The organism is Terrabacter terrae, assembly GCF_039529575.1.
GTDB classification, from domain to species: Bacteria; Actinomycetota; Actinomycetes; order Actinomycetales; family Dermatophilaceae; genus Terrabacter; species Terrabacter terrae.
The window spans coordinates 184700-229267 of record NZ_BAAANB010000002.1 but is presented as its reverse complement, the minus strand read 5'-3'; the positions used below and the strand labels follow the sequence as shown (position 1 = coordinate 229267).

Sequence of the window (44568 nt, the reverse complement as noted above, 5' to 3'; positions counted from 1 at the left end):
CGATCGAAGTCGCCGGCGGCATCGAATGTGCCTCCGGAAGGGTCGGCGACGTCCCGCACAGGCGACGAGTCGCGGCGTCGCAGTTCCACCCAGATCGTCATGCAAGAAGAGTGCCAGTGACAGGAGCCCAGCGACGCACGCACATGCCGCCGACCGGTCGCGCCGATCAGCGTGTATCGCGTCAGAGGGATGGGCCCGGCCAATCGCCGGGCACCGCCGTCATGCCAACGTAGAGTCAGCCCATGGTGGCGCAAATGGCGTACCGGCTCCTGTCGGCCGCAGACCCGCGAAGGGCCGCGGTTCCCTACCTGCCTGCCGATGACCCGTCACAACCCCGCAGAACCCGCGACGTGCTTGACCAGTACCCGTACCTTCGGGCACGTGTGCAGGTCTGGGTGGACCGTTACGACGAGTCTGCCCTGGAGGACGCTGACGCTTTCGTGACCGCCCATCTGGATGACCTCGATGCCGAGAAGGCGGGTCACGACCTCGCGGTCTGGCTGTGCGATTGGGGCGTCATGAACGACGCCGGGACGCGATGGTTCCTCGACCCGCGCGCCGGCATCTGCTTCGTCGAACTGGACAACAACAGCGAGGCTCGGCTCGACCCGTACCGCCACGTCGTCGAGTGCTTGACCCAGGGACAACCTGTCGCGCGCCGGTTCGTCGAGAAGGCGCGCGAGCTCAACGCCGTCTAGTGCAGGCAGACCATGCGCAGTACCCGCCCCGACCCGCGCGACAACGCAAAGGACCGTCCCACCCTGCGCCTGGAACCTGCCGCCGCGACCGCGCTCGCCGCGCAGCTCGCTCGGGAGTACTCGTCCCCGCAGGAGCGAGACCTCAACGCCGACGCAACGCACGCCCTGAGCGCTCGTCTCGGCTGGGATCCCGCGACGCACACCATCGGCGAGCGGGGCACCCGTACGGTGCGCGCGACGCTCGCCCACCTGCAGCACCTGCTGTGGCGGATGACGGCTCTGCGCCAACAGCAAGCTCGCCAGGCCAGGCAAGACCCGCAGACGGCGCACCTCACCGAGACCGATCTCACGCAGATCCTCGCGCTCCTGCTCACGGCCCCCGACGACGACCCGCTGTTGCAGGCCCTTCAGGAAGAGGCGGACGCGACCTCGCCTGCACACGTTGGCGGCGGCGGTCGGGTCACCCGTGCACGGTGGGCCGCGGCCATCCAGGCTGCCGGGGCCGATCCGCACACCCGCGCTGCCGGCGCGCGAGTGCGTGACCTGCTGCTGCGCGACCCACGCCTGCGCGCACACTGAACGACAGATCGGGCTACAGGGACGCGCGCTCATGCCGCTGATCGGCGTGCCGATGAGCGCGCTTTGTCACGATGCGGTGTCAGCGGCTGCCAAGGGTGACCATTCGCCGCTTGTCCGCCCTACCTTGCGCACATGTCAAAGTCGCGCGGGTTCGCCATCGCAGGGATGCTTGCGGCGGTCGGTTCGCTGGCCGCCTGCGGACCGGCTGGCACCGGCACGATCGGCGTCGGGGTTGATGCCAAAGGCCACCCAGTCGGCTACCTGCAGGTCTGTCCGGGAGCGCACATGGACGGGGCCTTTGTGATTGCCGAGCCCCATGACGACAGCACCAGGGCAGTCGCGTCTTGGGACGCGAAGCCGGCAGCGACTGGCTCCACGTTCTGGTCGTTTGACCGGCCCACTAGCGGTTGGGTGGTGACACGGCGCCCGGCGGAACTGAAACCAGGGGTCGTCTACCACCTCGAAGCCGGTGCCAACGATGGTTCGGGCTTCAGCGGATACGTGCTATTCACCGCCGAAGATCTCAAGAAGATGAAGCCCGGACAGGTGCGAATCTACGACTCCACCCGGCCCCAGCCAGCGGGCGAGGCGACGGGCAGCCTTGAGCAGCAAGCTCGGGACGAGAACGAGAGGTTCATGAAGGTGGTATCGCGTCAGGAGTTCGACCAATCCCCCTGCTTCTAGTTGTAGGGACGCGTAGACGTCCTCATTGTTACCCTCGGGCGACGTCCGGACATGCCGCTGATGTGCAGGCCAGGTGTCGACTACCGGACTCCCGATCGTCGAGTGCCCGTGCGGCCCTTCCGGCTACCGCCCTTGACTAGCATCGGACGCAAACCGCTCACGCCGCTGGTGGCCGCGGGTCCAGGTGCTGACGGCAGTATGGGCTTGTGAGCGAACTTGCCAGCCGGGCTGAGGCTATCGGCGCCCACCTCGTCGCGCATGCTCTTGGTGCCACGGCGAGCAAATTCGATGCCGAGGGCCGCCAGTCGGCCGTGGACTTCTTGATGGAGTGGCCCAACGGTCGTCATGGCGCGCTCGAGGTGACCCTTGTTACTCAACCGGAGTCAGCGGCATGGCAAGGGATGGCTGCCAGAGAGGGCTGGCAATGGCCGGCGCTCTCCGGGTGGGAGTTTCGTCTTGCGGGGCCAGACATGCCCTACCGACGAGCCCGCAACGCGGTGCTACGAGCAGTTGCGCTGTGTGACCAGTGGGGCGTCGATGAACCACATGGGCTCCCCGCAGACGTGCTCGATCGCGAGCCCGAGGTCGGCTGGGTAAACGAGGTGGGCGAGCTTCGCCGATCGTCTCTGAAGCCCGGCGTAAGTTTGTTCTCGGAGGTTCGCGCGGAGTTCGTTGAGGCATCGACATGCGACTTCGCGACCGTGGTCGAGGGGTGGCTCAAGTTGCCGCACATGCCCCGTCACGTCGAGAAGGTGCTCTCCGCTGCCGGTGTCGCCGAGCGGCACCTGTTCCTGGTCCCGGTCGATGAGGTGTTGCCCGCACGGTTTCTCACCAACGACTTCGCGGCCCCCACTCGAAGTCCTGAGGGCTTCAGCGGGCTGGATGGGATTTGGATCTGGTCCAACTACTGGCACCAGTTCCTGGTCTGCCGCGGTGGGTCCTGGCAGTGGCTCGACTTCCCGCCCAAGGGCGACAGGCGGGGCTGAACGTCGCGCTCAGCGACTGATACCAGGCACGGGCCGGGACGCCGCACGGCTAGGTGAATCATCGTTACGCCACCCGGCGAGGGACACTGAGGCCAGACTGTCCGTCCGCCCAGTGGCTTCTGAGGAGCGCACCCCTGTAGCCAGGGCAGGCGAGTGGCGGGCTGCTCACGCGAGCCGCGGGCCGACCAGTGCTTGCGCTTCGCCTACCTGATACCAGCGGTGATACTGCCGGGGAGGTAGTTGGGAGTTCCTGCATGACGGTGAACTGCCCCACGCAGTCCCGTTACACGGCTAACTGAGCATGCGAACGTCCCTACATGTACCTGAGTGTCCGAGGGGCGATGAGAGTTCAAGTCCCCCCCTCGACACCATGAGAGATGGGCGAAGGCCCCCGGAGACCGGGGACCTTCGCCCTTCTCGTTGTCCGCACCGACAGCTCAGAACCTTCTGTGGAGGTAGCGCCGCAGCCCGGAGACGGACGGCGGGCGGCCCGACTCCTGGTCGGGCGACGCCACCGAGGATTCACATCGCCTGAATTGCACCGATCCTCGCCCTTCGACGAGGCCGCTGTCGACCTCCACGTCTGACCCTGCCCTGGACACGGCTCTGGTGGCCGCCGCGCTGCAGCCGTACCCTTCCACCGTGAGTGACGACGCGGTGGCCGGGCTGGTGGACGACCTCTATGACGCTGTCGGCCTCCTGAGACGGCGCTCCCGCCGGCTCGTGGGCGCTCCGCTGCCCGAGCTGGCCCTCTCCGGCGCACAGCTGGAGCTGATGCGGGTCGTGCGGCGCAGTCCGGGCGTCACCGTGGCCGAGGCGGCCCGGGTACTGGGCCTGGCGCCGAACACGGTCTCGACCCTCGTGGGACAGCTCGTGGCGATGGAGGTGCTCGTGCGCAGCCGGGATCTCGCCGACCGGCGGCTGGCGCGACTCGAGCTGACTCCCCGCGCCCGCGAGGGTCTCGAGCAGTGGCGCGACCGCCGCTCGCAGGCCACGGCTGCGGTCCTCGCGCAGTTGCCCGAGGACGAGCGCGCGAGGCTTGCAGCGGCCCTGCCCACCATCGCCCGAATCGCCGTGGGCTTGCCGGACACCCAGGAGCAGGCTCCCGTCGTGGAACCGACCGGCGCCGACTCGTCCGCCGCGCCCATCCCCGACACCCGCATCTCCGCCTCCCTGGTCGCCGACTCCCCCAGGCAGCCGGCTCTGGAAGGGCACGCCTGACGCCTGTCCTCCCCGACGCAGCTGAGCGCTTCCTGCGCCGCGGGCGGGGCCTGACCGTACGCTGTGCCGCGTGACCTTCCTGCGGGCCCTGTTCACCCTGCTCCGGGGTCGAGGGTTCCGCCGGCTCTTCGTCAGCCGGGTGACGTCGTCCTTCAGCGACGGAGTGTTCCAGGTGGCGCTCGCCAGCCACGTCCTCTTCAACCCGGAGGAGGCCGCCGACGCGCGGGGCATCGCCATGGCCTTCGCCGTGGTCCTGCTCCCCTACAGCGTTCTCGGCCCCTTCGCCGGGGTGCTGCTCGACCGGTGGCCGCGGCGGCGCGTCCTCGTCGTCAGCCAGCTGGTGCGGGTCGCTGCCATGCTCGCGGTCGCCGGGCTCGTGACCAGCGTGGGCACCAGCCCGGCGTTCTTCGGCCTCGTGCTGCTCGTCTTCTCCGTCAACCGGTTCATCCTCGCGGGGCTCTCCTCAGCCATGCCGCACGTCGTCTCGCGCGAGCTCCTGGTCAGCGCGAACTCCGTTGCGCCCACGTGCGGCTCGATCGCCTACCTGCTCGGGGGCGCCGTCGGCACCGGCGTGCGGGCGCTCTCCGGCAGCGACGTGACCGACGTGCTGCTCGCGGCCCTGGGCGTCGCCGTGGCTTCCTGGGCGGCAGCACGCCTGCCGTTCATCGGCCCCGACGACACCAGCCGGGCGCCGTCCATGGGCCAGATCGCCCGCTCCGTGGTCAGCGGGCTCCTCGAGGCGGCGCGGACGCTGCCCCGGCGCGCCCGGCTGCTGCTGGCACTCGTCTTCCTCACCCGCATCCCGTTCGGTTTCCTGCTGCTCCAGACGCTTCTGCTCTTCCGCGGGCCGTTCGAGAACGGCCACGGCCCCCTGGGCTTCGGGGTCGCCGCCGCCGCCTCCGCCCTGGGCTTCACCGCCGCGGCCTTCGTGACGCCCTGGCTCGCCCCGCGCCTGACGGCCGTGCCGTATGCCGCGAGGATGCTCGCGCTCGGCGCCCTGGTCTGCGCGGCGCTCGGTCCGTTCCTCCTGCCGTGGACGGTCGTCGTCGTGGGGCTGGCCGTCTCCTTCACCTCCCAGTGCGTGAAGATCACGGTCGACTCCCTCATGCAGGCTCACGTCGACGACCAGCTCCTCGGCCGCGCCTTCTCGGCGTACGACGTCGTCTACAACGCCGGGATGGTCGCGGCCGCCGCGCTCGGAGCGCTCGTCCTGCCCCCCAGCGGGCTCGCCTGGTGGCCGATCGTGTCCTTCGCCTGCCTCTACGGCATCCTCGCCATGACGGTCGGCACGCTCTGGGAGCGCGCGACGACGGCCGACCGTGAGCGACCACTAGGCTGACGCGGTGCTTCCCGAGCTGACCGCCACCCGTTACGTGACGCCGCTCAAGGAGGGCGGCTCGCTGCCCGGCATCGTGGAGGCCGACGACGACGGCACCTACGTCCTGAAGTTCCGCGGGGCCGGCCAGGGGCTCAAGGTCCTCGTCGCCGAGGTGATCGTGGCAGGCCTCGCTCGGCTCCTCGAGGTCCCGGTGCCCGATCTGGCCGTGGTCCACCTCGACCCCCGGATCGCCAAGTACGAGGCGGACGAGGAGGTCCAGGACCTGCTCACCGCCTCCGTGGGCACCAACCTCGGCGTCGACTTCCTGCCCGGCTCGCTCGGCTACGACGGCTCCTGCCCGCCCGACGCCGATCTCGCCGAGCGGATCGTCTGGCTCGACGCGCTGACCGCCAACATCGACCGGACCTGGTCGAACCCCAACCTGCTCGTCTGGCACGGCCGCACCTGGGCCATCGACCACGGCGCAGCCCTCTACTTCCACCACTCGTGGCCCAGCCGCCCGCCGGCTCCCGAGCGGTTCGCCGCGCAGCCGTTCGACGCCAGCCGACACGTCCTGCGTGACGTCGCCGGCGACGTCGCGCGCCGCCACGACGAGCTCGCCGCCCGGCTCACCCCGCAGGCCGTCGAAGGCGTCGTCGCGGACGTGCCCGAGGAGTGGCTCGAGCCCACCGCGGAGCTCGCCGACGCACCCTCGGTGCGGGCGGCATACGCCCTCATGCTCCGGGCCCGGCTGGACGGGCCGCTCACCTGGCTGCCGGCGGGAGTGGCGGCGTGAACGCGTACCAGTACGTCGTGCTGCGGCTGGTCCCCCGCGTGGACCGGGAGGAGTTCATCAACGTCGGCGTCGTGCTCTACTCCCAGGACGCCGGCTTCCTCGACGCTGCTTGGCACCTCGACGAGCGCCGCGCGGGCGCACTGGCGCCCACCTGCGACTTGGCGGGGGTCCGCTCGATGCTCGAGCGGGTGCGTGCCGTGTGCCGGGGCGAGACGGGCCGCGGGCTGCCGACCCTGGACAAGCCCGGCCAGCGCTTCGGCTGGATCATCGCCCCGCGCTCGACGGTCGTCCAGCCCGGGCCGGTCCACGGCGGGCTGTGCGAGGACCCGGCGGTGGAGCTGCGTCGCCTGCTCGAGCGGCTCGTGCGCGCCTGACCCGTCGCAGGTCCGGCCACGGGGCCGTGGACGGGCGGTGCTTCGCCGTCCGGCATCCGCGGCCACGGCGCATTCGACGCAGCTCGGACGGCAATCCGCGCGTATGGGCCGCGTTCCCGAGTTCGTGCACGAGGCGCGCTGCGGCAGGGCTACGTTCGAAAGCATTGGCACGGAAGGACCTCCGTCCGACGTGCCGGCGGACCGGACGAAGGAGGCAGGTATGTACGAGCGCGTGGTCGTCTACACCTACAGCGAGGACAAGGACGAGCTCGAGGCGAAGGCACGCGAGGGAGCCCTTCCCATCGTGACCGGCACGCCGGGGTACATCTCGTACGCCGTCATGTTCAACGACGACAAGGTCGTGTCCGTGAGCCAGTGGGCGTCCGAGGCCCACGCCAAGGAGGCAGACAGCGCGTTGATCGACTGGGTCAAGGCCAACACGACGATGGAGGTCGAGCAGCGCTTCATGGGGGACCTCGCCTGGCTCGAGCGCGCCTCGCGATAACCGACGCTCAGAGGACGCACTTCAGGACAGGCCTGCATCGGGGAGCAACACCCCGCCGGGCCGGGGTGAACGCGGCAGCCCCGTGGGTTCAAGATGACCGGTGAAGCGCGTCCACGCCCGGGCTCTTCGGCCAGAACCGGTGACCCTCGGTGCGCTCGTCGTGCCTCGCGACCGGCACCCAGGCCATCGCTCAGTCGGTCGGGCGGGGGCGCAAGGCCCACATCGCGACGGCGCTCGCCGCGGCGACGTTCAGGGAGTCGACGCCACCGGCCATGGGAATGCGCAGGGTGAGGTCTGCGTCCGCGACGGTGCGGTGCGACAGCCCGTCGCCCTCCGTGCCGACGACGAGGGCGAGGCGCTCGGGCGGAGCAGCCTCGAGGTCGTCCAACGACACCGAGTCGTCGGACAGTGCCATGGCCGCCACCGTGAGCCCCGCGTCGTGCAGCAGCTCGATCCCCTGCGGCCACGGGTCGATTCGGGTCCACGGCACCTGGAAGACGGTGCCCATCGAGACCCGGATCGAGCGGCGGTAGAGCGGGTCGGCGCAGCGGGGAGTGACGAGGACGGCCTCGACGCCGAGGGCGGCGGCGCTGCGGAAGATCGCTCCCACGTTGGTGTGGTCGACGACGTCCTCCAGCACGATGACGCGCCGGGCGTCGCGCACCAGGGATGCCGCCGAGGGCAGGACGGGCCGTTGCATCGCGGCGAGCGCCCCCCGGTGCAGGTGGAAGCCGGTCAGCTGCTCGATGACGGGGTGCTCGCCGAAGTAGACGGGGATGCCGTCGGTCTCGGCTTCGGCGACGAGGTCCGCGAGGTCGTCGAGCCAGCGGCGTGCCATCAGGTAGGAGCGGGGACGGTGCCCGGCGCGCAGTGCCCGCCGGATCACCTTCTGGCTCTCGGCGATGTAGAGACCGCGCTCGGGCTCCGTGCGCCGCCGCAGCACGACGTCGGTGAGGGCGACGTAGTCGGCGAGGCGCGGGTCGGCGGGGTCGGTGATCTCGATCGGCACGCCCGTCAGGCTAGTGCGGCACCCTCGCCGCCCCCGCATCGCGTCGCCCCCGGGAGCGGACGACGCGGACCGACGCTCAAGGGAACCAGACCAGCTTGACGATGGCGACGACGCCGATCAGCAGGATCAGGGCGCGGAGCACGTTCGGCGGGATCCGGCGGCCCACGTGGGCGCCGATGATGCCGCCCACGAACGCACCGGCGGCGATGAGCACGACGACCAGCCAGTCGATGTGGTCGCGCGCGAAGAGCACGAAGACGGTCGCCGCCACGAAGTTCACGATGAGCGAGAGGACGTTCTTGTAGCCGTTGAGGCGCTGGAGCGGCTCGAGGCTGAGCGCACTGAGCAGGCCCATGATGAGCACGCCCTGCGCGGCGCCGAAGTAGCCGCCGTAGACGCCCGCCACGAAGACGCCGGCAGACATGGCGGGCGCGTGCCAGGCCGGCACCGGGCCGTCGTGGCCGGCGGGGTGGATGCGGGCCTGGATCGAGGGCCCGGCGACGACGAGCACGAGGGCGATGAGGATCAGCACCGGCACGATCGCCCGGAAGGCCGAGGCCGGCAGGACCAGGAGCAGGCTCGCCCCGACGATGGAGCCGAGGAACGACATCGGCATGAGACGGCGCAGCGTCTGCGCCTGCCCGGTCAGCTCGTGCCGGTAGCCCCAGGCACCCGTCACACCCCCGGCGACGAGCCCGATGTTGTTGGAGACGTTGGCGACCAGCGGGTTGACGCCGAAGAACAGCAGCGTCGGGAAGGTGATCAGCGTTCCCGAGCCCACGATGGTGTTGATGATGCCGGCACCCGTGCCGGCCAGCGCGACAGCGACCCCCGACCAGAAAGACACCCGGTCACCCTACAGAGGGTGACCGGGTGTCACTCTCGGTGGTTCGGTCCCGCTTGCGTATGCCGTGCGCGACCTCGCGTGAGAAGCCGGCTCAGCGCGTGGCGGGCGGCTCCGGGTCGGCTCCCGGCAGGTCCGCCGGCGCGGCCGGCACCGGGGCGTCGGCGGGCGGCGCGTCGGGGGCCACCGACGGTGCGGCGGTGGGCAGCGGCGGCACGTCGGCGGCCGGGCGCACGGAGGCGTGCGGACGCGTCAGGGGCTCGGTCGACTCCGCGCTGGCGGCCGCGGCCTGGTCACGCGCCTCGGCGAGCGCCTTCGCGGAGTCCTCCAGGATCGTCTCGGCGAAGGCGTCCTCCTGTGCGTCGGTCGTCTGCACCCACGACTCGTCATCGTCCTCGTTGATGCGGGTCTCGGATCCGCCCAACGCGTTCCCGATGCCCTTGAGAGCATCAGTCAGCTCGGAGGGGACGATCCACATCTTGTTGGAGTCGCCGCGGGCGATCTGCGGCAGCACCTGGAGGTACTGGTAGGCGAGCAGCTTCTGCGTCGGCTTGCCGCGGTGGATGGCCGAGAACACCTGCTGGATCGCGCGCGCCTGGCCCTGGGCCTCGAGGATGCGGGCCTGGGCCGAGCCCTCGGCGCGCAGGATCTGGCTCTGCTTCTCACCCTCGGCGGTGAGGATCGCGGACTGCTTGACACCCTCGGCCGTGAGGATGGCGGCGCGGCGGTCACGCTCGGCGCGCATCTGCTTCTCCATCGAGTCCTGCACCGAGTGCGGCGGGTCGATGGCCTTGAGCTCGACGCGGTTGACGCGGATGCCCCACTTGCCGGTGGCTTCGTCGAGCACCCCACGCAGCTGGCCGTTGATCTGGTCGCGGCTCGTCAGCGTCTGCTCGAGGTCGAGCGAGCCGATCACGTTGCGCAGCGTCGTGACCGTCAGCTGCTCGATGCCCTGGATGAAGTTGGCGATCTCGTAGACGGCCGACTTGGCGTCGATCACGGAGTAGTAGATGACCGTGTCGATGCTGACGACGAGGTTGTCGGAGGTGATGACCGGCTGGGGCGGGAAGGAGACGACCTGCTCACGCAGGTCGATGTTGGCGCGGACCTTGTCGACGAACGGCACGAGGAAGTGGATGCCGGCCTCGAGGGTCTTGCTGTAGCTGCCGAGGCGCTCGACGATCTGCGCCGTCTGCTGGGGCACGATGCGCACCGTGCGCACCACGATGATGAGCGCCACGATGACGATGAGGATGGGAATGATGACTACCGGCTCCACGACCTTCTCGACCTTCTCCCTGTGGGGTCCGTGCTCCCCCGAGGAGCCACGGTTGGTGCGGGTGGGTCGGACGACCCGCCCGTTCTCTCGGAACTGCTGGTGGTGACGGCGGCTCGGCGACCGCCCTTGCGGCTCTAGGAGCCGACGACGTGCGCACGCCGCACGATGGCGGTGGCTCCCTCGATGGAGTCGACGACGACCTCCTCGCCGGGTTCGATGTCGTCGCCCCGGGTCCGGGCGGACCAGGTCTCACCGGCGAGCTTGACCTGACCGCCCGCGGGGTTGACGCGGTCGATGGCGATCGCGGAGCGACCGACGTTGGCTGCGGCGCCCATGATCTGCGGCGGCGTCGTGGCCGTGAAGCGCTTCTTGAGCCAGGGGCGCAGGAGAGCGAGGAGGGCGACGGCCACCAGGCCGCCGACGATGGCCTGGACCACCGGAGGAAGTCCGAACGCCGCTGCGATGGCGCCCCCGGCGGCACCGCCGGCGAGCATCAGGAAGGTGAAGTCGACCGTGACGGTCTCGATGGCGACGAGCACGAGGGCGACCCCCAGCCAGACCATCCACGCCTGCCCCTCGGACACGTGACCACACCCTGCCTTCGTTCGCGTCGGCGATGGACACCGACGTCCCGTGCGTCACTTGTGTGACGTTCTCGATTGTCTCTCGGTTCCCGCCGGAGACCTACGGATCGAGAAGGCGCGCGGGTTGCGATCAGGACTCGGCGCGCGCCGTCCAGCGCTCCCCGCGCTGCTCGAGCACGAGCGGCAGTCCGAAGGTGGCGGTGAGGTTGTCGGCGGTGAGGGTCAGCGGGATGGGGCCGGCGGCCACGACCTTGCCGTCGCGGATCATCAGCACGTCGGTGAACGACGGCGGGATCTCCTCGACGTGGTGGGTGACCAGCACCATGGCCGGCGCCTCGGTGTCGGCCGCCAGCTCTCCCAGCCGGCGCACGAGGTCCTCGCGTCCGCCGAGGTCGAGGCCGGCGGCGGGCTCGTCGAGCAGCATCAGCTCGGGGTCGGTCATCAGGGCCCGGGCGATCTGGACGCGCTTGCGCTCGCCCTCGCTCAGCGTGCCGTAGGTGCGGTCGGCGAGGTGGTCGGCGCCGAGCGCCTTGAGCAGCTCCATGGCTCGGACGTAGTCCACGTGGTCGTAGGTCTCGCGCCAGCGGCCGATGATGCCGTAGGACGCGGTGACGACGACGTTGCCGACGAGCTCGTCACCCGGGATGCGCTCGGCCATCGAGGAGCTCGCCAGGCCGATGCGCGGCCGCAGCTCGAAGACGTCGACGGCGCCGAGGACCTCGCCCAGCACACCCGCGACCCCCGAGGACGGGTGCAGCCGCGCAGCCGCGATCTGCAGCAGCGTGGTCTTGCCGGCACCGTTGGCGCCCAGCACAACCCAGCGCTCGCCCTCCTCCACCTCCCAGGTGATGTCGTCGAGCAGCGTCGTGGTGCCGCGGCGGACGGTGACTCCGGCGAAGGCGAGGACGTCGCTCATGGCTCGACCCTATGGCACGGTCGCCGGGGCCGCCGTCCGGGCTCGCCCTAGGATGGCGTGGTGCCCGAGCTGCCCGCGTCCGTCCGGCTCGCGCTGTGGGTCACGGCCTCCTGGCACGGTGACCTCGGCACGACCGACGCCTTCGCCCGCGCCTTCCCCGACCTCGACCACGCCGCCGGCGACCTCGCCCGGCTCGACGTCTGGCGTGATCTCGGGGAGCAGGCGCTCTTCGTCGCGCTCCCCCGCCCCGGCGACCTCAGCCGTATGCCGCGTGGCTCCGCCCGGGCCACCGCGCACGCTGCCGAGGCGGGCGAGTGCGTCTTCGTCGCCGGTATCGGCGGCGTCCTCGTGCCCACGCTCTCCGAGTTCGGCCCGGAGGGCGACGTGGGCATCCGGGCCGACTGGACGGCCTACGAGGCGGATCCGCTGCCGCGTCACCGGATGGAGATGCTCGACCTGCGTGACATCGAGCGCGAGCTCATGACCGGGCTGCGCGACCACACGGCCCAGTTCGAGCAGGTCGGCGGGCACCCGTGGGGTGACCGGGCCCGGGCCGAGGCCCAGGCCGACCTCGACACGGCGCTGTGGGGCATCCCGGCGGCCACGTCGGGTCGGGCGCTGCGCATCATGTCGCTCGCCGCCAACCTCTCCCGCCTCGCGCACCGCACCGTCAGCCTCACCTCGCTGGGATCGGGCGGCCTGGACGCCGGCACCACGGAAGCACGGTCGCGGCTGCTCCGCGACCTCGCGGCCGACGCCGACACGGCTCTCGCCGACGCCACGAACGTCGCCGTCATGACGATCGCCGGCTGGCGGCCCGCCTGACTACTCCTGCCCGTCGCGTCCCGCCGCTGCCTCCAGGCGCGCGATGAGCGCGCGGGCGTAGGCCCGCTCGGCGTCGATGTCCGCGTGGCGCTCGACGGCGCCGGCGTGCCCGAGGACGGAGACGGCATACCCACCCTCGAGCTGTTCGAGCGCGACGAACGCCTCGCCGAGGAGGTCGCGCAGCTGGTCCTCACGCGGCAGCCAGACGACCTTGTCCCGCTCGACGCTGTCGAGCGCCCACTCGGTCGTGCCGTTGAAGCCGATCACGTCGCCCGTGGAGAAGTGGTGCACGTCGACGGTGATCTCGCTGATGACGAAGACCTCCTCCTCCATGCCCTTGACCGGCACGACGAAGCGGTCGCCGGAGACCGGCTCCCAGGTCAGCCCCGCATCGGTCAGCCGGCGGGCGAGCTCGATGGTCAGCATGCCCCCATCGTCACATCCGCCCGGGTCCTCGCCAAGAGACCCTAGATTCGGTCCATGACGCCGCCGAAGCTGGAGCCCCTCGACGAGAGCACCTTCGAGACCGTGCTGTGCGTCGCCGCCCATCCCGACGACCTCGAATACGGCCTCGCCGCGGCGGTGGACCGCTGGGTCCGCGCCGGCAAGACCGTCACCTACCTGCTCGTGACCCGGGGCGAGGCCGGCATCGGGACGATGCCTCCGGGACAGGCCGGGCCGCTGCGCGAGCAGGAGGAGCGGGACGGCGCGGCCCGGGTCGGGGTCGAGGTCGTGGAGTTCCTCGAGGGGTTCGCCGACGGGGTCGTGGAGCACGGCCTCCCGCTGCGCCGGGCCATCGCCCGCGAGATCCGACGACGCCGGCCGGACCTGCTCGTCACCATCACGTATGCCGACAGCTTCCGCGGCGGCGCCGTCAACCAGGCGGACCATCGCGCCGTCGGGCTGGCCGTGGTCGACGCGAGAGCCGACGCGGGCAACCGGTGGGTCTTCCCCGAGCTCGTCGACGAGGGCCACGAGCCGTGGCGGGTGGCCCGGGTCCTCATCGGCGCGGATCCCGAACCGACGCACTTCGTCGACGTCTCGGACCACTTCGACGCGGCTGTCGCCTCGCTGTCGGCCCACAAGCAGTACCTCTCGGCGCTCGGCCCCGACTACCCCGAGCCGAGCGAGCTGCTCGGCCAGATCCTCGGCGGCGCGGTCGATGACGTCGGCGTGCGCCACTCGGTCGCAGGACGCCTCATCGGCTGACCCGCCCTGCCCTCAGGGCTCGAGCACCGACCGGTAGACCTCGAGCGTGCGGTCGCCGATGGACGCCCACGAGAAGGAGTCGACAGCCCGCTGCCGGCCCGCCCGACCGAAGGCGCGCGCCCGGTCGACGTCCGACACGGCGTCGGTGAGGGCTGCGGCCAGGTCGGCGACGAACCGGTCCGGGTCGACGGGCGTGCCGGTGCCGTCCTGCACCTGCTCGATCGGCACCAGCCATCCGGTCCCGCCGTCGACGACCACCTCAGGGATGCCACCCGTCGCGGTGGCCACGACGGCGAGCTCGCAGGCCATGGCCTCGAGGTTGACGATGCCGAGCGGCTCGTAGACGGACGGGCACGCGAACACGGTGCCGTGGCTGAGCAGTGCCACGACCTCGTTGCGGGGCAGCATGTCGGGGATCCACACGACGCCCTCGCGCTGCGAGCGCAGCTCGTCCATCAGCCCCTCCACCTCCGCGAGGATCTCGGGGGTGTCCGGCGCGCCCGCGCAGAGGACGAGCTGGACATCGGGCGGCAGCTCGGCGCAGGCGCGGAGCAGGTAGGGCAGCCCCTTCTGCCGGGTGATGCGACCGACGAAGACGACCGACCGCTTCTCCGGGTCGACGCCGTGCCGCCGGACGATCTCGGCCGCGTCCGGCGAGCGGTCCGGCGACCACAGCTGCGAGTCGATCCCGTTGTGCACCACGTGAACCCGCGACGGGTCGAGGGAGGGATAGCTGCGGAGGATGTCCTCCCGCATACCCGCGCTCACGGCGACCACGGCGGCGGCCGCTTCGTAGGCGGTGCGCTCCGCCCACGACGACACGCGGTAGCCGCCGCCGAGCTGCTCGGCCTTCCAGGGACGCATGGGCTCGAGGGAGTGCGCGGTGACGACGTGCGGCATACCGCCCAGGAGCGAGGCCAGGTGGCCGGCCATGTTGGCGTACCAGGTGTGCGAGTGCACGAGGTCGGCCCCGACGCAGTCGCCCGCCATGCCGACGTCGACGCCGAGCGTCTGCAGCGCGGCGTTGCCGCGCGCCAGCTCGGGCAGGTCGGGGTATGCCGTCGTGTCGGCCTCCTCGCGCGGCGCGCCGAAACAGCGCACCTGCACCTCGAGGTCGCCTCGGGCGCGAAGGGCCCTGACGAGCTCGGCCACGTGAACACCCGCACCTCCGTAGATGGCCGGCGGGTACTCCTTGCTGAGAATGTCGACGCGCACGATCCGACCCTAGTGCCGGCGGTCGCCCACCACCGGATGAAGACCGGAGGGTGAAGACGTGTCCATCTTGCGTGCCGACCCGCCCCCTGCGTGCACTGCTGCCCTAGGGTGGCGTGCATGGCCCGACGAAGCCCAGCCGCTGGTCCGAAAGTCCTCGCGATCGTGCTCGCCGGCGGCGAGGGCAAGAGGTTGATGCCGCTCACCGCCGACCGCGCCAAACCTGCAGTGCCGTTCGCCGGCATCTACCGGCTCATCGACCTGGCGCTGTCCAACGTCGTGAACTCCGGCTACCTGCAGGTCGTCGTGCTGACGCAGTACAAGTCGCACAGCCTCGACGCGCACGTGACCAAGACGTGGCGCATGTCGACCCTCCTCGGCAACTACGTCACGACCGTGCCCGCGCAGCAGCGCGTCGACAAGAACTGGTACCTCGGCAGCGCCGACGCGATCTACCAGAGCCTCAACCTGATCCACGACGAGCGGCCCGACATCGTCGTCGTCGTCGGGGCCGACCACGTCTACCGCATGGACTTCAGCGCGATGGTCGAGCAGCACATCGAGTCGGGTGCGGCCTGCACCGTCGCCGCGATCCGCCAGCCCATCTCGCTCGCCAACCAGTTCGGCGTCATCGAGGTCGACGACGACGATCCGTCCAAGATCGCCGCGTTCCTCGAGAAGCCCAGTGAACCCAAGGGCCTGCCCGACAACCCCGACGAGGTGCTGGCCTCCATGGGCAACTACGTCTTCACCGCCTCTGCCCTGGAGCAGGCCGTCAGCGCCGACCGCGAGACCGAGTCCAACCACGACATGGGCGGCGACATCGTGCCGTGGTTCGTCGCGCGGGGCGAGGCCGGCGTCTACGACTTCAAGGACAACGAGGTGCCGGGCGCGACCGACCGCGACCGCGGCTACTGGCGCGACGTCGGCACCATCGAGTCGTACTACGACGCGCACATGGACCTCATCTCGATCCACCCGGTGTTCAACCTCTACAACTACGAGTGGCCGATCTACACGAGCCACAGTCCCTACCCGCCGGCGAAGTTCGTGCACGGCAGCGGCGACCGCATCGGCGAGGCCCTGAACTCGGCCGTCTCCCCCGGCGTCGTCGTCTCCGGCGCGCACATCTACGCGTCGGTGCTCTCGCCGCTCGTCAAGGTGCACTCGTACGCCAGCATCCAGGGCTCCGTGCTGCTCGACGGCGTCGAGGTGCACCGGCACGCCCAGATCCGGCGCGCGATCATCGACAAGTTCGTCGTGATCCCGGAGGGCTGCCAGATCGGCATCGACCACGAGCACGACCGCGCGCGAGGCCTGCACGTCACCGAGAGCGGCATCGTGGTGGTCGGCAAGGGCCAGGTCGTCACCCGGTGACCACCCCGGGGCCGACAACCGAGAAGGCGACCGAGCAGGCCGAACCGACCGCCGACGCAGGACCTCTCGCGAGCGCCGACGACCCGCGTCCGGCGCGGGTCGGCATCCAGGTGCCGCCGCAGCACGCCACGTGGGCGCAGATCCGACGTACCGCCGCCACGCTCGAGGAGATGGGCGTCGACCTGCTCCTCAACTGGGACCACTTCTTCCCTCTGAGTGGCGACCGGGCCGGCCTGCACTTCGAGTGCTGGACGATGCTCGGCGCGTGGGCCGAGTCGACCGAGTCCGTCGAGATCGGCGCGCTCGTCACGTGCAACAGCTACCGCAACCCGAGCCTGCTCGCCGACATGGCGCGCACCGTGGACCACATGAGCGGCGGGCGGCTGGTCCTCGGGATCGGCTCCGGCTGGAAGCAGCTCGACTACGACGAGTACGGCTACGAGTTCGGCACCGCGGGTGGGCGCCTGGACGACCTGGCGCGGGACCTGCCCGTCATCCGTGACCGGTGGACGCGTCTCAACCCGCCACCGACCCGGGACATCCCGATCCTCATCGGTGGTGGTGGCGAGAAGAAGACGCTGCGGATCGTCGCCGAGCACGCCGACATCTGGCACGGCTTCGGCGACCCGGAGGAGATCACGCGCAAGCACCGGGTGCTCGACGAGTGGTGTGCCCGCCGCGGTCGCGACCCGCTCGAGATCGAGCGCTCGGCGGGCGTGGCGTTCGTGCCCGGACGCAACCCCGACCAGACGGGCGACTACGCGAACAACGCCGAGCAGCTGCACGCCCTGGGCACGCGGCTCTTCACGGCGAGCGTCGCCGCGGCCGACCCGGACCTGGCGCGCGTGCGCGACCTGCTCCAGTGGCGCGACGAGGTCAACGCCCGTCAGGCACGAGCAGAGGTCGTCCCCGGCTGAGGGGGTGCCAGCCGTCCGGGCGACGGGTCGTGCGCGCCTGAGGAGCGGGACGGCATACGTCCTCGGGTCGCGACGCGTCTCGCCGTATGCCGGAAGGTGGCGCGGGCGCGGGCGTGCCGTCACTACCCTGACGCGGGTGACCGACGCCAGCAGCGACGCAACGGACTTCCAGAACCTCAGTGTCACCGTCACGGGCGACGACCGGCCCGGTGTCACCGGGACCCTCCTCGGGGCCCTGTCCGGCTTCGGCGCGGAGGTGCTGGACATCCAGCAGGTCGTCGTCCAGGGACACCTGACCCTGACGGTGCTGCTGCGGCCCGGCGACCAGGTCGAGCAGCTGCGCGACGCCGCAGCGGTCGCCGCGCACCGGCTGGGTCTGACGCTCACCGTCATCGCCGGCACCGGGGACAACCCCCGTTCCCGGCAGGGTCGCGCGGCCGTCGTGGTCCTCGGGGCCCCGCTGCGTGCCGACGCCGTCTCCCTCGTCACCTCCCGGATCGCCGAGCACGGTGCCAACATCGACCGGATCCGCCGCCTCTCGCGCTACCCGGTCACGACCGTCGAGTTCGACATCTCGGGCGCCGACGTGTCGTCGCTGCGCACCGAGCTCGCCCTCGTCGCCACCTCCAACGGCATCGACGTCGCCGTGGCCCCGGGCGGCCTCGCCCGTCGGGGCCGGCGCCTCGTCGTGCTCGACGTCGACTCCACGCTGATCCAGCAGGAGGTCATCGAGCTGCTGGCCGCGCACTGCGGACGCGAGGCCGAGGTCGCCGAGGTCACCGCGCGGGCGATGGCCGGCGAGCTCGACTTCGAGGAGTCGCTGCGGGCGCGGGTGGCCACCCTGGCCGGGCTCCCTGCCACCGCGCTCGAGGAGGTGCGCCGGGCCGTCCAGCTCACGCCGGGCGCCCGGACGCTCGTGCGCACGCTCAAGCGGCTGGGCTTCACCGTCGGCCTCGTGAGCGGCGGGTTCATCGAGATCGTCGGCAGTCTCGCGGAGGACCTCGACATCGACCACACCCGCGCCAACCGCCTCGAGATCGAGGACGGCCGCCTGACCGGGCGGGTCGTCGGCGAGGTGGTGGACCGCGCCGGCAAGGCCCGCGCCCTGCGCGAGTTCGCCGAGCAGGAGGGGCTGCCGCTCAGCCGCACGGTCGCCATCGGGGACGGCGCGAACGACCTCGACATGCTCGACATCGCCGGCCTGGGCGTCGCCTTCAACGCCAAGCCGATCGTCCAGGAGCAGGCCCAGACCTCCGTCAACGTGCCCTACCTCGACTCGGTCCTCTACCTGCTCGGCATCTCCCGCGACGAGATCGAGCAGGCCGATCTCGACGACGGCACGCCGACCCAGGCTCCGCCGGTGCCGCACGCCCGTCACTAGGCTGGCGCGATGCAGACCGCGGCTCCACCGTCCACCTCCTCCGCGTCGGATGCCTCCCGCTCGGACGACGTGCGCCGCACCCTCCTGATCATCGGCGGGGCGGAGGACCGCATCGGTCGCTCGGTCGTGCTGAAGCGCTTCGTCAAGCTGGCCGGCGGCCACCGCGGGCACATCGTCCTCATCCCGACGGCCTCGTCGTTCGCCGAGGAGGTCTCCGAGTCCTACCGGGACGTCTTCACCCGGCTGCGCGGTGGCGACGTCACCGTCGTGCACCCCGAGACCCGCCGCGACGCGAGCGACACCGCCATGGTGGAGGCGCTCGACACCGCGACCGGCGTCTTCCTCACCGGCGGCAGCCAGGTCAAGCTCGCCCAGAACATCGTCGGCACGCCGGTGGGCGACGCCGTCGTCCGTGCCTACCATCGCGGCGCCGTCGTCGCGGGCACGTCGGCGGGGGCCTCGATCATGAGCCGCTTCATGATCTCGCTCGGCGAGGAGGGGCTGACGCCGCGCCAGCGCGCGAGCCAGGTCTCGGCCGGGCTCGGCCTCGTCGAGGACATCATCATCGACCAGCACTTCGACCAGCGCGGGCGCTACGGACGGCTCATGTCCATGGTGGCGGCATCGCCCAACCTGCTCGGCATGGGCATCGACGAGAACACGGCCGGCGAGATCCGTGGTGGCCGCGTCATGTCGGTCCTCGGGGCCGGCTCGATCTTCGTCATCAACGCGCGCAACGCGATCACCGACGCACCCGAGGCGCGCCGCGGCGCCCCCCTCCTGGTTTCCGGCGCGGTGGTGCACTCACTGCCCACGGGCAGTACCTTCGACCTCGACCACGTCGAGCTGACCGCCTTCGTCGAACGCCATCCGGACGTCGAGGGGGCGGTGGTCCCGGCGAAGGAACGAACGGCGGCCTCGACGGGCAACGCCGCTCGCTGAGTCCGCTCGCCCGCCACATCGCAGCAGCAACGGTCGACGGGACGTGTCGCACGGCGCATCCCCACCCGGCCCCGTAGGAGGAGACCCATGGCCGTCGAGGTACCCACCCCCACAGGCCCGGCGCGACCGGACCTGAAGATCCTCGAGACCCGGATCTACCGCGGACCGAACGTCTGGTCGTACCAGCAGGCGATCCACCTCGTCGTCGACCTCGGCAGCCTGGAGGAGTACCCGACGGTCTCCCTCCCCGGCTTCACCGACCAGCTCGTCGAGCTCGTGCCCGGTCTCGACCGGCACACCTGCTCCCGGGGACGACGCGGAGGGTTCATCGAACGGCTGCACGAGGGCACCTGGCTCGGTCACGTCGCCGAGCACGTCGCCCTGCAGCTGCAGACCCTCGCCGGCCACGACTCCCGGCGCGGCAAGACCCGTGCGGTCAAGGGCGAGCCCGGCCGCTACAACGTGGTCTACAGCTACACCGACGAGACGGTGGGCGTCGCCGCCGGCAAGCTGGCCGTACGCCTCATCAACCACCTCGTCGACGCCGAGGACGGCTTCGACTTCGAGGCCGAGCTCAACGCGTTCCTGCGCCAGGCGGAGCGGGTCGCCTTCGGCCCGTCGACCTCGGCCATCCTCGAGGAGGCGGCGTCGCGCGACATTCCCTACATCCGCCTCAACTCCGCATCCCTCGTGCAGCTCGGGCAGGGCGTCCACGCCCAGCGCATCCGGGCGACGATGACCTCGAAGACCGGCGCGCTCGCCGTCGACATCGCGAGCGACAAGGACCTGACCACCAAGCTCCTCGGCTCCGCGGGCCTTCCCGTGCCGAAGCAGGAGGCCGTGCGCACGGTGCGCGGAGCGCTCGAGGCCGCCCGCCGCATCGGCTTCCCCGTCGTCGTCAAGCCGCTCGACGGCAACCACGGACGCGGCGTGTGCCTCGACCTCACGAGCGACGAGGAGGTCGAGAAGGCGTTCGACATCGCCAGGGCGCAGTCGCGGCGCGGCACGATCATCGTCGAGTCGTTCGTCACGGGCCGCGACTACCGCTGCCTCATCGTCGGCGGCAAGATGCAGGCCATCGCCGAGCGGGTGCCCGCGCACGTCGTCGGCGACGGCACCCACACCGTGGGCGAGCTCGTCGAGATCACCAATGCCGACCCCCGGCGAGGCGTCGGGCACGAGAAGGTCCTGACCAAGATCAAGGTGGACGCCAACGCCCTCGCGGTGCTGGCCGGGCAGGGGCACACGCTCGAGTCGGTGCCTGCCGATGGTGAGATGGTCAAGCTCGCGCTCACCGGCAACATGTCCACCGGCGGTATCTCGATCGACCGGACCTACGACGCGCACCCCGACAACGTCGAGATCGCCGAGGAGGCCGCGCGCATCGTCGGGCTCGACGTCGCCGGCATCGACTTCATCTGCCCCGACATCACCTATCCGGTGCGCGAGACGGGCGGCGCCATCTGCGAGGTCAACGCCGCTCCCGGCTTCCGCATGCACACCCACCCCACGGTGGGTGAGCCGCAGTTCATCGCCAAGCCCGTGGTCGACCTGCTCTTCCCGCCCGGCACCCAGTCGCGGGTGCCCATCGTCGCCGTCACCGGCACCAACGGCAAGACCACGACCTCGCGCATGATCGCCCACATCTTCAAGGGCCTCGGGCGCAAGGTCGGCATGACCTCCACCGACGGCGTCGTCATCGACGAGCGGCTCGTCATCAAGGCGGACGCGTCGGGGCCGCGGTCCGCGCGCATGGTGCTGCAGAACCCCCGCGTCGACTTCGCGGTCATGGAGGTGGCGCGTGGCGGCATACTCCGGGAAGGCCTGGGCTACGACCGCAACGACATCGCCGTCGTCACCAACATCGCCCCCGACCACCTCGGGATGAAGGGCATCGACACGCTCCGCCAGCTGGCCGACGTCAAGGCCGTCATCGTCGAGGCTGTGCCGCGCGACGGCTTCGCGGTGCTCAACGCCGACGACCCGCACGTGCGCAACATGCGCCGCCGGTGCTCCGGAGGCATCGTCTGGTTCTCCATGGCCGAGCCGGGCAGCGAGGTCCGCGAGTTCGTCGACGACTACTGCCGTCGCGGCGGCCGAGCCGTCGTCCTCGACCCGAGTGAGCGGGGCGAGATGATCGTCATCAAGCACGGCCGCCGCAGCATGCAGCTCGCTTGGACCCATCTGCTGCCGGCCACCTTCGGCGGGGCGGCCCGCTTCAACATCGCCAACGCGCTGGCGGCGGCCGGGGCGGCCTTCGCGGGCGGCGCCCCGCTCCACGACATCCGTCAGGGCCTGCGCACCTTCGCGACCACGTACTACCTCTCCCCCGGACGCCTCAACCTCGTGCAGGTCGGCAACGCCGACGTCTTCGTGGACTACTGCCACAACGCCGCCGGGATGAAGGAGCTCGGCGTCTTCGTCGACCGCTACGCCGAGCAGAAGCAGGGCCAGTCGGACCTCGGACGCACCTCTCGCATCGGCATGATCGGCGCTGCGGGTGACCGCCGGGACGACGACATCCGCGAGCTCGGCGAGGTCGCGGCCCACCACTTCGACGTCGTCGTCGTCCGCGAGGACGCCCGCCTGCGCGGCCGTCGACCCGGCGAGTCGGCCCAGCTGGTGGCCGAGGGTGCACGGAAGGCCATGGCCGACGGCGCGCGCTGCCGACAGGTCGAGATCGTCCTCGACGAGCTCGAGGCGACCCGCCACGTGCTGGCCCGCACCAACCCCGGCGATGTCGTCGTCATGTGCGTCGACAACCACGCCCGCGTGGTCGCCGAGCTCGAGGAGCGCACGAACTCCGCGCAGGCCGGCGCGCGCCTCGGCACCCCCGGCGCCGGGACCAGCGACCCCGACCTCGACCCGAGCACCCTCACCGAGACGGCCGAGGCCGAGGGGGACGAGGCCGAGGGCGAGGCCCTGGCGACCGTTCCCTCCGAGGCCCAGCCGGCGGCGCTCGACGACACAGCCGTCTGACCCTCTCCCACACGCCGGCCGCGCGGGCGTGTGCGAAAGCTGGGCCACCAACCGCGCCTTGGCGCACTTCGAGGCGTCGCCGCGCCCGAATCTCGGTTGAAAGTGCGCCATGGCGCAGTTGGAGCCGTCGCCACGCCCGATTCTCGGCTGGAGATGCGCCACGGCGCGTTTGCGTATGCCGGTCGGCGTGATCCCCGGGCCGCGCGCTTGCGTATTTGGCTCGGCGCGGTCCGCGGGCGAGCGGTTCAGTCGGTGGCGGGTGCCAGCTCGTCGGCGTACGTCCGCAGCGCCCGGCGGTAGGCCTGGGTGTCGACGTCGGTGGTGGCCTCGAGCGTGGACCGGATGAGGTCGGCGACGGCCTGTCGCTCCTGCCCGAGATCGGCCTGGACCAGGGCCCGGAGCAGCAGCGCAGCCGTGTTGTGGGGGCGCGTCTCGAGCACGTCGGCGACGTGCCGCTGCGCCTCGGGGGCGCGGCCGACGACGCGCAGGCTGGACGCGAGCTGCAGCTGGGCGCGGTGCCGGTGGGGTTCTCGCAGCCCGCAGGCGAGAGCCTCCTCGTAGAGCCCGATGGCGCCCTGCTCGTCGCCCATCGCATCCTTCGCCCCCGCCAGCTCGAAGAGGAGCCTGGGGTCCTGCGGGTGCTCGGCCACGAGCGCCTGCGCCCTCTCCTGCCGTGCCTGGGGGTCCTCGGTCGCCCACAGCGCGGCGATCTCGGCCTCGAGCTCGTGCTCGCCACGGGCCGCGACGACCTTGCGCCGGATCGCGCGGGCGTCGTCGACCGACCCGCCGTGTTCGCGGATCCAGCGGTCGACCTCGGTGCGCTCGGCGTGGCACATCAGGGCGATGACGTCGCCGTCGAGCGCGTGCGGCACGAGCGCTTCCAGCGACGCGAGCTCGGTGCCGAAGTCGGGGACGTCGAGGACCCCCACCCTGGCCAGGCCCTCGCGGAAGAGGGCCAGCAGGTCCTCCGGCCGGCGTCCCCTCAGGTAGCGCTCGGCGACCTTGAGGACGACCTCCTCGGCGCCGCGGCCGGCGATCTCACCCATGGCCACGATGGCCTCGTCGGCGCGGTCACCGGCGCAGCCGAGGCCTAGCCGGACGGCGCCACCCGGCGCCGCCAGCCCTCGCGCCACCTCGAGCAGCGCCTCGAGGCCGGCCTCGTTGTGGGCCATGTCCATGATGACCGTCGCCCTGCCACCGCCCTCCAGCCGCAGCGTGTAGGTGTTGAGACGGCCCCAGTTGTGCTCGGGGTCGGGTGCGAACGTGCGGAGGCCCTCGACGACGGCCGAGCGAGGCACGCCGAGGCCCAGGGCCGCAGCAGCGCCGGCGAGGGCGTTGGCGATGTTGTTGCGGGAGAGCCCGCTCAAGGTGATGGGGACGTCGACGATCTTGACGAGCCGGTCCGGATCGCCGTTGGGCGACAGGACGACGATCTCGCCGTCGAGCACCGTGATCCCCCGGCCGCCGGCGTTGATCGACTCCCAGAGGGCGGGCGAGGCCGGGTCGAGGCTGAACGCCCAGGGCTTGGCCCTGATGCCGAAGTGCATGGCCCACACGCGTGGGTCGTCGCCGTTGAGCACGACCCATCCCTGCGGCTTGGTCACCGTCGTGACGATGGCCTTGACCTCGGCGAGCTGGTCGAGGGTGTCGATGCCCTGCAGGCCGAGGTGGTCGGCGCTGACGTTCGTCACGACGCTGACGTCGTTGGCCGTGACGCCCATCCCCTTGAGGAGCATCCCGCCACGGGCCGTCTCGAGGATGCCGATGTCGAGGCCCGGCGTCGCCAGCACGCCCCGGGCGCCTGCGGGGCCGGAGAAGTCGCCCTCCTCCTTGGTCTCCCCCATGACGACGATGCCGTCGGTCGAGCTCCAGGCCGTGGTCAGGCCGGCGGCCATGCACATGTGGGCCATGAGACGCGTCGTCGTCGTCTTGCCGTTGGTGCCGGTCACCGACGCCACGGGGACCGTCGGAGTGAGCACGCTCGGCCCCGGCCCGTCCGGTGCGGCGAGGATGACGGCCGCCGCCTCCTCGATCACGACGTCGGCCCTCCGAGAGGTGTCGAGCAGCCTCGCCATCACGAGACCGACCTGCTCGCCGGCGACCCGACCGCGCGTGCGGTGCACCCACGGGAATGCCAGCACGACGTCCTCGACCGTCCGCCCGGCGCGAACGCGTACGCCCAGGCGCCCCGCGCCGATCTCGGTGCCGAGCCGGCGCATCACGGTGCGCAGCAGACGCATGACGAAGCGCTGACGCAGCGCCGTCCCGCGCTTGCCCGGCCTGGCCGAGCGCAGGCCGAGGCGCCCGGCCAGGGCCTCGGCCTCGGTGCGCCGGAGCTGCAGGTAGCCGGGCAGGTCCAGGAGGACCTTGATGGCCGGCCTCGAGAAGTAGAGGTTGGGCCCGTCGAGCACCCGCACCTCGTCCACCCGGACGCCGTCCGGCCCGGTGTGAGCGCCCGCCTCAGGTTCGGTCGTCAGGGCTCTGGACTCGGTCCCGGGGTCAGGCATGGGCAGACTCTAGCGAGACGACGACAGGGCCTGCTCGCTCACTGCCCCATGGCGTGCACCCCGCCGTCGACGTGGACGATCTCGCCCGTCGTCGCGGGGAACCAGTCCGACAGCAGGGCGGCGCAGGCCTTCGCTGCGGGGACCGCGTCGTTGACGTCCCAACCGAGCGGTGCTCGCTCGTCCCAGACCTGCTCGAACTGCTCGAAGCCGGGGATCGACTTCGCGGCCGTGGTGCGGATCGGGCCGGCGGCGACGAGGTTGCAGCGCACGTTCTTCGGCCCGAGGTCGCGGGCGAGGTAGCGGTTGGTGGACTCGAAGGCGGCCTTGGCCACGCCCATCCAGTCGTAGACCGGCCACGCGAACTTCGCGTCGAAGGTCAGGCCCACGACCGAGCCACCCTCAGACATGAGCGGCAGCGTCGCGACCGCGAGGGACTTGAGGCTGTAGGCCGAGATCTGCAGGGCCGTGGACACGTCGTCCCACGTGCCCTCGAGGAAGTTGAACGCGCCCTGCGGCGCGAAGCCGATCGAGTGCAGCACCCCGTCGAGGCCGTCGACGTGCTCGCGCAGCCGGTCGGCGAGGGTGTCGAGGTGCTCCTGGTCGGCGACGTCGAGCTCGATCACGGTGGGCGTCTCCGGCAGCCGCTTGGCGATCGTCTGGGTGATCCGCATCGTGCGTCCGAAGGAGGTGAGGACGACGGTGGCCCCCTCCTCCTGCGCGATCTTCGCGACGTGGAACGCGATCGAGCTGTCCATCAGGACACCGGTGATGAGGAGCTTCTTGCCTTCGAGGATTCCCATGCCTGCGACTTTCTCGTGTGGGGTGCCGTGGCCGCGCGAGCGCGCGGCCGGCGTACGTATGCCGTGTGGTGGGCTCAGTGCCCCATGCCGAGCCCGCCGTCGACGGGGATCACCGCACCGGTGATGTAGGCGGCGTCGTCGCCGGCCACGAAGCGGACGACGGACGCCACCTCCTCCGGAGTGGCGAAGCGGCCGGCGGGGATGCTGGCGAGGTAGGCCTTCTTCTGCTCCTCGGGGAGCACGGCCGTCATCTCGGTGTCGATGAAGCCGGGGGCCACGACGTTGGCCGTGATGCCGCGCCCGCCGAGCTCGCGCGAGATGGAGCGGGCAAGGCCCACGAGCCCGGCCTTGGACGCGGCGTAGTTGGCCTGGCCGGGCGAGCCGTAGAGGCCGACGACGCTGCTGATGAGGACGATGCGGCCCCGGCGCTTGCGGATCATCCCCGTCGCCGCGCGACGGGCGCAGCGGAAGGCGCCGGCGAGGTTGGTGTCGATGACGGAGTCGAAGTCGTCGTCGCTCATGCGCATCAGGAGCGTGTCGCGCGTGATGCCGGCGTTGGCCACGAGCACCTCGACGGGGCCGCCGAAGATCTCCTCGGCCGCGGTGAAGGCGGCGTCGACGGAGGCCGAGTCCGTGACCTCGCACTGCACGCCCCGCAGCCCCTCCGGCGGCTCGCCCGAACGGTGCGTGATGACGACGTCGTCGCCGGCGTCGGCGAAGGCCCGGGCGATGGCCAGCCCGATGCCGCGGTTGCCGCCGGTCACGAGCACGTTTCGCGCCTGGGTCGTCGACGCTTCGTTCGTGGGCACTGGTGGGTTCCTCCATCGGTCCGGCGGTTTCCTGCCCCGAAACCTAACGGACTACCGAAGGGTAGACAGCACCACGGCTCGCCGCTCGGAACAGGCTTATGGTGGAAGGGTGCCAAGAGCCAAGAAGCAACCCGTGGTGTACTCCGTCACCTCGGCCCCGACGTCCACGACGGACGACCAGGACAAGCGCATCAAGCGCTACCTGACGATGATGGGCATCCGCATCGCCTGCTTCGGTCTCGTCTTCGTCACCTCGGGCTGGCTTCGCTGGGCGGCTGTCCTCGCGGCGGTGTTCATCCCCTACATCGCCGTGGTCATCGCGAACGCCGTCGCTCCCCGACAGCCGGGCAGCCTCCAGTCGGTGACCCCGCAGGACGACCTGCACCGCATCGAGCAGTGAGCGCCGCAGAGCCGACGCCTGACCTCCCGGAGGCCGGCGATCGCCACGTGTGCAGCGCCAAGGGCTGCCGGCAGGCAGCCGTTCACGCCGTGGTCTGGAACAACCCGAAGCTCCACGCCCCGGACCGTCGCAAGGTGTGGCTCGCCTGTGACGAGCACCGCCGGAGCCTCGCGGACTTCGTCGCCCTCCGCGGCTTCCTCATCGAGGTCGTCCCGGTCGAGCAGCTGACCGACGCCGACGGCTGAGCCGCGGGCGTCGGGCCGCTCTCACTCCCAGAGGGCCAGCTCGTCGCCGCGCGGCCCCTCGACGACCTCCGACGGGAGGTCGAACACCATGACGGAAGGGTGCTCCGGGGTCCACGCGGGCCAGCCGGCGTCCCCGTCCCCGGCGAAGGCCACCCAGGCTGCGTGCATCTGCCCAGCGAGCTCCTGCGGTGCGCCCTCGCCGGCCATGAGGACCGCGTCCGCGAGGGTGTCGAAGACGAACGCCAGCTCGAGGGCGTGGCAGGCTCCGAGGTCGGCGACCTTCGTCTCCCAGCCGAGCTCGTAGAACTGCACGGCGCCGCCGGCGGCGTGGTGCCCGGCAGCCAGCCGGGTGGACGGGCCGCGGAAGGCCGCATCGGTGAGGACCGCGCACATGAGGTCACCGGGTGAGGCGCCGGGCCGGTTGGTGGCATACCTCTCGATCGTCCCCTCCGGCCAGCCGTAGCGGGCGGCCAGTACGGGGAGCAGCTCCGCGGTGACCCCGCCGGCGATCCCCGTGGGCACCAGGAAGAGGCGGAACTCATCGCGTGTCGTGCCGATGAGCAGGGGCATGCCGGCCGCCGCGCCCTGGGCGATGAGCTCCTCGGGCACACCCGGGACGACGTCGCCGTCGACGACCGGGAACAGGCTCATGATGCCCAGGCCGCCACGCAGCACGGAGGCTCCCCAGCGAGCCGGGTCGGGGTCGGCCTGGATCGCGAGGCCGATCGTCGTCTGGGCCGCCACGACCGCCTCTGGGTCGAGGGCGCCGAAGGCCTCCGCCGTCGCGGGCACGCCGAGGTGGGCGGCGATCTCGCCGCTGACCTTGCGGGCGTCCTCGAGCGAGCAGACGGCCGTGCCCCCGCCGCTCTGGATGACGGCCCGGTGGAAGAGTCCCTTGGCAGCCGGCGAGGCCATCAGCGTCGCGACGCTCATCCCGCCCGCGGACTCGCCGAAGACCGTCACGTCGTCGGGGTTGCCGCCGAACGCCGTGACGTTGTCGCGGACCCACTCGAGCGCCGCCACCTGGTCACGCAGGCCCAGGTTGGTCGGGGCTCCCTCGAGCACCGCGAAGCCCGGCACCCCGAGGCGGTAGTTGACGCCGACGAGCACCACGCCGTCGCGTGCAAACGCCGTGCCGTCGTACGTCGCGACCGAGCTGGCGCCACGCACGAACGCCCCGCCGTGGATCCACACCATGACCGGTAGGGCGTCCGCACCCTCAGGAGCCCACACGCTGACACTGAGGTAGTCGTCACCGGGGTCGACCGAGCTGGGCAGAACCGTGTCCATCGGGGTGGGGTATGCCGACTGCGCGGCCGTCGGGCCGTGCGCGGTTGCGGACCGCTCCCCGTCCCACGGCACGACCGGCTGCGGTGCGCGGTAGCGGTCGGCGCCCACCGCGGGAGCGGCATACGGGATGCCGAGGAAGGCGTTCACCCCGTCACGGCTCGCACCACGGACAAGGCCACCAGAGACACGCACGACGGGATCCATGGGGCCATCAAAGCAGCCGGACACGCCTCGGGACGGGAGCGGCTCCGCGCGGGTCTGCGGCTCAGCCGCCGATCGCCGACATCGGGCGGTCGGGCTGGACGAAGTCCGGGTCGCCGATGCCGTGCCCGCGGCGCTTGCGCCACATCTCGCCCCGCATCAGCGCGAGCAGCTCCTCGTCGGTGGCACCCTCACGAAGGGGGCCACGCAGGTCGGTCTCGGTGTTCGAGAAGAGGCAGTTGCGCACCTGGCCGTCGGCGGTCAGGCGGGTGCGGTCGCACGCGGCGCAGAACGGCGCGCTCACGCTGGCGATGATGCCGACGGTGGCGGGGCCGCCGTCGACCAGGAAGCGCTCGGCGGGTGCCGAGCCGCGGTCGGCGGCAGGCAGCGGCGTCAGCTCCCAGCGATCGGACAGCTGGGAACGGATCTCGTCGGCCGTGATCATGTCGCTGCGGTCCCAGGCATGCTGCGCGTCGAGAGGCATCTGCTCGATGAACCTCAGCTCGTAGCCGCGCTCGAGACACCAGGCCAGCACGTCGGCGACCGAGTCGTCGTTGATGCCGCGCATGGCGACGGCGTTGACCTTGACGGGGGTGAGGCCCGCGTCGGAGGCGGCCCGGAGGCCGGCCTCGACGTCGGCGAGCCGGTCGCGGCGGGTCAGCTGGGTGAAGGTCTGGGAGTCGATCGTGTCGAGGCTGACGTTGACGCGGTCGAGGCCGGCCTCCTTGAGCCCGCGGGCGACCCGCTCGAGGCCGACGCCGTTGGTCGTCATCGCGATCTTCGGCCGCGGCTCGAGGGCCGCGATGCCGGCGACCAGGTCGACGAGCGACCGGCGCAGCAGGGGCTCGCCGCCGGTCAGACGGACCTGGGTGACGCCGTCGCGCACGAAGAGGCCGATGATGCGCAGCATCTCCTCATCGGTGAGCATCTCGGCCCGCGGCATCCATGGCAGCCCCTCGGCGGGCATGCAGTAGGTGCAGCGCAGGTTGCAGCGGTCGGTGACCGACACGCGCAGGTCGCGCGCCACCCGGCCGAACTGGTCGGCGAGGCCGGCCGGTCGCACGCTCGGGTCGGGAAGGCGGGTCATGGGCTCCACTCTAGGCCGGGGTACCGTCGTTGGGTGCTTCGACTCTGGCTCACCCGGCGCTGGCTGCTCGGCACCGTGGCCGCGGTCGTCTTCGGGGTCGCCTGCTTCTACCTCGGGCTGTGGCAGTGGCACCGGCACGTCGAGCAGCGCACGAAGGTCGCCGCCATCGCCGGCAACTATGACGCGACGCCGGTGCCGTTCTCCCCCCGCCTCGTCCAGCAGCCCCTCTCCCCCGAGCGCCAGTGGACCCGCGTGACCCTGACGGGGACGTATGCCGTCGGGAGCGACCTCCTGGTCCGCAACCGGACGATCGACGCAACGGTCGGGTTCGAGGTGCTGACCCCGCTGCAGACGGACGGGCTGGCCATCCTCGTCGACCGGGGATGGGTCCCCAACGGCGCGAACGCGGAGACCAGCCCGCCGGCCGACCCCCCGCCAGCGGGTCCGGTACGGGTGACCGGGTGGCTGCGCACGGGCGAGGTGAGCCTGGGCCGTGACCTGCCCCGGCCACAGCTGGCGAGCATCAGCACCGCCGACGCCCGCGCGCAGGTGCCCTCGCTCAGCCCGGTGGACGCCTACGTCGTCCTCGGTGGGCAGCAGCCTGCGCCTGACGCCGGGCAGCACCCGCTGAAGCTGCTGCCCCGCCCGGAGGAGGACCTGGGGCCACACCAGGCCTACGCCTACCAGTGGTGGCTCTTCATGCCCGGCGGGGTGCTCTTCATCTTCTTCGCGATCCGTCGGCAGGCGGCCGCGCTCCGGGAGTCGCAGGGCCGTCCGGACGCAGTCCCGCCGCGCCCGAAGAAGGTCCGCATCTGGGACGAAGAGGACGCCTGACGGCCGTCGCAGAGAGATTCGCGTCGCGGGCACCCTCGTCGCGGAGATCCGGCTCGCACGGACCCCTGCCAGACGGTGTGCGTGGGGTCGGGAGGTCACTCACGGGACGTCGCCCGAGGACGGCTCCGCGGCTGAGTCGCTCCCCGACCCAACACACAGGGCGCGGGAAGGACCCCCGTCCACGCACCCGGAAGCCGCGGCCTCGACGCACGACGCGGGCAGAGAGCAGGTGACAGGCGCCGCTGGAGACCAGGCCGGGACGCTCAGACGTGGTCGAGGGCGTCGGTGCCGAGCTCCTCGAGGTCGACCGGGCGGGTCCTCTCGGCCCGGTCGACCGCCTTGTCGTCGAACTGCGTCGCGTGCAGGTCGGCGTAGAGACCACCCGACGCGAGCAGCTCGGAGTGGCGGCCGGTCTCGACGACCCGCCCGTGCTCCAGGACGACGATGAGGTCGGCCTGGCGGATGGTCGAGAGGCGGTGCGCGATGACGATGGAGGTGCGTCCCTCGAGGGCCGCGTCCAGGGCCCGCTGCACGGCGACCTCGGACTCGGAGTCGAGGTGGGCGGTCGCCTCGTCGAGCACCACGACGTCGGGGGCCTTCAGGAGCAACCGGGCGATGGCCAGGCGCTGCTTCTCACCACCGCTGAGGCGGTGACCACGGTCGCCCACCACGGTGTCGAGGCCCTCGGGCAGCTCGTCGACGAGCTGGCTGATCTGGGCGGCGCGCAGCGCAGCCTGGATCTGGTCGTCCGTGGCGTCGGGACGGGCATACAGCAGGTTCGCCCGGATCGTGTCGTGGAAGAGGTGCGCCTCCTGGGTGACGACGCCGACGCGGTCGCGCAGGGACGTCATGGTCACGTCGCGCAGGTCGGTGCCGCCGATGCGGACCGCGCCCTCGCTGGGGTCGTAGAGCCGCGAGACGAGGGAGGTGAGGGTCGTCTTGCCCGCCCCGGAGGGACCCACGAGCGCGACGAGGTGCCCGGCCGGTGCGGACACGGTGACGTCGTGCAGCACGTCGCCACTGCCGCGCCGGTCGCCAGAGGCGACCGACTCGAGCGAGGCGAGCGAGACCTCGTCGGCCGAGGGGTAGCGGAACGACACGTGGTGGAGGTCCACGCCGAGGGGGCCCTCGGGCAGCGTGACGGCATTCGGGCGCTCCTTGACGAGCGGCTCGAGGTCGAGCACCTCGAAGACACGCTCGAAGGAGATCAGCGCCGTCATGATGTCGACGCGGACGTTGGACAGGGACGTCAGCGGCCCGTAGAGGCGGGCTAGCAGCGCAGCCAGGGCGAGCAGGGTGCCCACCGACAGCGACCCGTTGACCGCCATGACGCCGCCGAACCCGTAGATCATCGCGGTGGCCAGGGCGGCGACGAGCGTGAGCGCGGCCATGAACACCGTGCGGTTCAGGGCGATCTGGACGCCGATGTCGCGGACGCGGCCGGCCCGGTCGGAGTACTCGGCCTCCTCGCGCGACGGCGTGCCGAAGAGCTTGACGAGCAGGGCCCCGGCGACGTTGAAGCGCTCGGTCATCCGGGTGCCCATGTCGGCGTTGAGGGTCATCTGGCGGTGCGCGAGGCTCGCCAGACGCCGGCCCATGAGCTTGGCCGGGATGAGGAAGAGCGGGACGAGCATCAGCGAGCCGAGGGTCAGCTGCCAGGAGAGGGCGACCATGGCTCCGACGACGAGCACGACCGACACGATGTTGGACACGACGTTGGACAGCACCGAGGTGAAGGCCTGCTGCGCGCCTACCACGTCGTTGTTGAGCCGGGACACCAGCGACCCGGTCTGCGCGCGGGTGAAGAAGGCGATCGGCTGGCGGAGCACGTGTCCGAAGACCTGCGTGCGGAGGTCGTTGATGAGCCCCTCGCCGATGCGCGCGGAGTACCAACGGGAGACGACCGTGAGCAGGGCGTCGAGCACGGCGATGCCTGCCACGACGATGGCCAGGCGCACCACCACCGAGGAGTCCTTCGGGATGACGCCGTCGTCGACGAGGCTCTTGAGCAGCAGCGGCACGGTGACGACCAGCACCGAGTCGACCACCACCACCACGAGGAAGGTGATGATGGCTGCCCGGTAGGGCGCGGCATACGTGAGCACGCGCCGGCGCAAGCCCGGCGAGAGGCTCCGCTCGGTCACCGACGAGTCACGCGACATCGATCGCATCGCCATCCACGGCTGCATGCCCACTGCACAGACCTCCTCTTGTCCCTCCATCCAACCGCGCAGCACCGACAGCGATTCCCGCGGTCCCGGGACCGGCTCCCGGGGCCGGGCATCCGGCGCGCGCCACGCACCCGCGCGCCCGGGGCGCCGTCAGGACGCCGGACCGCCGAGCAGCGCCTGGAGCAGGCCGATCTGGGCCCTGCGCTCGCGTGCCAGCTGGTCCGCCCGTTCCCCCGCCGCCGCTGCGCGCAGCAGCGGCTTGAGGGCGCGCAGCGCCGGCGCCGGCGCCGCGAGGAGCGCGTCGACGAGCGAGCCCGTCGCCTCGTCGAGGTCGGCAGCCGGCGCGAGGGAGCCGACCAGCCCGATGGCGTGTGCCTCCGGCGCCGAGACCTTGCGGCCCGTCGCGCAGATCTCGAGGGCGCGAGCGTAGCCGACGAGATGCACGAGAGGGCCCGTGCCACCGAGGTCCGGAACGAGCCCCAGGCTCGTCTCGCGCATCGCGAACCATGCGTCGAGCGCCGCGATCCGGAGGTCAGCCGCGAGGGCCAGCTGGAAGCCGGCGCCGATCGCGTAGCCGTGCACCTGCGCCACGACGACCGCCGGGCACTCGGCCCACCTGGTGAACCCCTGCTGGTAGGCCGCGATGCCGCGGTCGATGCCCTCGGGCCCGCCCCGGGCCAGCTCGGCCACGCTCTCCTCCCCCGGCACGCCGGCAGGGCTGAACATGGCCGTGTCGATGCCGGCCGAGAAGGCGTCACCGGCCCCGCGGAGGACGACGACGCGTACGTCCTCGGGCACCGAGCGGGCCTCCTCGGCAAGCGCGGCCCAGAGGGAGGGCGTCTGCGCGTTGCGCTTCTCCGGGTGGTCGAGGGTGAGGGTGCGGACAGGTCCGTCGGTCTCGACCCGAAGGTGCGGATGCGTCATGGACGCAGGCTACCGGCGGGTCCTCCGCGGAGCCGTCGGTCAGGCGGCCGCCGCGCTCGCCGTCGGCGCGGGGAGCACGACCCGCAGGACACCCCACCCGCTCACCGCTGCCGGCTGCACCAGCTCGACCCGGAAGACGCGGGCACAGGCGAGGCACGACCACGCGGCGGTCGGGTCGGGGAACGGCGTCACGTCGTCACCGCCGCAGAACGGGCAGCTGAGGTGGTGGTGGGTCGGCATGACCACCAGTGTTCGCAGCCTCACGTGCGTCGTCAATAACCATTCATTATTCGAAACAGCACCGCTGGTTATGTATGCCGTCAGCGGACCCCGGAGCGTCAGTGCCCCAGGGCGCCGATGGCTCGGGCCACGACCAGAAGGGACGTCAGCAGCGCGGCCGTCGCCTCGAGCGCCATCAGCGACTTCGCTCGCGGCGAGAGGGGCATGGTGTCCGTGGGGCTGAAGGCGCTGGAGTTGGTGAGCGAGACGTAGAGGTAGTCGACGAACGTGGGCCGCCAGTTGCTGCGCTCGCTCGACGTCGCGGCGACCTCGGTCACGGTGTCCTGGTTCTCGTCCTGGGAGAAGCGCCAGTCGGCCGGGGGCATCCGGTCCCGGGCCACGGTGTGTCGTGCGACCGGTCCGCCGCGGTCCAGCTCCCAGAAGAGCAGCCCGAAGCCGATGACGTTCGTCAGCCACACCTGCATGCCGGCCAGGAGCAGCGGCATCCCGTTGGGGTCCGCCTCCGTGAGCGTCCGCACCAGCATCGACAGTGCGACGAGGTTGGCGGCGATGACGAGACACGCCAACGCGATGGAGATGCCGCGCGACCAGCGCGTCTGCCGGACGAGGCGCCGCGGGTGGGTGACCAGCAGCGCGGCGAGCAGGGCGAGCTCGGCGACGGGGATGGCAAGGCGCGGCCCGACGAGCAGACGCTCGGGCAGGACGGCGTAGGCCAGGACGGCCACGACCACGGCGAGCGTGGGCGGGAGACGGTTCTCGCCCGCACTGGAACGCGTCTCGTGCCGGCGACGTCTGGACCTGCTCACTCCCATGGCGCCAAAGGTAGCGATGGGAGCAAACAGATCCCGTCAGGCGAGCGAGATGAGGTCCTTGTAGTCGGGACCCCACAGGTCCTCGACGCCGTCCGGGAGCAACAGGATCCGCTCGGGCTCGAGGGCGTCCACCGCGCCCTCGTCGTGGGTCACGAGCACGACGGCACCCTCGTACGTCTTGAGCGCTCCGAGGATCTCCTCGCGCGAGGCGGGGTCGAGGTTGTTCGTCGGCTCGTCGAGGAGCAGCACGTTGGCCGACGAGACGACGAGCAGGGCGAGCGACAGGCGCGTCTTCTCACCACCCGAGAGCACCCCGGCGGGCTTCTGCACGTCGTCACCGGAGAAGAGGAACGAGCCGAGCACCTTGCGGACCTCGGTCTCGCCGAGCTCGGGCGCGGCCGACTTCATGTTCTCGAGCACCGAGCGGTTGACGTCGAGGTTCTCGTGCTCCTGGGCGTAGTAGCCGAGGCGCAGGCCGTGACCGGGCTCGACCTCGCCCGTGTCGGGGGTGTCGACGCCGGCGAGCATCCGCAGCAGCGTCGTCTTGCCGGCACCGTTGAGGCCGAGCACGACGACGCGGCTCCCCCGGTCGATGGCGAGGTCGACGTCGGTGAAGACCTCGAGCGAGCCGTAGGAGCGCGACAGGCCGGAGGCGCGCAGCGGCGTCTTGCCGCAGGCGGCCGGCTTCGGGAAGCGCAGCTTGGCGACCTTGTCCTGGACGCGCTCGCCCTCGACGCCGGCGAGGAGGCGCTCGGCGCGCTTGGCCATGTTCTGGGCGGCCGTCGCCTTGGTGGCCTTGGCGCGCATCTTGTCGGCCTGGGCGAGCAGCGCACCGGCCTTCTTCTGCGCGTTCTGCAGCTCGCGGCGGCGGCGCTTCTCGTCGGTCTCGCGCGACTGGAGGTAGGTCTTCCAGTTGACGTTGTAGACATCGAGCGCCGAGCGGTTGGCATCGAGGTGGTAGACCTTGTTGACGACCGCGTCGAGCATCTCGGCGTCGTGGCTGATGATGATCAGGCCGCCCTTGTAGGCGCGGAGGTACTCACGCAGCCACACGATCGAGTCGGCGTCGAGGTGGTTGGTCGGCTCGTCGAGGAGCAGCGTCTCGTTGCCGGAGAAGAGGATCCGCGACAGCTCGACACGGCGGCGCTGACCACCGGAGAGCGTCTTGAGGGGCTGCCCGAGGATGCGCTCGTCGAGGCCCAGCGCGCTCGCGATCGAGGCGGCCTCGGACTCTGCGGCGTAGCCGCCCTGGGCCTCGAACTCCATCTCGAGCCGGGTGTACTTGCGCATCGCACGCTCGCGCACCGACTCGTCGTCGCTGCCCATCCGGGCCTCGGCCTCGGCGCGCTCACGGACGATCGTGTCGAGGCCGCGGGCCGAGAGGATGCGGTCGCGGGCCAGGATCTCGAGGTCGCCGGTGCGCGGGTCCTGCGGGAGGTAGCCGACGGCGCCGGTGCGCGTCACGGTGCCGGCGGCGGGCTGGCCCTCGCCTGCGAGGACCTTCGTCAGGGTGGTCTTGCCGGCGCCGTTGCGGCCGACGAGGCCGATGCGGTCGCCGGAGTCGATGCGGAAGCTGGCGTCCTCGACGAGCAGGCGCGCTCCCGCACGCAGCTCGATCCCGGTGGCGACGATCACGGCATTCCTCCTATCGGTGCCGCACTACGTCAGCGGCCGGACAACCCCACCAGTCTAGGAGCCGCGGAGGGGTGCTCTCGACGCGTTGTCCCGCGTCGCGCTCCGGCTCGCTCCGCGGGTCCGGGGCCGACACGCCCGGTGCGCCGCGCGTCCCGGCCCCCGAGGCGCGGAGGACGCATGACAGGCGTCACAGCGGCAGACCTTCGCGGGCAATGGTGCCCACGTTGCGCGCGGTGCCCGGCTCCCACAAGGGCTCCGTGGAGCGGGGAGTGGTTCCCCGGAGAGCTTGCTCGACGGAGAGCCACCACTGCGGAATGCCGTGTGGCGAGCTCGACGTGGGCAGCAGCGTCGGCGCGGGGTCCGGGTCGGCCGTCCCGTCGCGGCAGCACCGGCACGGCGTGTCGCGTGCCAGCTGCCCGATGCTGAGCAGGCGGTCGGGTCGGTGGGTGTCGGGCATGGCCGTCATGCGTGGCCGCTCGACCTGGTCGAAGGTCAAGCGGCGCCGCCCGTTGTCGTGTGCCGTGTGGCGGGCGAGGCGTGCCGGGCGCCCCGCGCGGCTCCGGTAGCGTGGCCCAGCGTGAACGCGCCCATCACCGTTCGAGACATCACCGCAGCCGAGCACCTGGCCTGGTTGCGGACGCAGCCGTCGGCAAGCTTCCTGCAGACGCCGGCCTGGGCCGAGGTGAAGCGCGAGTGGCGCGCCGAGTCGGTGGGCTGGTTCGAGGGCGAGCAGATGGTCGGGGCGGCGCTCGTGCTGCACCGCACGCTCCCCCGCCTCAAGCGGTCGCTGGCCTACGTGCCCGAGGGGCCGTGCATCGACTGGTCCTCCCCGCGGCTCGTCGAGCTGCTGCGTGCCCTCCGCGACCACCTCAAGGCCAAGGGCGCCTTCGCGCTGCGCCTCGGGCCGCCCGTGGCGACGCACCGCTGGGGCACCGCCACGATCAAGGACGCCATCGCCGACCCCGCCATCCGCCGCTACGACGAGGCGGTCCCCGACGTGGTCGAGCCGGTGGGCACGGCGGTGGTCGCCCAGCTGCAGCGCCTGGGGTTCCGCCACCTGAGCCCGGAGGACGGCTTCGCCGCGGGTCAGCCCGAGTACGTCTTCCAGGTGCCGCTCGCCGGCCGCACCGAGGCGGACGTGCTCGCAGGCATGAACCAGCTGTGGCGGCGCAACATCAAGAAGACCTCCAAGAACGGCGTCAAGGTCCGCGTCGGCGACGCCACGGACCTCCCGGCCTTCCACCGGACGTACGTGGAGACCGCGGAACGGGACCGCTTCACGCCGCGCGGGCTCGAGTACTTCCAGCGCATGTATGCCGCCCTCTCCGCCGAGGACCCCGACCGCATCCGCGTCTACCTGGCCGAGCACGACGGCGACGTGCTCGCCGCGACCGTCTACATCCGCGTCGGTGAGCACGCGTGGTACTCCTACGGCGCCTCGACCTCGGCCAAGCGCGAGCTGCAGGGCTCGACGGCCATCCAGTGGCGGATGATGCAGGACTCGCTCGCGGCCGGCGCCACCGTCTACGACCTGCGCGGCATCACCAACACGGTCGACACCGACAACGCGCACATCGGGCTCATCCGCTTCAAGGTGGGCACCGGCGGCGAGGCGGTGCGACTGGCCGGCGAGTGGGACCTGCCCCTGAACCCGTTGCTCTACAAGGCCTTCGACCTCTACATGAAGCGGCGGTGAGCGCTCGTGTCCTTCGTCCTGCACGTCGACGGTGAACGCTGGAGAGCCGGCCACGACCGGTTCGTCGCAGCCCACCCGGGTGTCGTCCCGGTCGTGAAGGGCAACGGCTACGGCTTCGGCCGGGACCTGCTGTGCGCCGAGGCCCTGCGGCTCGAGGTGTCCATGGTCGCCGTCGGGGCGTACGCGGAGGTGCCGGACGCCCTCTCAGCGTTCGGCGGCGACGTCCTCGTCATGGAGCCCTACCGGGCAGCCCTCCACGCCGGCCTGCCCGAGCTGACCGACCGGCGCCTCGTGCACACCGTGACGGGCGTCCCGGACCTGGAGAGCCTGCGCGCCCTGGCGGGCGAGGCACGCGTCGTCGTCGAGGGACTGACCTCGATGAACCGCTACGGCACCCCCATCGAGGACCTGGCGCAGCTCGCCGGCACGGCGAACGCGCTCGGCGTGACCCTGCACCTGCCGCTCGGGACGGGCCACGTCGAGGAGATCACGCGCTTCCTCGCCGCCGCACCCGGCATACGAACGTGGTTCGTCTCGCACGTGTCGGCGGCCGAGCTCGCGACCCTGGCCGCCCGCCATCCCGAGCACGAGTTCCGGCCCCGGATCGGCACCGACCTCTGGTACGCCGACAAGGGCTCCTACGAGGTGCGGGCCCACGTCCTCGACGTACGACCGGTCGGCAAGGGCGCCCACGCCGGCTACCGCCAGCGAACCCTGCCAGAGGGGCACCTCGTCGTCGTCAGCGGCGGCACCTCCCACGGGGTCGCGATGGAGAGCCCCTCCCCGGCCGCCACGGCGCGCTCCCGCGCCATCGCGGTGACGGAGGGGGTCCTCGAGGCCGTCCACCGGGTACGCTCGCCCTTCACCGTGGCCGGGTTCATGCCGCGGTTCGTCGAGCCGCCGCACATGCAGTGCAGCCTGCTCTCCCTGCCCACCGGCGTGACGCCGCCACGGGTCGGCGACGAGGTGCCGGTCCGGATGCGGCTGACGACGACCACCCCGGACGCCGTGGTCGTCTCCTGACGTCGCGGGTCGGGGTCAGCCGCCCCTGGTCTCGCTGGAGGGCCGGCCGAGCACGAGCCAGCGCAGCTCGCTCCGGTGGGTCAGGCCCAGCTTCGCGAGGACCGATGCCATGTGGGTCTTCACGGTGGCCGTCCCGATGTTGAGCGCCTGGGCGATGCCGGCGTTGCCGGGGTCTCCCTCGGGTCCGGTGACCAGGGCCACCACGGCGCGCTCGCGAGGGGAGAGCCCCTCGAGGGGATCGGTCCCCGCCTGCCCGGGACCGCCGTGCTCGGGCCGCATGCCGAGCCGCGTCACGATCGTGGCCTGCACCTCGAAGCAGCGGCGGCTGAACGAGGTCAGGCGCTCCACGACCGGGCTCTCGCCGTCCTGCTGGGCCAGTGTCTGCCGCAGCTCGTCGATCTCCGCGCCCAGCTCGCTGAGGGCGGTCGCCGCCTGGTTCACGGCCATGAGCGCTCCCGCTCGGCCCGTGTCGTCGAGCTCCGGGTAGACCATGCCGAGGTTGAGGCCCCGGCGGGGGCTGACGGCGAGGATCCGGTCCTGCACGAGTCCGGCGAGCCAGGTCAGGGCCTTCACCACCTCGTCACCGAGCGAGGCCGGCGTGTCCGACAGTGCGCCGAGGAGCCCGACCACCCCCTCCTCGGTGACCATCGGCACGACGGCCGCGTCGGCCGAGAAGTCGTCGTCGCCGAAGCGCACTCCCCGGTTGAGCAGCGCGCCCTCGTCGTCGGCGAACCGATAGGGCTTGCGCGAGGCGACCACCCAGGCCACGACCCCTCCGGGACCGTAGGTCAGCGTGCCACCCTCGAGGTAGCGGCCGTTGCTGAACAGGTAGGGGTAGGAGATCTGGCGGTCGCCCTCGCGGATGAGCGCCACGTAGAAGTCGTCCACCTTCGCGATGGCGCCCGCGGCGGCCCGGCAGGCGTCGTAGACGCTGAACACGTCTGCACGGTCCGCCTCGTGGATGACCTGGTCCGCATGGCGCAGCGCGCGCACCGCGGCATCGGTCAGCGGCATGCGGACCTCCTTCGTGCCTGTCGGGGCCTCTCAGGTCCCGGCGTGGGATCCCTGCCCCGTTCCTACCCGCACCAGCGTGCGCGGACGACTGGACGCTATCGGACGCACCGGACCTCTTGGTCCGTCGAAGGGGGAGGACAGATTCATCCCCCGGCGGATTCCGAAGGCGCGGGTCACCACCGAGGATGACCGGGTCGAGCCAGTGGCTGGGGCAGAACTGGGACAAGGGCGAGCCGTCGGTGGCGGCGGAGCACGTGCGAGAGAGGGGGCACGTGCTCGACAGCGTCCGGCCCCGCTGCTGAGGCTCGCACAGCCCCCGGTCCTCGGCTCACGTGGAGGGACGCCGAGCACCGGGGGCTCTCCCGTGCCAGCACGAACGCGGGCGCACGCACCGTGACGGCTGCGCCGCGGCTCGCTCACGTCGTCCCGAGAGCGGGGGTGCAGGCCGGGGACCAACGGGTACGTCTGCGACACGGCTGCAGACGAGCCGCGATCGCCGCGCAATGGGGTGATCCCGACCGACCCGGTTCGCCCCGCGGTCCCGAGCCCGAGGAGCGGCACCATGACCTTCAACGACAACGCCCAGCTCGACACCTCGCAGGTCGAGAGTGGCGGCAGCGGCGGGTTCGGCGGCGGCGGAGGCGGCGGCTTCCCCGGTGGCATCCAGGTCGGCGGCGGCATCGGCGGCCTCATCCTGCTGGTCCTCGCCCTCGTCTTCGGCGGCGGCAACATCCTCGGCGGAGGCGGCGACAGCGGCAGCTCCACGGGGGGACTGCCGTCACAGCCGCTGCAGAGCGACCAGGTGGCCGCCGGCGGTCAGGTCGACCGGAACCAGTTCTCGCATTGCAAGAGCGGCGCGGACGCCAACAAGAACGACGTCTGCCTGGTCATCGCCACGGTCAACAGCGTCCAGGACTACTGGACCAAGACCCTGCCGAAGTACCAGGTGAGCTACGAGCCGGTGAAGACGGTCATCTACCAGGGCCAGACCCAGTCGGGGTGCGGCACGGCCAACGCGCAGGTGGGGCCCTTCTACTGCCCGCTCGACGCCAAGGTCTACGTCGACGCCAGCTTCTTCCAGGAGCTGCGCGACAAGTTCGGCGCCAACGGCGGCCAGCTCGCCAAGGAGTACGTCATCGCGCACGAGTACGGCCACCACATCCAGGACCTCCTCGGCATCCTCGGGCGTGCGCAGCAGAGCCCGCAGGGCGCGAACTCCGGCTCGGTCCGCACGGAGCTGATGGCAGACTGCCTGGCCGGCACGTGGGTCAAGCACGCCACCGAGACGACCGACAAGACCGGCGCGCCGCTGCTGCAGCCCATCACGCAGGAGGACATCAAGTCCGCCCTGTCCGCGGCGGCGGCCGTCGGAGACGACCGCATCCAGCAGAAGGCGCAGGGCCGGGTCACCCCGGAGACCTGGACGCACGGCTCGGCGGAGGCCCGGATGCACTGGTTCACCCAGGGCTACGAGACCGGCGACCTCAACCAGTGCAACACCTTCGGGGTCGACACCGTCAGCTGACGCCACCCGGCACGGGGTCCGCCGTCCGGTGCGGACCCACGTCGGTGAGCTCGACCCGCACGGCACGACCGCGGCGCAGGGCCGTCTCCATGACCTCGCGCTTCGGGTCGGGCAGGTCGTAGAGCTCGCGCACGGGCAAGCCGAGCAGGGCTCGGAGGGCGCCGGCCTCGAGCACCTCCCGCACGAGCGCGCGGTCTCCCCCGACGACGAGACCACGAGGTATGCCGTCCGCCCCCGTCCGCGGCGACTCGTCGTCGTCGAGCAGCACCCGTCGGGCGTGCCGGACCACCGCGTCGACGAGCTCGTCGGCCTGCTTGTCCCTGCGCCGGGCGAAGCGCTGCTGTGACCAGCCCCCGGCCGCGGTGCGCGACTGCACGTGTCGGGTGCCGACCTTCGAGGCGACGAACGCGCCGGCTCGGGCCAGGCCGACGGCATACCCTCCCCGACGCACGAGCACGACGCCGAGCGGGTCGTGCTCGAACGGCGTCGCCACGCACCTGGACCCGTCAGCGGCGCGCGCGGACACGACGACGCCGCCGGGAGTGCTCTCCCCGGCGGCGTCGTAGGGCCCGTGGCGCTCGGCGAAGCCGGCCATCCAGCGGCCGAACCGCTCGGGCGCGACCTCGATGACGCGGGTCGTCACCACCGCGGTCGGTGGGTGGTCAGAGGTTGAAGCCGAGGGCGCGCAGCTGCTCGCGGCCGTCCTCGGTGATCTTGTCGGGGCCCCACGGCGGCATCCACACCCAGTTGATCCGGTGCGTCGTGACGAGGCCCTCGAGCGCCTGAGCCGTCTGGTCCTCGATGACGTCGGTCAGCGGGCAGGCGGCCGAGGTGAGCGTCATGTCGATGACGGCGTGCGACTGGGCGTCGACGGTGATCCCGTAGACGAGCCCGAGGTCCACGACGTTGATGCCGAGCTCAGGGTCGACGACGTCGCGCAGCGCTTCCTCGACATCGGCCACGTTCGGCGGGGTGGAGGTCTGGGTCATGACGAAACTCCTTGCGGGGACGAGGGACTCGTGGACGAGATGTCGACGCCGGCCTGGGCCAGGGCATCGGTGAAGGCGGTCCAGCCGAGCAGGGCGCACTTGACACGTGCGGGGTACTTCGAGACGCCGGCGAAGGCGACGCCGTCGCCGATCACCGACTCGTCGCCGGCCACCGTGCCGCGAGAGGTCAACATGGCGCGCATCGCCTCGAACGTCTCGAGGGCCTCGGAGACCGGGTGGCCGATGACCTCCTCGGCGAGCACGGACGAGCTTGCCACCGAGATCGAGCAGCCCTGGGCGGCATACGACACGTCGGAGACGACGGCGTCTGGCCCGGTGCCGGTGACGTCGACCCGCAGGGTCACCTCGTCGCCGCACGTCGGGTTGATGTGGTGCACCTCGGCGTCGAACGGCTCGCGCAGCCCGGCGTGGTGCGGGCGCTTGGAGTGCTCGAGGATGAGCTCCTGGTAGAGGTCCATCAGCTGGCCTCCTTCTCGGTCTCGAGCCCGAAGACCACGGGCACCCGGTCGAGCGCGGCGAGCAGCGCCTCGACGTCGGCCGCGGTGTTGTGGACCGCGAAGGACGCCCGGGTGGTCGCAGGTGCTCCAAGGGCACGGTGCAGCGGCCAGGCGCAGTGGTGCCCCACGCGTACGGCGACGCCCGCGTCGTCGAGGACCTGGCCGACGTCGTGCGCGTGCACGCCGTCGACGACGAAGGCGACGGCGCCACCACGGCCGGTGCCAACCGGCGGTCCGACGACCCGCACCCACGGGCGCTCGGCAAGACCGCGCATGAGCAGGTCGACGAGCGCGGCCTCGTGCGCGTGGATGCGCTCGATGCCGAGGCCCTCGATCCACCGGACTGCGGCAGCCAGGCCCACCGCCTGGGCGGCGTTGGGCACCCCCGCCTCGAACTTCTGCGGCGCGGGAGCGTAGGTCGAGCGCTCCATCGTCACGAGCTCGATCATCGAGCCGCCGGTGAGGAAGGGCGGCATGGCCTCGAGCAGCTCGGCGCGGCCCCAGAGGACGCCGACACCCATCGGGCCGTACATCTTGTGGCCGCTGAACGCGAGGAAGTCGGCGCCGAGGGACGCGACGTCAACGGGCAGGTGCGGGACCGACTGACAGGCGTCGACGACGACGAGAGCGCCGACCTCGTGGGCCCGGCGAGCCAGCTCGGTGACCGGGTTGACGGTGCCCAGGACGTTGGAGACGTGCGTGAACGCGAAGACCTTGGTGCGCGACGTCAGCAGGTGGTCGAGGTGTGAGAGGTCGAGCGCGCCGTCGTCGCCCACCGGCACCCACCGCAGCGCCGCACCCGTGCGTCGGGCCAGCTCCTGCCAGGGCACGAGGTTGGCGTGGTGCTCCATCTCGGTCACGAGGATCTCGTCACCGGGACCGAGCACGAAGCGCTCGTCCTTGGGCTCGTCGGTCGGGGCCGCGTTGGAGAACGCGTAGGCGACGAGGTTGAGTGCCTCGGTGGCGTTCTTGGTGAAGACCACCTCGTGGGCCGGGGCGCCGACGAACGACGCGATGGTGGCCCGCGCCGCCTCGAAGTCGTCGGTCGCCTCCTCCGCCAGCTGGTGGGCTCCCCGGTGCACGGCAGCATTGTGCTGCTCGTAGAACGTGCGCTCGGCGTCGAGCACGGCGGCGGGCTTGTGCGACGTCGCCCCGGAGTCGAGGTAGACGAGCGGCCTGCCGTCACGCACCGTGCGCGTCAGGATCGGGAACT

At 71.6% G+C, this 44568-nt stretch carries 45 protein-coding genes; 22 read left to right on the top strand and 23 right to left on the bottom strand.

Going from position 1 to position 44568, the window contains the following annotated elements; genetic code table 11:
* Positions 1–242: 242 nt before the first annotated feature.
* From ABD194_RS05430 to ABD194_RS05390, 9 genes are all read left to right on the top strand, one after another.
* Positions 243–698 carry a hypothetical protein gene (locus ABD194_RS05430; protein ID WP_343988799.1) on the top strand — a complete coding sequence of 152 codons (456 nt, stop codon included), beginning with the start codon at positions 243–245 and terminating at the stop codon, positions 696–698.
* Between the two features lie 12 nt (positions 699–710).
* A complete protein-coding gene (locus ABD194_RS05425) occupies positions 711–1277 on the top strand; it encodes a hypothetical protein (RefSeq protein WP_343988797.1) in 567 nt (188 codons plus the stop codon).
* Positions 1278–1409: 132 nt separating this feature from the next.
* Complete coding sequence (locus ABD194_RS05420; protein ID WP_343988795.1) at positions 1410–1961, top strand: hypothetical protein; 552 nt, start codon at positions 1410–1412, stop codon at positions 1959–1961.
* 206 nt (positions 1962–2167) lie between these two features.
* Positions 2168–2947 carry a hypothetical protein gene (locus ABD194_RS05415; RefSeq protein WP_343988793.1) on the top strand — a complete coding sequence of 260 codons (780 nt, stop codon included), beginning with the start codon at positions 2168–2170 and terminating at the stop codon, positions 2945–2947.
* A gap of 642 nt (positions 2948–3589) precedes the next feature.
* Positions 3590–4168 (top strand): MarR family winged helix-turn-helix transcriptional regulator, encoded by a 579-nt coding sequence (locus ABD194_RS05410; protein ID WP_343988791.1) that lies wholly within the window; start codon positions 3590–3592, stop codon positions 4166–4168.
* A gap of 70 nt (positions 4169–4238) precedes the next feature.
* On the top strand, positions 4239–5507 hold the full coding sequence (locus ABD194_RS05405) for an MFS transporter (RefSeq protein ID WP_343988789.1): 1269 nt from the start codon (positions 4239–4241) through the stop codon (positions 5505–5507).
* 4 nt (positions 5508–5511) lie between these two features.
* Complete coding sequence (locus ABD194_RS05400) at positions 5512–6282, top strand: HipA family kinase (RefSeq protein WP_343988787.1); 771 nt, start codon at positions 5512–5514, stop codon at positions 6280–6282.
* Entirely contained in the window at positions 6279–6656 is a 378-nt protein-coding gene (locus ABD194_RS05395; protein WP_343988785.1) for a DUF3037 domain-containing protein, read from the top strand. The genes ABD194_RS05400 and ABD194_RS05395 overlap by 4 nt, the downstream gene beginning before the upstream one ends.
* Before the next feature lie 220 nt (positions 6657–6876).
* The gene (locus tag ABD194_RS05390; protein WP_343988783.1) at positions 6877–7161 is read left to right on the top strand and encodes an antibiotic biosynthesis monooxygenase; all 285 of its coding nucleotides are present in this window, start codon (positions 6877–6879) and stop codon (positions 7159–7161) included.
* A 190-nt stretch (positions 7162–7351) separates the two neighbouring features.
* On the opposite strand, the gene ABD194_RS05385 is transcribed toward ABD194_RS05390, so the two are convergent.
* From ABD194_RS05385 to ABD194_RS05365, 5 genes are all read right to left on the bottom strand, one after another.
* Complete coding sequence (locus ABD194_RS05385; RefSeq protein WP_343988781.1) at positions 7352–8170, bottom strand: TrmH family RNA methyltransferase; 819 nt, start codon at positions 8168–8170, stop codon at positions 7352–7354.
* Positions 8171–8246: 76 nt separating this feature from the next.
* Positions 8247–9017, bottom strand: a complete 771-nt coding sequence (locus tag ABD194_RS05380) for a sulfite exporter TauE/SafE family protein (RefSeq protein WP_343988779.1) — start codon at positions 9015–9017, stop codon at positions 8247–8249.
* A 91-nt stretch (positions 9018–9108) separates the two neighbouring features.
* On the bottom strand, positions 9109–10293 hold the full coding sequence (locus tag ABD194_RS05375) for an SPFH domain-containing protein (protein ID WP_343988777.1): 1185 nt from the start codon (positions 10291–10293) through the stop codon (positions 9109–9111).
* Positions 10294–10427: 134 nt separating this feature from the next.
* Complete coding sequence (locus ABD194_RS05370; protein ID WP_343988775.1) at positions 10428–10877, bottom strand: NfeD family protein; 450 nt, start codon at positions 10875–10877, stop codon at positions 10428–10430.
* Positions 10878–11007: 130 nt separating this feature from the next.
* Positions 11008–11793: an ABC transporter ATP-binding protein gene (locus ABD194_RS05365; protein WP_343988773.1), complete on the bottom strand. Its 786-nt coding sequence runs from the start codon at positions 11791–11793 to the stop codon at positions 11008–11010.
* A 60-nt stretch (positions 11794–11853) separates the two neighbouring features.
* Between ABD194_RS05365 and ABD194_RS05360 the strand changes: the two genes are divergently transcribed.
* Positions 11854–12618 (top strand): hypothetical protein, encoded by a 765-nt coding sequence (locus ABD194_RS05360; protein ID WP_343988771.1) that lies wholly within the window; start codon positions 11854–11856, stop codon positions 12616–12618.
* Here ABD194_RS05360 and ABD194_RS05355 read toward each other — a convergent pair whose 3' ends face one another.
* Entirely contained in the window at positions 12619–13044 is a 426-nt protein-coding gene (locus tag ABD194_RS05355; protein WP_343988769.1) for a pilus assembly protein CpaE, read from the bottom strand. It lies immediately after the preceding gene.
* Positions 13045–13098: 54 nt separating this feature from the next.
* Here ABD194_RS05355 and ABD194_RS05350 point away from each other — a divergent pair, with 54 nt between their 5' ends.
* Positions 13099–13827 (top strand): PIG-L deacetylase family protein, encoded by a 729-nt coding sequence (locus tag ABD194_RS05350; RefSeq protein ID WP_343988767.1) that lies wholly within the window; start codon positions 13099–13101, stop codon positions 13825–13827.
* Positions 13828–13839: 12 nt separating this feature from the next.
* On the opposite strand, the gene glgA is transcribed toward ABD194_RS05350, so the two are convergent.
* The gene (gene glgA / locus ABD194_RS05345) at positions 13840–15042 is read right to left on the bottom strand and encodes a glycogen synthase (RefSeq protein WP_343988766.1); all 1203 of its coding nucleotides are present in this window, start codon (positions 15040–15042) and stop codon (positions 13840–13842) included.
* A gap of 117 nt (positions 15043–15159) precedes the next feature.
* Here glgA and glgC point away from each other — a divergent pair, with 117 nt between their 5' ends.
* The 5 genes from glgC (at position 15160) to cphA (ending at position 22635) form a co-directional block, all read left to right on the top strand.
* The gene (gene glgC / locus ABD194_RS05340) at positions 15160–16416 is read left to right on the top strand and encodes a glucose-1-phosphate adenylyltransferase (protein ID WP_343988765.1); all 1257 of its coding nucleotides are present in this window, start codon (positions 15160–15162) and stop codon (positions 16414–16416) included.
* Positions 16417–16520: 104 nt separating this feature from the next.
* Positions 16521–17333 carry an LLM class F420-dependent oxidoreductase gene (locus tag ABD194_RS05335; RefSeq protein WP_343988821.1) on the top strand — a complete coding sequence of 271 codons (813 nt, stop codon included), beginning with the start codon at positions 16521–16523 and terminating at the stop codon, positions 17331–17333.
* 136 nt (positions 17334–17469) lie between these two features.
* A complete protein-coding gene (serB, locus tag ABD194_RS05330; RefSeq protein ID WP_343988763.1) occupies positions 17470–18714 on the top strand; it encodes a phosphoserine phosphatase SerB in 1245 nt (414 codons plus the stop codon).
* Positions 18715–18723: 9 nt separating this feature from the next.
* Entirely contained in the window at positions 18724–19656 is a 933-nt protein-coding gene (locus ABD194_RS05325; protein ID WP_343988761.1) for a cyanophycinase, read from the top strand.
* An 87-nt stretch (positions 19657–19743) separates the two neighbouring features.
* Positions 19744–22635 (top strand): cyanophycin synthetase, encoded by a 2892-nt coding sequence (gene cphA, locus ABD194_RS05320; protein WP_343988759.1) that lies wholly within the window; start codon positions 19744–19746, stop codon positions 22633–22635.
* Positions 22636–22880: 245 nt separating this feature from the next.
* On the opposite strand, the gene ABD194_RS05315 is transcribed toward cphA, so the two are convergent.
* The 3 genes from ABD194_RS05315 to fabG form a co-directional block, all read right to left on the bottom strand.
* Complete coding sequence (locus tag ABD194_RS05315) at positions 22881–25142, bottom strand: tetratricopeptide repeat protein (RefSeq protein ID WP_343988757.1); 2262 nt, start codon at positions 25140–25142, stop codon at positions 22881–22883.
* 38 nt (positions 25143–25180) lie between these two features.
* The gene (gene fabI, locus ABD194_RS05310) at positions 25181–25942 is read right to left on the bottom strand and encodes an enoyl-ACP reductase FabI (RefSeq protein WP_343988756.1); all 762 of its coding nucleotides are present in this window, start codon (positions 25940–25942) and stop codon (positions 25181–25183) included.
* Between the two features lie 74 nt (positions 25943–26016).
* A complete protein-coding gene (gene fabG / locus ABD194_RS05305) occupies positions 26017–26751 on the bottom strand; it encodes a beta-ketoacyl-ACP reductase (protein ID WP_343988754.1) in 735 nt (244 codons plus the stop codon).
* A 133-nt stretch (positions 26752–26884) separates the two neighbouring features.
* Here fabG and ABD194_RS05300 point away from each other — a divergent pair, with 133 nt between their 5' ends.
* Together ABD194_RS05300 and ABD194_RS05295 are read left to right on the top strand one after the other, a co-directional pair.
* The gene (locus tag ABD194_RS05300; protein WP_343988752.1) at positions 26885–27151 is read left to right on the top strand and encodes a DUF3099 domain-containing protein; all 267 of its coding nucleotides are present in this window, start codon (positions 26885–26887) and stop codon (positions 27149–27151) included.
* Positions 27148–27396, top strand: coding sequence for a hypothetical protein (locus tag ABD194_RS05295; protein WP_343988749.1), 249 nt, complete (start codon positions 27148–27150; stop codon positions 27394–27396). The genes ABD194_RS05300 and ABD194_RS05295 overlap by 4 nt, the downstream gene beginning before the upstream one ends.
* Before the next feature lie 21 nt (positions 27397–27417).
* Here ABD194_RS05295 and ABD194_RS05290 read toward each other — a convergent pair whose 3' ends face one another.
* Positions 27418–28890 (bottom strand): carboxylesterase/lipase family protein, encoded by a 1473-nt coding sequence (locus ABD194_RS05290; protein WP_343988746.1) that lies wholly within the window; start codon positions 28888–28890, stop codon positions 27418–27420.
* 61 nt (positions 28891–28951) lie between these two features.
* Complete coding sequence (gene moaA, locus ABD194_RS05285) at positions 28952–29974, bottom strand: GTP 3',8-cyclase MoaA (RefSeq protein WP_343988742.1); 1023 nt, start codon at positions 29972–29974, stop codon at positions 28952–28954.
* 33 nt (positions 29975–30007) lie between these two features.
* Here moaA and ABD194_RS05280 point away from each other — a divergent pair, with 33 nt between their 5' ends.
* Positions 30008–30808 (top strand): SURF1 family cytochrome oxidase biogenesis protein, encoded by an 801-nt coding sequence (locus ABD194_RS05280; RefSeq protein WP_343988739.1) that lies wholly within the window; start codon positions 30008–30010, stop codon positions 30806–30808.
* 263 nt (positions 30809–31071) lie between these two features.
* Here the strand turns inward: ABD194_RS05280 and ABD194_RS05275 are convergent, their stop codons facing one another.
* From ABD194_RS05275 to ABD194_RS05250, 6 genes are all read right to left on the bottom strand, one after another.
* A complete protein-coding gene (locus ABD194_RS05275) occupies positions 31072–32985 on the bottom strand; it encodes an ABC transporter ATP-binding protein (RefSeq protein ID WP_343988735.1) in 1914 nt (637 codons plus the stop codon).
* Between the two features lie 144 nt (positions 32986–33129).
* Positions 33130–33903, bottom strand: a complete 774-nt coding sequence (locus ABD194_RS05270; RefSeq protein ID WP_343988732.1) for an enoyl-CoA hydratase/isomerase family protein — start codon at positions 33901–33903, stop codon at positions 33130–33132.
* A 39-nt stretch (positions 33904–33942) separates the two neighbouring features.
* Positions 33943–34143, bottom strand: coding sequence for a hypothetical protein (locus ABD194_RS05265; RefSeq protein WP_343988728.1), 201 nt, complete (start codon positions 34141–34143; stop codon positions 33943–33945).
* A gap of 98 nt (positions 34144–34241) precedes the next feature.
* Entirely contained in the window at positions 34242–34955 is a 714-nt protein-coding gene (locus tag ABD194_RS05260) for a hypothetical protein (RefSeq protein WP_343988725.1), read from the bottom strand.
* A 36-nt stretch (positions 34956–34991) separates the two neighbouring features.
* A complete protein-coding gene (locus ABD194_RS05255; RefSeq protein WP_343988722.1) occupies positions 34992–36590 on the bottom strand; it encodes an ABC-F family ATP-binding cassette domain-containing protein in 1599 nt (532 codons plus the stop codon).
* Between the two features lie 187 nt (positions 36591–36777).
* Entirely contained in the window at positions 36778–37056 is a 279-nt protein-coding gene (locus ABD194_RS05250; RefSeq protein ID WP_343988719.1) for a hypothetical protein, read from the bottom strand.
* A gap of 111 nt (positions 37057–37167) precedes the next feature.
* Here ABD194_RS05250 and ABD194_RS05245 point away from each other — a divergent pair, with 111 nt between their 5' ends.
* Together ABD194_RS05245 and ABD194_RS05240 are read left to right on the top strand one after the other, a co-directional pair.
* Positions 37168–38286: a lipid II:glycine glycyltransferase FemX gene (locus tag ABD194_RS05245; RefSeq protein ID WP_343988716.1), complete on the top strand. Its 1119-nt coding sequence runs from the start codon at positions 37168–37170 to the stop codon at positions 38284–38286.
* Positions 38287–38292: 6 nt separating this feature from the next.
* Entirely contained in the window at positions 38293–39309 is a 1017-nt protein-coding gene (locus tag ABD194_RS05240) for an alanine racemase (protein WP_343988713.1), read from the top strand.
* A 15-nt stretch (positions 39310–39324) separates the two neighbouring features.
* Here ABD194_RS05240 and ABD194_RS05235 read toward each other — a convergent pair whose 3' ends face one another.
* Positions 39325–40323 (bottom strand): LuxR C-terminal-related transcriptional regulator, encoded by a 999-nt coding sequence (locus ABD194_RS05235; RefSeq protein WP_343988710.1) that lies wholly within the window; start codon positions 40321–40323, stop codon positions 39325–39327.
* Positions 40324–40885: 562 nt separating this feature from the next.
* Between ABD194_RS05235 and ypfJ the strand changes: the two genes are divergently transcribed.
* Entirely contained in the window at positions 40886–41848 is a 963-nt protein-coding gene (ypfJ, locus tag ABD194_RS05230; RefSeq protein WP_343988708.1) for a KPN_02809 family neutral zinc metallopeptidase, read from the top strand.
* Here ypfJ and ABD194_RS05225 read toward each other — a convergent pair.
* The 4 genes from ABD194_RS05225 to ABD194_RS05210 all read right to left on the bottom strand — a co-directional run.
* On the bottom strand, positions 41841–42494 hold the full coding sequence (locus ABD194_RS05225) for an acVLRF1 family peptidyl-tRNA hydrolase (protein ID WP_343988705.1): 654 nt from the start codon (positions 42492–42494) through the stop codon (positions 41841–41843). The genes ypfJ and ABD194_RS05225 overlap by 8 nt on opposite strands.
* 16 nt (positions 42495–42510) lie before the next feature.
* The gene (locus ABD194_RS05220; protein WP_343988701.1) at positions 42511–42837 is read right to left on the bottom strand and encodes a metal-sulfur cluster assembly factor; all 327 of its coding nucleotides are present in this window, start codon (positions 42835–42837) and stop codon (positions 42511–42513) included.
* Entirely contained in the window at positions 42834–43316 is a 483-nt protein-coding gene (gene sufU, locus ABD194_RS05215) for a Fe-S cluster assembly sulfur transfer protein SufU (RefSeq protein WP_343988698.1), read from the bottom strand. Before sufU ends, ABD194_RS05220 begins: the two co-directional genes overlap by 4 nt.
* Positions 43316–44568, bottom strand: a 1253-nt coding sequence (locus tag ABD194_RS05210) for a SufS family cysteine desulfurase (protein ID WP_343988694.1), incomplete at its 5' end; no start/stop codon positions are given. The genes sufU and ABD194_RS05210, both read right to left, overlap by 1 nt.

Excerpts from the sequence above, each read along its gene's own strand:
- ABD194_RS05350 (WP_343988767.1), top strand. The coding sequence starts at position 13,099 with ATGACGCCGCCGAAGCTGGAGCCCCTCGACGAGAGCACCTTCGAGACC.
- ABD194_RS05355 (WP_343988769.1), bottom strand. The coding sequence starts at position 13,044 with ATGCTGACCATCGAGCTCGCCCGCCGGCTGACCGATGCGGGGCTGACC.
- ABD194_RS05425 (WP_343988797.1), top strand. The coding sequence starts at position 711 with ATGCGCAGTACCCGCCCCGACCCGCGCGACAACGCAAAGGACCGTCCC.
- ABD194_RS05260 (WP_343988725.1), bottom strand. The coding sequence starts at position 34,955 with ATGGGAGTGAGCAGGTCCAGACGTCGCCGGCACGAGACGCGTTCCAGT.
- ABD194_RS05220 (WP_343988701.1), bottom strand. The coding sequence starts at position 42,837 with ATGACCCAGACCTCCACCCCGCCGAACGTGGCCGATGTCGAGGAAGCG.
- ypfJ (WP_343988708.1), top strand. The coding sequence starts at position 40,886 with ATGACCTTCAACGACAACGCCCAGCTCGACACCTCGCAGGTCGAGAGT.
- ABD194_RS05235 (WP_343988710.1), bottom strand. The coding sequence starts at position 40,323 with ATGCCGCTGACCGATGCCGCGGTGCGCGCGCTGCGCCATGCGGACCAG.
- ABD194_RS05430 (WP_343988799.1), top strand. The coding sequence starts at position 243 with ATGGTGGCGCAAATGGCGTACCGGCTCCTGTCGGCCGCAGACCCGCGA.
- glgC (WP_343988765.1), top strand. The coding sequence starts at position 15,160 with ATGGCCCGACGAAGCCCAGCCGCTGGTCCGAAAGTCCTCGCGATCGTG.
- moaA (WP_343988742.1), bottom strand. The coding sequence starts at position 29,974 with ATGACCCGCCTTCCCGACCCGAGCGTGCGACCGGCCGGCCTCGCCGAC.
- fabI (WP_343988756.1), bottom strand. The coding sequence starts at position 25,942 with ATGGGAATCCTCGAAGGCAAGAAGCTCCTCATCACCGGTGTCCTGATG.
- ABD194_RS05315 (WP_343988757.1), bottom strand. The coding sequence starts at position 25,142 with ATGCCTGACCCCGGGACCGAGTCCAGAGCCCTGACGACCGAACCTGAG.
- ABD194_RS05270 (WP_343988732.1), bottom strand. The coding sequence starts at position 33,903 with ATGACGCATCCGCACCTTCGGGTCGAGACCGACGGACCTGTCCGCACC.
- cphA (WP_343988759.1), top strand. The coding sequence starts at position 19,744 with ATGGCCGTCGAGGTACCCACCCCCACAGGCCCGGCGCGACCGGACCTG.
- sufU (WP_343988698.1), bottom strand. The coding sequence starts at position 43,316 with ATGGACCTCTACCAGGAGCTCATCCTCGAGCACTCCAAGCGCCCGCAC.
- ABD194_RS05275 (WP_343988735.1), bottom strand. The coding sequence starts at position 32,985 with ATGGCGATGCGATCGATGTCGCGTGACTCGTCGGTGACCGAGCGGAGC.
- ABD194_RS05290 (WP_343988746.1), bottom strand. The coding sequence starts at position 28,890 with ATGGATCCCGTCGTGCGTGTCTCTGGTGGCCTTGTCCGTGGTGCGAGC.
- ABD194_RS05390 (WP_343988783.1), top strand. The coding sequence starts at position 6,877 with ATGTACGAGCGCGTGGTCGTCTACACCTACAGCGAGGACAAGGACGAG.
- ABD194_RS05325 (WP_343988761.1), top strand. The coding sequence starts at position 18,724 with ATGCAGACCGCGGCTCCACCGTCCACCTCCTCCGCGTCGGATGCCTCC.
- ABD194_RS05265 (WP_343988728.1), bottom strand. The coding sequence starts at position 34,143 with ATGCCGACCCACCACCACCTCAGCTGCCCGTTCTGCGGCGGTGACGAC.
- ABD194_RS05365 (WP_343988773.1), bottom strand. The coding sequence starts at position 11,793 with ATGAGCGACGTCCTCGCCTTCGCCGGAGTCACCGTCCGCCGCGGCACC.
- ABD194_RS05250 (WP_343988719.1), bottom strand. The coding sequence starts at position 37,056 with ATGACGGCCATGCCCGACACCCACCGACCCGACCGCCTGCTCAGCATC.
- ABD194_RS05420 (WP_343988795.1), top strand. The coding sequence starts at position 1,410 with ATGTCAAAGTCGCGCGGGTTCGCCATCGCAGGGATGCTTGCGGCGGTC.